Annotated in this window: 62 protein-coding genes and 1 tRNA gene (1 of these 63 cut by a window edge); 22 read left to right on the forward strand and 41 right to left on the reverse strand. The window is 59.1% G+C overall.

The window, feature by feature from the left end; genetic code table 11:
* Positions 1–29: 29 nt before the first annotated feature.
* From DWX58_RS13720 to hprK, 7 genes are all read right to left on the reverse strand, one after another.
* On the reverse strand, positions 30–788 hold the full coding sequence (locus DWX58_RS13720) for a peptidoglycan recognition family protein (protein WP_118644766.1): 759 nt from the start codon (positions 786–788) through the stop codon (positions 30–32).
* 39 nt (positions 789–827) lie between these two features.
* A complete protein-coding gene (locus DWX58_RS13725; protein WP_118644768.1) occupies positions 828–1,091 on the reverse strand; it encodes a phage holin family protein in 264 nt (87 codons plus the stop codon).
* Between the two features lie 5 nt (positions 1,092–1,096).
* Complete coding sequence (locus tag DWX58_RS13730; RefSeq protein ID WP_118644770.1) at positions 1,097–1,321, reverse strand: hypothetical protein; 225 nt, start codon at positions 1,319–1,321, stop codon at positions 1,097–1,099.
* Positions 1,321–1,770 (reverse strand): hypothetical protein, encoded by a 450-nt coding sequence (locus tag DWX58_RS13735; RefSeq protein WP_118644772.1) that lies wholly within the window; start codon positions 1,768–1,770, stop codon positions 1,321–1,323. Before DWX58_RS13735 ends, DWX58_RS13730 begins: the two co-directional genes overlap by 1 nt.
* Positions 1,763–2,203, reverse strand: coding sequence for a hypothetical protein (locus tag DWX58_RS13740; RefSeq protein ID WP_118644774.1), 441 nt, complete (start codon positions 2,201–2,203; stop codon positions 1,763–1,765). The genes DWX58_RS13735 and DWX58_RS13740 overlap by 8 nt, the downstream gene beginning before the upstream one ends.
* Before the next feature lie 213 nt (positions 2,204–2,416).
* Positions 2,417–3,367 (reverse strand): ROK family protein, encoded by a 951-nt coding sequence (locus DWX58_RS13745; protein WP_118644776.1) that lies wholly within the window; start codon positions 3,365–3,367, stop codon positions 2,417–2,419.
* 3 nt (positions 3,368–3,370) lie between these two features.
* Positions 3,371–4,324 (reverse strand): HPr(Ser) kinase/phosphatase, encoded by a 954-nt coding sequence (gene hprK / locus DWX58_RS13750; protein WP_118644778.1) that lies wholly within the window; start codon positions 4,322–4,324, stop codon positions 3,371–3,373.
* A gap of 241 nt (positions 4,325–4,565) precedes the next feature.
* Here hprK and rpmB point away from each other — a divergent pair, with 241 nt between their 5' ends.
* On the forward strand, positions 4,566–4,754 hold the full coding sequence (gene rpmB, locus DWX58_RS13755) for a 50S ribosomal protein L28 (RefSeq protein WP_087288054.1): 189 nt from the start codon (positions 4,566–4,568) through the stop codon (positions 4,752–4,754).
* A 68-nt stretch (positions 4,755–4,822) separates the two neighbouring features.
* Here the strand turns inward: rpmB and DWX58_RS13760 are convergent, their stop codons facing one another.
* From DWX58_RS13760 to DWX58_RS13770, 3 genes are read right to left on the reverse strand one after another with little or no spacing between them, the layout of a single operon-like run.
* A complete protein-coding gene (locus DWX58_RS13760; protein ID WP_118644780.1) occupies positions 4,823–5,260 on the reverse strand; it encodes a hypothetical protein in 438 nt (145 codons plus the stop codon).
* On the reverse strand, positions 5,257–5,904 hold the full coding sequence (locus DWX58_RS13765) for a YigZ family protein (protein ID WP_118644782.1): 648 nt from the start codon (positions 5,902–5,904) through the stop codon (positions 5,257–5,259). The genes DWX58_RS13760 and DWX58_RS13765 overlap by 4 nt, the downstream gene beginning before the upstream one ends.
* On the reverse strand, positions 5,901–6,110 hold the full coding sequence (locus DWX58_RS13770) for a helix-turn-helix transcriptional regulator (RefSeq protein ID WP_118644784.1): 210 nt from the start codon (positions 6,108–6,110) through the stop codon (positions 5,901–5,903). Before DWX58_RS13770 ends, DWX58_RS13765 begins: the two co-directional genes overlap by 4 nt.
* Before the next feature lie 1,044 nt (positions 6,111–7,154).
* On the opposite strand from DWX58_RS13770, the gene DWX58_RS13775 reads away from it, so the two are divergent.
* Entirely contained in the window at positions 7,155–7,373 is a 219-nt protein-coding gene (locus DWX58_RS13775) for a hypothetical protein (RefSeq protein ID WP_118644786.1), read from the forward strand.
* Between the two features lie 45 nt (positions 7,374–7,418).
* On the opposite strand, the gene hflX is transcribed toward DWX58_RS13775, so the two are convergent.
* The 3 genes from hflX to rpmE form a co-directional block, all read right to left on the reverse strand.
* A complete protein-coding gene (gene hflX, locus DWX58_RS13780) occupies positions 7,419–8,705 on the reverse strand; it encodes a GTPase HflX (protein ID WP_118644788.1) in 1,287 nt (428 codons plus the stop codon).
* 43 nt (positions 8,706–8,748) lie between these two features.
* A complete protein-coding gene (locus DWX58_RS13785) occupies positions 8,749–9,252 on the reverse strand; it encodes a flavin reductase family protein (protein ID WP_118644790.1) in 504 nt (167 codons plus the stop codon).
* 112 nt (positions 9,253–9,364) lie between these two features.
* Positions 9,365–9,568: a 50S ribosomal protein L31 gene (rpmE, locus tag DWX58_RS13790; RefSeq protein WP_118644792.1), complete on the reverse strand. Its 204-nt coding sequence runs from the start codon at positions 9,566–9,568 to the stop codon at positions 9,365–9,367.
* 322 nt (positions 9,569–9,890) lie between these two features.
* On the opposite strand from rpmE, the gene rpsB reads away from it, so the two are divergent.
* Entirely contained in the window at positions 9,891–10,619 is a 729-nt protein-coding gene (gene rpsB / locus DWX58_RS13795) for a 30S ribosomal protein S2 (RefSeq protein WP_118644794.1), read from the forward strand.
* Between the two features lie 110 nt (positions 10,620–10,729).
* Positions 10,730–11,650 carry a translation elongation factor Ts gene (tsf, locus tag DWX58_RS13800; RefSeq protein ID WP_118644796.1) on the forward strand — a complete coding sequence of 307 codons (921 nt, stop codon included), beginning with the start codon at positions 10,730–10,732 and terminating at the stop codon, positions 11,648–11,650.
* Positions 11,651–11,946: 296 nt separating this feature from the next.
* Here the strand turns inward: tsf and DWX58_RS13805 are convergent, their stop codons facing one another.
* From DWX58_RS13805 to DWX58_RS13815, 3 genes are all read right to left on the reverse strand, one after another.
* Positions 11,947–13,098 carry an aldo/keto reductase gene (locus DWX58_RS13805; RefSeq protein WP_118644798.1) on the reverse strand — a complete coding sequence of 384 codons (1,152 nt, stop codon included), beginning with the start codon at positions 13,096–13,098 and terminating at the stop codon, positions 11,947–11,949.
* Between the two features lie 80 nt (positions 13,099–13,178).
* The gene (locus DWX58_RS13810; protein WP_243093525.1) at positions 13,179–13,901 is read right to left on the reverse strand and encodes an SDR family oxidoreductase; all 723 of its coding nucleotides are present in this window, start codon (positions 13,899–13,901) and stop codon (positions 13,179–13,181) included.
* An 11-nt stretch (positions 13,902–13,912) separates the two neighbouring features.
* Positions 13,913–14,461, reverse strand: coding sequence for a flavodoxin family protein (locus tag DWX58_RS13815; RefSeq protein WP_118644802.1), 549 nt, complete (start codon positions 14,459–14,461; stop codon positions 13,913–13,915).
* 242 nt (positions 14,462–14,703) lie between these two features.
* Here DWX58_RS13815 and DWX58_RS13820 point away from each other — a divergent pair, with 242 nt between their 5' ends.
* The 3 genes from DWX58_RS13820 to larA all read left to right on the forward strand — a co-directional run bounded on the left by DWX58_RS13820 (position 14,704) and on the right by larA (position 19,001).
* Positions 14,704–15,036, forward strand: a complete 333-nt coding sequence (locus tag DWX58_RS13820; RefSeq protein ID WP_279229872.1) for a helix-turn-helix domain-containing protein — start codon at positions 14,704–14,706, stop codon at positions 15,034–15,036.
* A 22-nt stretch (positions 15,037–15,058) separates the two neighbouring features.
* Positions 15,059–15,517 carry a VOC family protein gene (locus tag DWX58_RS13825; RefSeq protein ID WP_118644806.1) on the forward strand — a complete coding sequence of 153 codons (459 nt, stop codon included), beginning with the start codon at positions 15,059–15,061 and terminating at the stop codon, positions 15,515–15,517.
* 2,203 nt (positions 15,518–17,720) lie between these two features.
* Entirely contained in the window at positions 17,721–19,001 is a 1,281-nt protein-coding gene (gene larA, locus DWX58_RS13830; RefSeq protein ID WP_243093528.1) for a nickel-dependent lactate racemase, read from the forward strand.
* 274 nt (positions 19,002–19,275) lie between these two features.
* On the opposite strand, the gene DWX58_RS13835 is transcribed toward larA, so the two are convergent.
* Positions 19,276–22,389: an AAA family ATPase gene (locus DWX58_RS13835; RefSeq protein ID WP_158579297.1), complete on the reverse strand. Its 3,114-nt coding sequence runs from the start codon at positions 22,387–22,389 to the stop codon at positions 19,276–19,278.
* 361 nt (positions 22,390–22,750) lie between these two features.
* Here DWX58_RS13835 and DWX58_RS13840 point away from each other — a divergent pair, with 361 nt between their 5' ends.
* The 5 genes from DWX58_RS13840 to DWX58_RS15450 all read left to right on the forward strand — a co-directional run bounded on the left by DWX58_RS13840 (position 22,751) and on the right by DWX58_RS15450 (position 28,170).
* Positions 22,751–25,018, forward strand: coding sequence for a molybdopterin cofactor-binding domain-containing protein (locus DWX58_RS13840; RefSeq protein ID WP_158579298.1), 2,268 nt, complete (start codon positions 22,751–22,753; stop codon positions 25,016–25,018).
* Positions 25,015–25,497: a (2Fe-2S)-binding protein gene (locus tag DWX58_RS13845; protein ID WP_118644814.1), complete on the forward strand. Its 483-nt coding sequence runs from the start codon at positions 25,015–25,017 to the stop codon at positions 25,495–25,497. The genes DWX58_RS13840 and DWX58_RS13845 overlap by 4 nt, the downstream gene beginning before the upstream one ends.
* Entirely contained in the window at positions 25,494–26,366 is an 873-nt protein-coding gene (locus DWX58_RS13850) for an FAD binding domain-containing protein (RefSeq protein ID WP_118644816.1), read from the forward strand. The genes DWX58_RS13845 and DWX58_RS13850 overlap by 4 nt, the downstream gene beginning before the upstream one ends.
* Before the next feature lie 110 nt (positions 26,367–26,476).
* Entirely contained in the window at positions 26,477–27,883 is a 1,407-nt protein-coding gene (gene nhaC / locus DWX58_RS13855) for a Na+/H+ antiporter NhaC (protein WP_243093530.1), read from the forward strand.
* Positions 27,884–27,936: 53 nt separating this feature from the next.
* Positions 27,937–28,170 carry a hypothetical protein gene (locus DWX58_RS15450; RefSeq protein WP_199648851.1) on the forward strand — a complete coding sequence of 78 codons (234 nt, stop codon included), beginning with the start codon at positions 27,937–27,939 and terminating at the stop codon, positions 28,168–28,170.
* A gap of 39 nt (positions 28,171–28,209) precedes the next feature.
* Here DWX58_RS15450 and DWX58_RS13860 read toward each other — a convergent pair whose 3' ends face one another.
* From DWX58_RS13860 to spoIIIAA, 9 genes are all read right to left on the reverse strand, one after another.
* A complete protein-coding gene (locus DWX58_RS13860; protein WP_118644820.1) occupies positions 28,210–28,584 on the reverse strand; it encodes an Asp23/Gls24 family envelope stress response protein in 375 nt (124 codons plus the stop codon).
* 178 nt (positions 28,585–28,762) lie between these two features.
* On the reverse strand, positions 28,763–29,398 hold the full coding sequence (locus DWX58_RS13865) for a SpoIIIAH-like family protein (protein ID WP_118644822.1): 636 nt from the start codon (positions 29,396–29,398) through the stop codon (positions 28,763–28,765).
* Between the two features lie 31 nt (positions 29,399–29,429).
* On the reverse strand, positions 29,430–29,936 hold the full coding sequence (locus DWX58_RS13870) for a stage III sporulation protein AG (RefSeq protein WP_118644824.1): 507 nt from the start codon (positions 29,934–29,936) through the stop codon (positions 29,430–29,432).
* Complete coding sequence (locus DWX58_RS13875) at positions 29,933–30,430, reverse strand: stage III sporulation protein AF (RefSeq protein WP_118644826.1); 498 nt, start codon at positions 30,428–30,430, stop codon at positions 29,933–29,935. The genes DWX58_RS13870 and DWX58_RS13875 overlap by 4 nt, the downstream gene beginning before the upstream one ends.
* A complete protein-coding gene (locus DWX58_RS13880) occupies positions 30,427–31,497 on the reverse strand; it encodes a stage III sporulation protein AE (protein ID WP_118644828.1) in 1,071 nt (356 codons plus the stop codon). Before DWX58_RS13880 ends, DWX58_RS13875 begins: the two co-directional genes overlap by 4 nt.
* Positions 31,494–31,883 carry a SpoIIIAC/SpoIIIAD family protein gene (locus tag DWX58_RS13885; protein ID WP_118644830.1) on the reverse strand — a complete coding sequence of 130 codons (390 nt, stop codon included), beginning with the start codon at positions 31,881–31,883 and terminating at the stop codon, positions 31,494–31,496. Before DWX58_RS13885 ends, DWX58_RS13880 begins: the two co-directional genes overlap by 4 nt.
* Positions 31,883–32,077 carry a stage III sporulation protein AC gene (gene spoIIIAC, locus DWX58_RS13890; protein ID WP_118644832.1) on the reverse strand — a complete coding sequence of 65 codons (195 nt, stop codon included), beginning with the start codon at positions 32,075–32,077 and terminating at the stop codon, positions 31,883–31,885. Before spoIIIAC ends, DWX58_RS13885 begins: the two co-directional genes overlap by 1 nt.
* A gap of 33 nt (positions 32,078–32,110) precedes the next feature.
* Positions 32,111–32,620 (reverse strand): stage III sporulation protein AB, encoded by a 510-nt coding sequence (locus DWX58_RS13895; protein ID WP_118644834.1) that lies wholly within the window; start codon positions 32,618–32,620, stop codon positions 32,111–32,113.
* Positions 32,617–33,531, reverse strand: a complete 915-nt coding sequence (spoIIIAA, locus tag DWX58_RS13900; RefSeq protein WP_118644836.1) for a stage III sporulation protein AA — start codon at positions 33,529–33,531, stop codon at positions 32,617–32,619. Before spoIIIAA ends, DWX58_RS13895 begins: the two co-directional genes overlap by 4 nt.
* Positions 33,532–33,696: 165 nt before the next feature.
* Between spoIIIAA and DWX58_RS13905 the strand changes: the two genes are divergently transcribed.
* Both DWX58_RS13905 and DWX58_RS13910 read left to right on the forward strand, forming a co-directional pair.
* Complete coding sequence (locus DWX58_RS13905) at positions 33,697–34,050, forward strand: hypothetical protein (RefSeq protein WP_118644838.1); 354 nt, start codon at positions 33,697–33,699, stop codon at positions 34,048–34,050.
* Positions 34,047–34,244 carry a helix-turn-helix transcriptional regulator gene (locus tag DWX58_RS13910; RefSeq protein WP_118644840.1) on the forward strand — a complete coding sequence of 66 codons (198 nt, stop codon included), beginning with the start codon at positions 34,047–34,049 and terminating at the stop codon, positions 34,242–34,244. The genes DWX58_RS13905 and DWX58_RS13910 overlap by 4 nt, the downstream gene beginning before the upstream one ends.
* A gap of 76 nt (positions 34,245–34,320) precedes the next feature.
* On the opposite strand, the gene DWX58_RS13915 is transcribed toward DWX58_RS13910, so the two are convergent.
* From DWX58_RS13915 to DWX58_RS13930, 4 genes are read right to left on the reverse strand one after another with little or no spacing between them, the layout of a single operon-like run.
* Entirely contained in the window at positions 34,321–35,163 is an 843-nt protein-coding gene (locus DWX58_RS13915; RefSeq protein WP_118644842.1) for a bifunctional 5,10-methylenetetrahydrofolate dehydrogenase/5,10-methenyltetrahydrofolate cyclohydrolase, read from the reverse strand.
* Between the two features lie 3 nt (positions 35,164–35,166).
* On the reverse strand, positions 35,167–36,246 hold the full coding sequence (gene lgt, locus DWX58_RS13920; protein ID WP_118644844.1) for a prolipoprotein diacylglyceryl transferase: 1,080 nt from the start codon (positions 36,244–36,246) through the stop codon (positions 35,167–35,169).
* Complete coding sequence (locus tag DWX58_RS13925) at positions 36,246–37,526, reverse strand: pitrilysin family protein (protein ID WP_118644846.1); 1,281 nt, start codon at positions 37,524–37,526, stop codon at positions 36,246–36,248. The genes lgt and DWX58_RS13925 overlap by 1 nt, the downstream gene beginning before the upstream one ends.
* Before the next feature lie 3 nt (positions 37,527–37,529).
* Entirely contained in the window at positions 37,530–38,813 is a 1,284-nt protein-coding gene (locus DWX58_RS13930) for a pitrilysin family protein (RefSeq protein ID WP_118644848.1), read from the reverse strand.
* Positions 38,814–39,107: 294 nt separating this feature from the next.
* Here DWX58_RS13930 and ylxM point away from each other — a divergent pair, with 294 nt between their 5' ends.
* From ylxM to DWX58_RS13960, 6 genes are all read left to right on the forward strand, one after another.
* Positions 39,108–39,473 (forward strand): YlxM family DNA-binding protein, encoded by a 366-nt coding sequence (gene ylxM, locus DWX58_RS13935; RefSeq protein WP_118644850.1) that lies wholly within the window; start codon positions 39,108–39,110, stop codon positions 39,471–39,473.
* Positions 39,474–39,476: 3 nt separating this feature from the next.
* Positions 39,477–40,862, forward strand: a complete 1,386-nt coding sequence (gene ffh / locus DWX58_RS13940) for a signal recognition particle protein (protein WP_118644852.1) — start codon at positions 39,477–39,479, stop codon at positions 40,860–40,862.
* Positions 40,863–40,940: 78 nt separating this feature from the next.
* Positions 40,941–41,180, forward strand: coding sequence for a 30S ribosomal protein S16 (gene rpsP, locus DWX58_RS13945; protein ID WP_118644854.1), 240 nt, complete (start codon positions 40,941–40,943; stop codon positions 41,178–41,180).
* 21 nt (positions 41,181–41,201) lie between these two features.
* Positions 41,202–41,432 (forward strand): KH domain-containing protein, encoded by a 231-nt coding sequence (locus DWX58_RS13950; RefSeq protein ID WP_199648853.1) that lies wholly within the window; start codon positions 41,202–41,204, stop codon positions 41,430–41,432.
* Positions 41,433–41,512: 80 nt separating this feature from the next.
* Positions 41,513–42,007, forward strand: coding sequence for a ribosome maturation factor RimM (gene rimM, locus DWX58_RS13955; protein WP_118644867.1), 495 nt, complete (start codon positions 41,513–41,515; stop codon positions 42,005–42,007).
* 2 nt (positions 42,008–42,009) lie between these two features.
* On the forward strand, positions 42,010–43,188 hold the full coding sequence (locus DWX58_RS13960) for an AI-2E family transporter (RefSeq protein WP_118645002.1): 1,179 nt from the start codon (positions 42,010–42,012) through the stop codon (positions 43,186–43,188).
* 48 nt (positions 43,189–43,236) lie between these two features.
* Here the strand turns inward: DWX58_RS13960 and DWX58_RS13965 are convergent, their stop codons facing one another.
* From DWX58_RS13965 to DWX58_RS13990, 6 genes are all read right to left on the reverse strand, one after another.
* The gene (locus DWX58_RS13965; RefSeq protein ID WP_199648855.1) at positions 43,237–44,142 is read right to left on the reverse strand and encodes a DMT family transporter; all 906 of its coding nucleotides are present in this window, start codon (positions 44,140–44,142) and stop codon (positions 43,237–43,239) included.
* A 116-nt stretch (positions 44,143–44,258) separates the two neighbouring features.
* Positions 44,259–44,795, reverse strand: a complete 537-nt coding sequence (locus DWX58_RS13970; protein WP_118644869.1) for a CarD family transcriptional regulator — start codon at positions 44,793–44,795, stop codon at positions 44,259–44,261.
* A gap of 178 nt (positions 44,796–44,973) precedes the next feature.
* Positions 44,974–46,281 carry an MATE family efflux transporter gene (locus tag DWX58_RS13975; protein ID WP_118644871.1) on the reverse strand — a complete coding sequence of 436 codons (1,308 nt, stop codon included), beginning with the start codon at positions 46,279–46,281 and terminating at the stop codon, positions 44,974–44,976.
* A 165-nt stretch (positions 46,282–46,446) separates the two neighbouring features.
* Positions 46,447–46,620: a DUF4250 domain-containing protein gene (locus DWX58_RS13980; protein WP_118644873.1), complete on the reverse strand. Its 174-nt coding sequence runs from the start codon at positions 46,618–46,620 to the stop codon at positions 46,447–46,449.
* A 17-nt stretch (positions 46,621–46,637) separates the two neighbouring features.
* Positions 46,638–47,030 carry a DUF5655 domain-containing protein gene (locus tag DWX58_RS13985; RefSeq protein ID WP_118644875.1) on the reverse strand — a complete coding sequence of 131 codons (393 nt, stop codon included), beginning with the start codon at positions 47,028–47,030 and terminating at the stop codon, positions 46,638–46,640.
* A 103-nt stretch (positions 47,031–47,133) separates the two neighbouring features.
* Positions 47,134–47,220 (reverse strand) — tRNA-Leu (locus tag DWX58_RS13990).
* A gap of 332 nt (positions 47,221–47,552) precedes the next feature.
* Here DWX58_RS13990 and DWX58_RS13995 point away from each other — a divergent pair.
* On the forward strand, positions 47,553–48,113 hold the full coding sequence (locus DWX58_RS13995; RefSeq protein ID WP_118644876.1) for a manganese efflux pump MntP family protein: 561 nt from the start codon (positions 47,553–47,555) through the stop codon (positions 48,111–48,113).
* A gap of 84 nt (positions 48,114–48,197) precedes the next feature.
* Positions 48,198–49,418 (forward strand): dicarboxylate/amino acid:cation symporter, encoded by a 1,221-nt coding sequence (locus DWX58_RS14000; protein WP_118644877.1) that lies wholly within the window; start codon positions 48,198–48,200, stop codon positions 49,416–49,418.
* 54 nt (positions 49,419–49,472) lie between these two features.
* On the opposite strand, the gene DWX58_RS14005 is transcribed toward DWX58_RS14000, so the two are convergent.
* From DWX58_RS14005 to DWX58_RS14025, 5 genes are all read right to left on the reverse strand, one after another.
* Positions 49,473–50,393, reverse strand: coding sequence for a LysR family transcriptional regulator (locus tag DWX58_RS14005; RefSeq protein ID WP_118644878.1), 921 nt, complete (start codon positions 50,391–50,393; stop codon positions 49,473–49,475).
* A gap of 491 nt (positions 50,394–50,884) precedes the next feature.
* A complete protein-coding gene (gene rpoN / locus DWX58_RS14010; RefSeq protein ID WP_158579299.1) occupies positions 50,885–52,240 on the reverse strand; it encodes an RNA polymerase factor sigma-54 in 1,356 nt (451 codons plus the stop codon).
* A 425-nt stretch (positions 52,241–52,665) separates the two neighbouring features.
* Positions 52,666–53,004 (reverse strand): histidine triad nucleotide-binding protein, encoded by a 339-nt coding sequence (locus tag DWX58_RS14015; RefSeq protein ID WP_118644881.1) that lies wholly within the window; start codon positions 53,002–53,004, stop codon positions 52,666–52,668.
* A gap of 67 nt (positions 53,005–53,071) precedes the next feature.
* Positions 53,072–54,001: a hypothetical protein gene (locus tag DWX58_RS14020; RefSeq protein ID WP_118644883.1), complete on the reverse strand. Its 930-nt coding sequence runs from the start codon at positions 53,999–54,001 to the stop codon at positions 53,072–53,074.
* Positions 54,002–54,095: 94 nt separating this feature from the next.
* On the reverse strand, positions 54,096–54,401 hold the 3' portion of the coding sequence (locus tag DWX58_RS14025) for an RNA polymerase sigma factor (protein ID WP_243093533.1). Its footprint extends 189 nt past the window's final position; 306 of the gene's 495 nt are visible here — the last part of the coding sequence; its start codon lies off the right edge, out of view — the gene reads right to left on this strand; its stop codon occupies positions 54,096–54,098.

Consider the following 54,401-nt stretch of genomic DNA (forward strand, 5'->3'; position numbering starts at 1 on the left):
CCCCTTTCCTCTGATTTTAGCCTTTTCCTTTATCGCGGCGTCTTTGCTGCCGCCCGAGCCATCACCGCGCACTCCTCCCGGGTCACCAGATCCCTAGGGCGGGTGCCGTCTGTCAGGCCCATGGCCGCCGCATCCGCCACCAACTCCGGCATGGTGGGTTCCTGTCCGGCCAGTTCCCGGCGGTACCGTTCCATATAGGCCTTCCACTCCTCGTAGGTCACCTTTTCCTCTCCCTCCAGCGCCCGGGCCACGTCCGCCCGGAAATCGTCCATGGTTTTTCCATGCATTGGGAACCAGTGCATCACGTCGGCATGGTTGCTGGCCACGCCCCTTTTGTACCCTTCGCTGTGGCAGATCACCACACCGTCCGCCCCGGGGTCCAGGGCATACTCTCTGCACAGGAAAGCGGTCAGCTCCACCGCCTCCCGGTACACCGTCTGGAAATAACCGCTGTCCTCCAGTCCGTCCTCACAAATCTCAAAGCCAATGTGGGTATTGTTGGCCGCTCCCCCGGCGTGCCAGCCCCGCATGGTCCAGGGCAGGGTCTGCACCGTTCCCACGGTTCCGTCGGCCAGCTTACCCACAAAGGCGTGGACACACTTGCTGAACCCGGCCCGGTTCCAGTGGTTCCCTCCGGTGTTATAGCCCAGCGCATCGTTTCCCGGCACATACCGGCACACCCAGGGGTTGTTGGCTCCGGTGGAATGGACCATCACCCCCTTGGGGACAATGGTCCTTCCGGCTTTGTAGCAGTCATTTTCTGTGAGCAGCTGCTTGTACAGATTCACCGCTGTTCCTCCCTTGCCCAGCGTTTTTCCCTGTCTCCGTCATCGGGTGATCTGCCGGACCGCCTGATCCACGCCGGTGGCTGCCAGACCGGATACAATACCCACAGCCACGGCGGTCAGAGGATCCTCCGCCGGAAAGTCGGGCAGTCCCAGATACAGCGCAGCCACCCCCAGCGCGCCCCCCACCAGCCCACAGGCGATGGGGATGTACTTGTCGTTGTTCCAGGGGCTGGCCTTGACCACCAGCCCTACCAGATAGCAGATCACCGTGACCGCAGCCACGGAGGCAATACCAAAGTCCATACTGCTCACCTCCTCTCTGTCTTCATGTCCCGGATATCATGCTGCACCTCCACCATCTGACCCTCCAGCTTGTAGGTGCGCTCCACCAGGCTGTTGTGGGCGGATACCTTCCGCTCCAACTGCTCAATGCGGTAAGTGGTCAGTTTGTTGGACACCAGAATCCCTCCAAACGTCCCCGCCAGGGTTCCCACCAGAGACATCCCGGCCACGGCCAACGTGGTCCAATCCATCAGATTGCCTCCCACCCCTGGGGATAGGCATCGGGGGCCCAGGAATTGGAGTCAATGATGGAACGATACACCTGTCCGCCGTAGCGGCAGCACTCCCCCGTCTGGTACAGGCCCCGGCTCCCCTGGGGCGCCACATATTCCTTGGCCCGGTCGGGGTCCGTGGTGTGGCAGACATCCCAGAGGGAAACCGCCTTGTCGGGAGACCAGTCCCCCGCCTGGCTGGCGTCATGCTGCTGCCACAGCTTATAGACCTGCTCCTGCCACTTGTAGGGGGTACCCACCGGAACCGAGGTGTAGTCTCTCTGTCTCCAGGTGGGGACAGCCTCCTCCTTCTCAATCAGTTCCGTGCCGTCGGCCTCCCCCGACACTGCCCGGGTCGCCAGGGCCGCGGCATCCTCCGCGCCCCGCTTCTTCAGTTCCTCAACCGCCAGCGCTACCACATCAGCCATTGCTCTCCACTCCTTCCTCATAGGCCGCCTCCAGCTCTTCCTTCAGGGCCCGGCTGCCTTCGCTCTCCAGCCGGACGATGGTGTCATCCTTCTGCCGGATCTCCTCCTGCTGGCGGGCTACGGCGCTCTCCAGCTCCGCCACCTGACTCTGATAGCCGGTCACGTCGCCCAGGTACTGCTCGCCCACCTGAAGCACCACCGTGTAGCTCCGGGTGGCGGCGGTGTACCGGATGTCGGACACCACAAACCCGTAGCCCACGGGCAGGATGCTCTCCCCCTCAATGGAGGGCTTCTCCCAGTGGATGGCCTCCACCTGCTCCAGGGTGGCCAGCTCCCGCTCGAACACCACCAGATACTGCCCGTTTCCGCTCCCCCGCATCACCAGGCCGCAGGGAATCCCGTCGATTCGGATGCTGCTTCCATATAAGCTCATCTGCTCCACTCCTCTCGGTATGTTCGGGGACTTCTCCCCACTGTGGAGCGGCAACGGGCAATTGGTGCCCGCCCCCGTGCACCTTACGTTTCCATACCGCGGGGGGAATCGCAAAAGGAAAAAGGACCCGCCGGCAGCTCCAACGGGTCCTTCTTTGTTCTTTATACCTATATGAAAGCCGCCTCCGGCCCAAACCGGAGGCGGCTTTTTCGTTTACAGAGAATTGCACAGCAGAGCGGCACCCACCACGCCTGCGTCGTTGCCCAGAGAGGCCCGTACCAGCCGGGTGGGCATGGTCTTGTCGAAGCTGCCCTTCTTTACCAATTCGGTCAGCGGGGTCAGCAGCAGCTCATCGTCGGCATTGCTCACGCCGCCGCCCATGCAGATGACCTCGGGCTGCAGGACGTTGACGAGGCTGATGAGGCCCAGCGCCAGCTCCTGCCGATAGGCCTCCAGCACCTCCAGCGCCGTCTTGTCCCCCTCCTTGGCAGCCTGGAAGGGAGTGCGGCCCTGGACCTTTTCCAGATCGCCGCCGCACACCTGCCACAGCAGGCTGTCGGGGTTCTGCTCCATAGCCTCCCGGGTCATGCGGATGAGGCCGGTGGCCGAGCCATACTGCTCCCAGCAGCCCTGGTTGCCGCAGCCGCAGGTCAGCCCGCCGGGCCGGGTCACCATGTGGCCCACCTCCATGCCGGAGTTGGCAAAGCCGGTGAACAGCTTGCCGTCCACCACCATGCCGCCGCCGATACCGGTGCCCAGGGTAATCATCACCGTGGGGCTGCATCCCTTGGCCGAACCGGCCCAGTACTCACCCAGGGCAGCGCAGTTGGCGTCGTTGCCCAAATAGACAGGCACGTCCCACTCCCGCTGGAAGAGCTCCCGGAGGGGGGTATTGCGGAAGGGCATGTTGGCGGTCATCACCACCACACCCGTCTTGTTGTCCACCAGGCCGGGGATACCCACGCCTACCGCCTGAATGCCCTCCCGGGACAGGCCTCCGGCCAGACGGGCTTCCTCCGCCAGGGAGGCCAGCTCCCGGCACAGGTCCCGGTCGGACATGCTCTTGTCCACCGGACGGCTGGCCTTCTTCAAAATAGCGCCCTGATCATTTACCAGGCCGGCCACCAGATTGGTGCCGCCCACATCAATTCCAATATATGCCATCGTTTATCCCTCGGCTTCCTTCATCAGCTTTTCAAAGTGTCGATCCATACGCTCCGCCAACTCCTGAGCCGCGTTGTGGCCCATCTTGCGGTGGCGGTTGTTCATGGCAGCCACCTCCACAATGCTGGCCAGATTCCGGCCCGGCTTCACGGGAATGGTGACAGCGGGAATCTTGACTCCCAGGATTTCGGTAAAGGCGCCCTCCAGCCCCAGGCGGTCATACACCGCATTGTCGTCCCAGGGCTCCAGCTTGATGACCAGGTCGATCTGCTGCTTCATCTTAATGGCGCCCATACCGAAGAGGTGGCTGACGTCGATGACGCCGATGCCCCGCAGCTCCATATAGCGGCGGATGAGCTCGGGGGCGGTGGCCTCCAGGGTACCGGAGTTGGTCTCCTTGATCTCCACGGCGTCATCAGCGATAAGGCGGTGGCCGCGCTTGATCAGCTCAATGGCCACCTCGCTCTTGCCTACGCCGGACTCGCCCTGGAAGAGCACGCCCTCGCCGTAGATTTCCATCATAACGCCCGAGCGGGTGATGCAGGGGGCCAGGCGGTTAAAGAGGCTGCCAATGAGGGCGCTCATGAAGGCGGAGGTGTGGGCTTGGGTGCGCAGCACGGTGCGGCCGTACTTCTCCGCCATCTCCAGGCACTCGGGGAAGGCCTCCAGGCCACGGGTGATGATGAGGGCGGGCACCGGATAGGCCAGCAGCCGGTCAAAGCTCTCCCGACGGCGCTCCGGGGTCATGCCCGCCACATAGGTGGTCTCGGTCAGACCGATGAGCAGCAGCCGCTTGGTGTCAAAATGCTCGAAAAAGCCCGCCAGGGGCAGACCGGGACGGTTGACGTCCACGGTATGGAGCGGGACGTCCTCATAATCCGGCCCCTTGCTTAAAATTTCAAGGTCAAACTCCCGAATAATTTCTCCCAGCTTCACGCTGTGCGCACTCTCCGACATAGCGTCCCCTTTCTCCCGGTTGGGTCTCGACCCGTGTCCGCTCCGGGAACGGATTGTTTGTACTACTTAGTATAGACGAAAATCCATTCCTGCGCAAGACCGGGTGAATTTCCGCACAATTTTTTCTTCCCATTTTTCTCCCTGTTTTGCGAAAAAAAGTCTTGCATTTTCCAGGGAACTCTGCTATGATATCAGTCGTAGCTTTTTGGAAAGCGATTCTCATAGCGAGGAGGTAAGCAACATGGCCAAATGCGAATTCTGCGACAAGGGCGTCACCTTCGGCATTCAGGTTTCCCACTCCCATCGTCGTTCCAACCGCACCTGGAAGCCCAACGTGAAGCGCGTGAAGGCGATCGTGAAGGGCACTCCCACTCACGTGTACGTCTGCACCAGATGCCTCCGTTCCGGTAAGGTCACCCGCGCTGTGTAATGGAATATGGCAACTCAAAGGGCCCGCGTCATTGACGCGGGCCCTTTTGTTTTTTGTTTTGTTTCGCTTCAGCGGCCTCTGGCCTGCTTTTCCAGAGCCCGGAACACCTTTTCCTGAACGGGCGTGCGCATGCGGCGGGGATAGCTCCGGTCATAGCTTCTGGCCAGCTGCTCCGCCCGGTCACAAGGCAGCAGCGGCACCAGCGGCAGGGCATGCCCCTGGGCGGCCTCCATCATGGGGGCGGTCAGCCGTTTCCCGAATTTCTCCGCCATGGTCAGCAGAAACTCCACTGCCTCCTCCGCCTGGTCCGCGGGCCACTCTCCTCCGGCCAGACGCCCGGCCAGCTCACCCAGCTCATTATAAAAATCCATATGGTACGGAGAGCGCTTGGGGTCGTTTCCAAAGCCCAGAATCCCGTCCCCGGGACGCAGGTTGGCCGCCAGCCGGTCCATGGAATTCTGATACCGCTCCATACAGGCCTGCATCAGCACAACGCTTTCGTTCATAATTGTTCCTCCTTCTGCGCCCGCCAGGGCACATCCTTCAGCTGTTCTCCTGCCTCCAGCACCTCCACGGTGCCGGCGGTGGCGTCCAGCACATGGGCTGCAAACTCCTCCGCCCGCTCCTCAGGCAGCAGGGCGGAGAGGACCACGTCGGAGCCGTAGTCCACCCCTTCCACCACACCGTCAAAGGCGGACACCTCCCGGCGCATGGCCTCAAACTGGGCATAGGTGCAGGGGACCTCCATGGCCACCCACCGGCGCACCACGGAAATGCCCGCCGCGTCCAGGGCGTCCTTGGCACTCTGGGTATAGGCCCGAACCAGGCCGCCCGCCCCCAGCAGGATGCCGCCAAAGTACCGGGTGACCACACAGCACACGTTGACCACGCCCTCCCGCTGGAAGACGTTGAGCATGGGCTGGCCCGCCGTGCCCTGGGGCTCGCCGTCATCGGAGTAGCGCACCGGGCCGTCCTTTATAATGTAGCACCAGCAGTTGTGGCGGGCGTCGTAGTGCTTTTTCCGGGTCTCCTCAATGCGGGCACGGGCCTCCTCCTCGCTCTCCACCCGCCAGACGTGGCCGATGAAGCGGGAGCGCTTTTCCACAAACTCCGTCTCGCTGGAGGTGGTGGGGATATAATACTCGGTCATTGGCCGCCCTCCTGGTCCTCGTCGGGAAAGAGTTTGATGTCCAGAGCGTCACATATTCGGAAAAAGACTTCCAGAGAAGGGCTTTTTCGTCCACTCTCAATTTCATTCATAAAAGACTGGGTGATCCCCACTACTTTTGCCAGTTTATACTGGCTCCAACCCAGCTTTTCTCTTTTCTGTCTTATTACGACCTTGTAATCTGCCATAGCTATCACCGGATTTATTATAGCTCTGAGCTATGTCTCAGAAAATATATAGCTTTCAGCGATTGACAGTGTCTCCATTTCGTTGTATAATCGCTATTAGCGATATGTGGGATAACAAATCTTCACGTAAAGTAACTGCTATCCACTTCTCTCATCTATCCTAATTTCTCTCCACTCGGTAGGGGCGGATGTCCTCATCCGCCCGCCGTGTCGGGTCAAAAACTGTGTACAGGGAGATTTCGCCTGCGGGCGAGTTCCTTTTGCAGCGGTGCAAAAGGAACCAAAAAACCGCCGGGGGCGGCTCACGGGCATTTAGCAATGCCCTATCCCGCCTCCCCCCGGACCCCCCTATTTTTTTACGAAGGAGCCACCAAGAACGCAGGAAATAACTTACCGGCGCGGGAAAAGTCCAGAATGCGTGTCTAAGCGCCAACCGCTGCCGCTCAGTCCGGGTTGAACAACCTCCTACTCCTACAAGAGACAACGCGCCTAACCTTCTGCCCTCGCGGGAGGGGGCGGACAGACGCCTCCGTCGCCGAGACGTGCGCGAGATTGGCGGAACTGCACCATAAAACGCACCTGCGTTTCGGGGCCACACCCGCCCACAGGTTTCGTCGCTTGCCCCGCCGGTTCCCCGCTGAACCTTCCAGGACACTGCCAGCCCCAGGGGGTACATCCAATAGGGGGGCCGCAGTGGGAACCCAATGGAAGCCCAGCGTAGCGGGTTCCATTGGGAGAGGACGAGCGACGGAATGATTGCGCCTTGCCCTTTAGGGCGAGGCGCAGGATATGAAGTCCGCGAGGACGAGGTTGGTCGTTTCAAGGGGATGGAATTTTAATCAGAGGGAAATCGAAATCCCTCTCCCCTTTGACGGTTCTTTGGTGACTTTCTGTCCGCACAGAAAGTCACTCGCCCGCAGGCGAAACATCCTTTTTATGCTAAGTTCAACAATACAAATCGACGGGCCGATGGGGACATCGGCCCCTACGAAAAAGTGCCTTACACACCTTAGACACAAAACTTGAAAAAAAGAAGGTATGCTTATGAACCCCAACCCGACCTGGCAGGAGGAACTTCTGGAGACCGCCGATGCCCTGGAAGAGGAGGCCTTGCTGCTCACCCTGCTGTGCGGCGCATCCCTCTCCCCTTCTCCCCCAGCCTCTGAAGCCATCCGCGCCCGGTGCTTCAATCGACTTCGTGACTATCTGGAGCAGCACACCTTCGATCTCCGAATCCTGGCCGAATCCGCCGTCCAGGCATGAAAAACGGCGGGGTCTCCCCCGCCGTTTTCTTAATTCCTACCTATTTTACTCTTCCCAGGGCTCCTTGTGGGGCTTCCAGCCCTCCACCAGTGGCCCCAGCTGGCCGATGATCTTGGGCGTACATACTGCCACCACGTCGATGGTCTCGCTGTACTCCACCTGCTCCACCTTAGCCTCCTGGTAAAGCCGCTCCAGAATGCCGCCCTTGTCATAGGGCAGATGGATGGTCACCCGACGGGCGCCGTTGTCCAGCACCCTGTCGATGGCAGCCAGAAGCTCCGGCAGCCCCTCCCCCGTCTTGGCGGAGATGGACACAATGTTCTCCCCGTGGGGCCGGATGTCCCCGGTCCACCGGTCGCACTTATTGAACACCTCAATACGGGGGGTCTGGTCGGCTCCCAGCTCGTGGATCAGCTCGTCCACCACCTCCGCCTGCTCCCTCCACTCCTCGTTGGAGGCGTCAATGACGTGGAGCAGCAGGTCAGCAAAGGACAGCTCCTCCAGGGTGGCCTTGAAGGCCTCCACCAGATGGTGGGGCAGCTTGCGGATAAATCCCACCGTGTCGGAGAGGAGCACCGTGCAGGTATCGGAAATTTCCAGAGTGCGGGTAGTGGTGTCCAACGTGTCAAAAAGCCGGTTATTGGCGGGAATCTCCGCCCCAGTGAGCTTATTTAAAAGGGTGGACTTACCTGCGTTGGTGTAGCCCACAATGGCCACCACCGGCACCTCATTTTTAATCCGCCGCTCCCGCTGAGTGGCCCGGACCCGGCGCACATCCTTCAATTCTCCCTCCAGTTTGGAGATCTTCCGGTGGATGTGCCGCCGGTCGCTCTCCAGCTGGGTCTCACCGGGGCCGCGGGTGCCGATGGCCCCCTCCTGCCGCTCCAGGTGCTTCCACATACCGATGAGCCGGGGCAGCAGGTACTTGTACTGGGCCAGCTCCACCTGGAGACGGCCCTCCCGGGTACGGGCCCGCTGGGCGAAGATGTCCAGAATCAGGGCGGAGCGGTCCAGCACCGACACGCCGATGTCCTCGCTGAGGACTCGCTGCTGGGAGGGAGACAGGGCGTTGTCAAAGATGACCATGTCCGCGTTCATGGCCTCCACCAGCTGCTTCACCTCGGCCACCTTACCCTCGCCGATGAAGGTGCGGGGGTCCGGGCTGTCCTTGGACTGCATCACCATACCCACCGTCTCGCCCCCCGCCGTCTCCAGCAGGTCGGACAGCTCCTCCATGGAAGCCTCAGTGGCATTTTCCTCCCGGGACAGGCTGAAAGCGTCCAGCCCCACCAGCACCGCCCGGTTTCTTGTCTCTTGGATGTGTTGTTCCATAGTTCCTCCCCGCCGCCCCCCAGGGGCCGGCGGCACAATCTTCTCAGGCCTGGCAGTAGGCCTCCACAATTTCGCCGATATACATGGTGTGGTAATCCTGGTCAGGATACCACTTCTCCTTCACGTCCTGAGGGATGCGGTCGGGGTCCATTTCCTGGACAAAGCGCTTGCGGCACACCAGCACCAGGCGGGCCTGCTCAAAGTAGGGGGCTCCGCAGTCGGCAGTGCGCACCGTAAAGCCGCACTCCTTAATTTTGTCCACATCCCGGCCGCTCTTGCTCCCGCACAGGGCGAGAGCCTTGCGGTACTCCTCGCCAAAGAAAGTCAGGGTGAAGTACTCCTCCCGGTCCAGAAACTCCTTGGTATAGCGCTGAGGACGGATATAGCAGGTGGCGGCCGGAGCGCCCCACAGCACGCCCAGTCCGCCCCAGGAGGCGGTCATGGTGTTGCACTTCTCCTCCGTACCGGCAGTCACCAGCATCCACTGGTCTCCGATGAGGGAAAATACGTTGTCCTTAATATTCTTGGGATCGATACGCTGAAACATACTTGCTGCCTCCTGTCTTTTCTTTCAGTCTATGTCCGCTGCCCCGGAAGGATACCCGGCAGAATTGCAAAAAGCCGCACCGAAAACTCGGCGCGGCTTTTGAAGGCGAATCTTACTTGTCGAGGCCAAACTTCTTGTTGAAGCGGCTGACACGGCCGCCAGTGTCCACCATCTTCTGCTTACCAGTGTAGAAGGGGTGACACTTGGAGCACACTTCCACGCGGATGTCCTTCTTGGTGGAGCCGGTCTCAATGACGTTGCCACAGGCGCACCGGATGGTGGTCTGCTCGTAGTTGGGGTGGATGCCTTCCTTCATTATGTTCACCTCTTTCTCCATGGAGGGTCATTTCGTAAACGCATCAGATATAATAGCATAGTTTTCTTGGAAAAGCAACTGTTTTTTTCAAAAAACTTATGCACTCTTTTTCCCTTGGGGCCCATGGAAATTTTCCAAATGTTACAAAGGTATTTTTTCCCGCTGTCTGGAAAAAACTATTGCAATCAGTCTTAAATTGTGATAAAATACCGAAGCATTATGCGTGGGAGTGCGGATTTTTCGCCCGGTGCCCGGGTGTCCGGGTTGGCGGAGAACATGATGCCCCCAGAAGAATCAACTGAAATTTAGGAGGAAAACTAACATGGCAGTCGTATCTATGAAGCAGCTGCTGGAGGCCGGCGTTCACTTCGGCCACCAGACCCGTCGGTGGAACCCCAAGATGGCCACCTACATTTACACCGAGCGCAACGGCATCTATATCATTGACCTGCAGAAGACCGTGAAGAAGCTGGAGGAGGCCTATAACTTCGTCCGCGAGCTGGGCGAGAAGGGCGAGACCATCCTCTTCGTCGGCACCAAGAAGCAGGCTCAGGAGGCCATCAAGGAAGAGGCCGGCCGTGTTGGCATGTACTGGGTGAACGCCCGCTGGCTGGGCGGCATGCTCACCAACTTCAAGACCATGCGTGGCCGCGTGGACCGTCTGAACCAGCTGAAGAAGATGCAGGAGGACGGCACCTTCGACATGCTGCCCAAGAAGGAAGTCATGAAGCACATGGGCGAGATTGCCAAGCTGGAGAAGTACCTGGGTGGCGTGACCGAGATGAAGAAGCTGCCCGGCGCCCTGTTCGTCGTTGACCCCCGCAAGGAGCGCAACGCCATCAACGAGGCCCGCAAGCTGAACATCCCCATCGTGGCTATCGTGGACACCAACTGCGATCCCGACGAGATCGACTACGTCATCCCCGGCAACGACGACGCCATCCGCGCCATCAAGCTCATCTCCTCTGTCATGGCCAACGCCATCCAGGAGGGCAAGCAGGGTCAGGATGAGGCTCCCGCCGCTGAGGCTGAGGCTCCCGCCGCCGAGTAAGCGACCCCATCTTTTCAACAGCGCCCGCCCGCGCGGGCGGGCGCTGTTTTTCTATGCACACAAAGGGCCGGCTTTCGCCGGTCTGAATACAGATATGGAGGAATGTAATTATGGCGATTTCCGCTAAGGACGTACAGAAGCTGCGCGAGATGACCGGCGTTGGCATGATGGACTGCAAGAAGGCTCTGACCGAGGCCAACGGCGATTTCGACAAGGCCATCGAGTGGCTGCGTGAGAAGGGCCTGGCTGCCCAGACCAAGAAGGCCGGCAAGATTGCTGCCGAGGGCGTGTCCTACGCCATCGTGGCCGACAACGGTGTGGGCGTGGTCATCGAGGTCAACTCTCAGACCGACTTCGTGGCCAAGAACGAGGTGTTCCAGCAGTTCGTTAAGGATCTGGCCAACGTGGTTGCCACCGAGAATCCCGCCGACGTGGAGGCTCTGAAGGCCTGCACCTATCCCGGCACCGACCGCACCGTGGCTGACGTCACCGCTGACAAGGTTCTGGCCATCGGCGAGAACATCCAGATCCGCCGCTTCGTCCGCTATGCCGAGGGCGTGAACGTCCCCTATATCCACATGGGCGGCAAGATCGGCGTGCTGGTGAATCTGGCTGTCGAGGGCATCGAGGCTGACAAGGTTGTGGAGCTGGGCAAGGACGTGGCTATGCAGATCGCCGCCATGAACCCCTCCTTCCTGGATAAGTCCGACGTGGATCAGGCCACTCTGGACAAGGAGAAGGAGATCCTGCTGGCTCAGGCCAAGGAGGACCCCAAGAACGCCAACAAGCCCGAGAACATCATCGAGAAGATGGTGATGGGCCGCATCGGCAAGTACTACGAGGAGAACTGCCTGCTGCAGCAGGCCTTCGTGAAGGAGAACAAGGTCTCCGTGGAGAAGCACGTGGCCGAGGTTGCCAAGCAGCTGGGCGGCAAGATCACCGTCAAGGCCTTCACCCGCTTCGCTACCGGTGAGGGCATCGAGAAGAAGGAGGACGACTTCGCCGCTGAGGTCGCTTCCATGATTAAGTAAGCTTCTTGAGGCCATCCCCCCGCATCTTAGCCTCATTGTCCACTCAATAATGACTCAAAAGGAGTCCAAGGTAATCGTAATGATTGCCCTGGGCTCCTTATTTTTTTGGAGACCTAAGGGATCAAGAAAATCCTTTGAGTCTCCCTATATTAAATATAGACATCGGCATGAAAGAAGATAGCCATGCGAAAAGCGATATAGTAGGTTCAGACATCGCGTCAGACTTCCTCTATAAAACAAAGAGCTGGAACGATGATTCCTGCTCTTTCGTTATTTTTCGTGTAATCTATTGTTGATTATTTGCGTCTAAAAATCTCTCGTGCTCTCTTCATGTTTTCCCGAATCTTGACACCGAACGGACAGTTAGGTTCACACCGTCCGCACATCAGGCAATCCTCTGCCGTAGCTGAAAGTGCCCAATAATGCTGCGCTACCGTTTCCGGCACAGTATCCTGCTGGGTTGCCAGATCCAAAAACTTGGTTACAGCTGCAATATCAATATGGGCGGGACAGGGCTGGCAGTGGTTGCAGTACATACAGCGCCCAGTCATGTGAATGGCATTCCCGCTGCTGAAAATATGGGCATAGCTGCGCTCTTCATCGGTCACATCGTAGTATTTTACCGCCTCCAGCACTTCTTCCACGGTGTGGCAGCCGACGATCACCACTTTTACGCCGTTGCGGTCCAGACAATATTGAATACACTGAGGCACCGTCATAGCCACACCAAAGGGAGAACTCTCTGCTTTCAGCAGCGTACCGGCCCCCAAGGGCTTCATAACGGTAATTGCTACGCCCTTGGCCTCACAGGCAGAATATAGCTTCTGACGTGCTTCATCCACAACCAGACCGCTCTTTTCCATACCCTTAAACTCCATCAGGTCGTAAATATCGGTGTCGGCTGCCTCCATATCGTAGGCGGGGTTGATGCTGAACATCAAAGCGTCGATCCAGCCGCTCTCCACGGCTTTCAGGGCAATGTGCGGATTGTGGGAGCTCATACCGATATGCCGGATCACGCCCTTTTCCTTCAGTTCCTTCGCGTATTCCAAGACTGGCCCTTCAAAAACGGTCTGGAAATCCTCTTCACTGTCAATGTAATGGATCATGCCAACGTCGATATAGTCAGTATGCAGACGCTCCAGCAGATCGGCAAAGGAACGCTTTGTCTTTTCGATGTCACGGGTACGAGTGTACTGGCCATCCTCATAGATGGTGCAGAGATGTCCCTGGATGATAAACTGATCCCGACGTCCTTGCAAGGCAATGCCGAGGTTATCACGGGTAGGAGCCTGCGGCATGAAGATGTCAATGTAGTTGATCCCATGCTCCTGTGCCGCATCCACAATTGTCGTGCTTTCTTCGGCGGTCAGGCCGTTGAACCACTCGCCGCCCAACCCAATCTCGCTGACCTTTAATCCGGTTCGTCCCAATGTTCTGTATTTCATAAGACACAAGTTCTCCTTTTTTATTGGTTCAAAAACTGCCGCAGCAGACCCATAAAATCTGCTGCGGCAATCCATCCGCTTTAGTCCTCCTGCTTCGTTTTTGCGATCACGATTTCACGGACGCAGACGTTCTGCGGCATCTGATAAGCAAACCAGGCGCAGTCCGCAATCTGGGAAGGCTCCAGTCCTCCCTCGATGCTCTGCTTCCAGAGATTGTAGTTGTTTTTGATCTCCTGACTGGAGGTATGGGAAAGAAGCGGTGTTTCCACAACGCCGGGAGCAATCACGACCATGCGGACATTGCTGCCGGAAACTTCTTTGCGCATGCTTTCGGTAATGGCATGAACCGCATACTTGGTCCCGCAATAGACAGAGTGGTTGTCGAAAGTCTTTCTTCCGGCAATGGAGCTGATGTTGATAATGGTTCCCTCGTTGCGGGCCATCATGTCAGCCAGCACAGCCTTTGTCCCGGCCAGAACACCCTTGACATTGACGTCGATCATCCGGCTCCATTCCTCAAAGTCCTGCTCCGCCGGATAGCCCAGCAGCATCAGACCGGCACAGTTGATCAGCAGATCCGTCTTTCCGTACAGATCTTCCGCCTCTTGGATCGCGGCCTGCATAGCGGAAAGGTCGGTGACATCCACGCTGCGGCACAGGCAGTTGGGCAGATTCAGCTCTTCCATCACTTCTTTTCTTCTGGCCAGCATCAGAACGGGATGTCCCTCGCTGGAAAATCGCTTGGCAAACTCCATACCAATACCGGAACTGGCTCCGGTAACGACAACTAATTTCTTCATCATAGAATCTCCCTTCAATTCTGGTTTATAATGGCAGCACAGGCCTCTCTCAGCTGATTGAGCACGCCGTCCTGCATCATCAGTTCCCCCGGCTCGTATGCGGAGAAAGACATGGAAAATGCCGGCTCCCAGTGCAGATATTCGGCAATACAGCGGAACTGCTCGTGGATCAGACGGTACTGCGGATTCTCCAGCTCATTGGCGCCGACTACCATAACACCAATTTTTTTGTGCATGGTCTTGAACTGAGAATCCTGGGAATAGAACTTGTCCACAACCATTTTCAGCTGGGCCGACATGCCCCACCAGTAGACCGGCGTGCCGAAAATCACTGCATCTGCCTGTATGATCTTCTGAATCACTGCATCGGATTCGTCAGGACAAACACAATGCCCGCCATTCCTTTTGCAGCTATCGCACGCACAGCAGCCGCTGAGCTTCAGATTGCAGACATCCAGAACTTCAACGATGTTCCCATCCTCCAGAATCCCTTTCATCGTCTGGAGCACAGCATGGGTGTTGCCGTGATGTCTTGGGCTTCCGTTCAGAATTAAAATATTCATTCTTTAGCCTTCCTTTTCCTTCCTATGGATTTGAGTTCCCATGCCATCGCTTTGACCGCTTTTGTCATGGAATCCCTCCCGAACAAGCAAAGTACTATCTTGCATTATCAGAAAAATGCGATATACTCGCATTATATAGTCCTTTATAATCTTCAACAAGTACGCACATTATTTTTATAAAGTGAAGTAATTTTCACTATAAGAGGTGAAGTACAGTGGAAAAAATCATGGTCACTTGCGAGATGGAAGTAACCTTGAAAATGATCGGTGGGAAATGCAAGCCGCTTATTTTAGACAGTCTGATCCGCAACGGTACGCAGCGGTTCAGTGAGTTGATGCGGGAGATCACCCAGGTTTCTCAAAGGACCCTTACAAACCAGCTTCGTGAACTGGAAAGTGACGGTTTGATCACCCGCACGGTATATGCGGAAGTCCCGCCACGGGTAGAATATTCCATCACTTCAAAGGGAAAGTCTCTGGAACACATTTTGGAACTTATGTGTGAGTGGGGCGAGAAGAACATTGACGACCGGTTTGTCATGACAAATCCACAATGTTCCGACTGCGAAGATTGATTGCAAGGAAGGAGATACCGCTATGCTGAACGAGGTCATGCATATTGGAATTACAGTCAGCGACATGGAGCGCTCCATCTCATTTTACCGAGATGTTTTAGGGCTTGACTATCAAGGCGAATTGATGATGGAGGGACCGGAGACCGATGCGTTATTCCATTTGTCCGGCTGCAAAGTACGGGTCGCCTATTTGAATGGAAGTTCGGAGCTCTTTGCCCCGCCGGTAGAATTGATTCAATTTTTGGCACCTGGATTTGAAGTAAGTCACCCTGATCTGCAGAAGACTTCCATTTCTGAACTTTGCTTTCACTGTGAGAACATTGACCAGCTATATCGACATCTGAAGGATCATCAGGTGGAGTGCTTGTCCGAGCCGCAGTCTTTTGATTTCACAAAGTATGGTTTTGGAAAAAGCAGAGCAATATATTTTAAAGATCCGGACGGGATCGTTTTAGAAGCAATTCAAAATATAGACAAATAGGCCTTACAGTTCCCCACAGAGTCCGGAATTATTACTTTAATTGAAGATATATCCGAAGTATCATTACAAAAAATGTGAATTTTGCTTCATCCTCCCCTAAACAAAAGCGTTTGTTTAGGCCTTCAAAGCGACAATACTAAAACTGTACCCAAAGGACTACTATCTTAAATACAAATAGGCTCAACAGTTAAATATTACTTTTCTCCTCTTAACACACAGTATTTCATTTCTTTACCCGATGCAGCAGTATTCGACGGTCTTGTTATTCCAAACAGCAGACTGACTCTTTGCTTCCCTGCATCGAGCCCATGTTATTAAGTTGTTGTCCACAGGTACAACAGACCCACCACGCCAATTTTCTTTGTATATAAGATATTCCCTCTCATTTATCATGAAAAAATGACAACTTATCACGGCTTGAAACAGTCACTTTTAGAAAACCTAAAATATGATTTTCCCATGGCGCATATAATACTTATGACTCTACAAACAAGTTACACTGCATCACAGACTTTACTCTGAGAGCACGTTCCAAATTGTCTGACAGACCGCTTCTCTCTTTGTAAAAACAAAGCGGACATGTGGATACATGGTTTGATGCCGCAAGATCTGTTTGTAGAAGTGGGTCCCAACAAAAGTCTGGTTTTTAATTGTACACTGCCACTGAGCTACATCAGAGATCTGGTCCACACGATCGTCTGGTATCAGTACCAACCACATACACCAGCTGCTTACCTGCGCTCTGTGCAAGGAGCGCGGCATCTTTATAGGAGCCTCTGTTTTGAGAACCTGCAAAATCCTTGTAGAGTTCCAGTATGTTATCTTTGCGGTCTACAATAACATTGCCCCCCAACAAAGTATAATCTCCAGCAGGTAAGTACTTGTGGCAGGATAATAACACTATACTCTGCGCACCAATCGACCATGGGGGATTTGCCTTCCCGGCTATCGGCACTCAGAACTGGTAGCCCGGACAAGTTTGCCAACAGCAATGCGTGCCGCCAGTTAGGGCCTCCTTGCCGCCACCCGCCTTCAGCACTAACACGGATATCTTCTGGCGTGATTCGATAAGCAGATACTGGCAATGATTTTTTAACATCTATATAGTTTGCATCGCTCCGGCGATGGAGCTCCAGACAAATATAATGTCCTGCAGATTCTTCCAATGATTGCATCCTGACGTGGTCGCCGCGATTGAGTGCATCCAGTGCACACCGGATGGCAATGGTCCCCCTATACTTACCCAGTCTCCAGGCCAGAGACCACTTGCCGGTCTGCTGATACATATAGGTAGCCCATCCCACACATGGGCAACCGATATGTCATAGCGGATATAATAGGCCACATCATCCTGCCTAACTGCAAGAATTTTTACTCGATAGATACCATCCATCGGAGTCTTAGGTGGGTACATTGACTCTCCTCCAAAACAATCGATTTGACTTGCTGATTGATTATAGGCAAGACAACTCAAATTTATTGGCAGGAAGTTTCTCCTTGATCCAGTAACACTTATAACTTGCAAGGCAATACAGGAACCGCTATAATTTCTTTAGCAGAAACGAATTCCCCTTAGGTACCTTGTACTTGTCCCCCCGCAAACAAGCTCATTGTCCCTAAATAATGACTCCCATAAGAGCCCGAGGAAATTCGTTTCCCTGGGCTCTTTTTTATTTCTTTTCGTTTCTTCTCCCGGGTTTTAACTAAATTTAGAGTATTTTTGAACTTTTTTGAAAATATTTGGGTGAGCGTCCGGATGTTAAAATGGCTGGACAAACGACCGTTTTGGATGGGAACGATCACACTTCTTGAGGCTTTCCTGTAAAATAACGGTAAGAGGGGCCAGGGAAACGAAGTTTCTCGGACCCTTTTTAATTTCCCTTTTACTCTTTGTCCATTTTTATTTTGATTTGGGTTTTTCGACCGAAATCAAAAGGTATGACAGACCTGTGATCGGACACCAAAAGCAGTCTCCCATCAAAAATCGCCGGATGTGACGATCAACGGATTTTGTGGCACTATCGAGTATGCCTCAAGTCCCACTCAAGAAATATACGGCCCTTCAAATTACTGACACGCAGGAATGTATATTTTTCAACGAAGTTTACATCGACTTTTTTCCACAAGTACGGTATACTTGCATTGAATTATTTGCCGAAGGACGCCTCTTAGAAAGGAATGAATCATCATGATGATTGAGCCCATGAAATGCGGAACGGAGGAATTTGAGGTCCACCTTCCCGCTGAACTGATTGCAGCGGAGTTGGAGCCAAATCGGGTGGAACTGCCCCAACGGACACCGGCAGAGCACATCCGCTGGGCCCTGGATCATCCCATCGATTCGGCACCATTGAAGGAACTGGTGAAAGCAGGAGATAAGGTGTGCATCGTCATCTCCGATGTTACCCGCCGCTGGCAGTCTCCGGAGACCTATATTCCCGTGCTGATTGCAGAGCTGGAATCTGCCGGCGTCCGGGATGAGGACATGCTGATTATCTCCGCCACCGGAACGCACCGCCGTCAAACTCCGGAAGAACACATGGGCCTAGTGACCAAGGAGGTTTATGACCGCATTGACCTGGTGGATCATGTGTGTACCGATGAGGAAAATCTCGCCTATGTGGGTACTACCACCCGTGGAACTCCTGTGTGGCTGGACAAACGAGCCCTGGCTTGCAACAAGATCATCCTCACCGGCGGCGTAGTGTACCACTTCATGGCGGGCTTCGGCGGCGGCCGCAAGAGCATTCTGCCGGGGATTTCCGGCCGGGAGACCATCATGAAAAACCATAACCTTGCCCTGAATCCCGGTCTCGGAAACGGCTCGAATCCCCAGGTTCGCAGTGCCAATATGACGGAAGCCAACCCGGTCCATGCCGACATGATGGAGGCCTGCTCCATGGCCACCCCCACCTTCCTGGTGAATGTTGTGGTCAACGACGACCAGCAGATCATCGCCGCCTTTGCCGGCAATTGGATTACTGCCCACCGGGCCGCTTGTGACCTGGTAGACCAGATGTATGGCGTACCGGCCAAGGAGAAGACTCCGCTGGTGATTGCCAGCGCCGGCGGTTTCCCAAAAGATCTTAATTTTTACCAGACGATCAAGACCCTCTCCAACGCTTTGGAGGTAGTGGCAGACAATGGAACCATTATTCTGGTGACACAGTCCCAGGAGGGCTTTGGCAGCGCCGATACTCAGCGCCAGATTGCCGGCTTTGCCACCATGGTGGAGCGGGAAAAGGATCTGCGGGAGAATTTTTCCATCGGGGCATTCATCGGTTACCTCTTTGCCGAGAGCGCCGAAAAGTACCATATGATCGTGGTCACAGGCATGGAGCAGTCGGACTTCGGCCCCTCTAAGATTCACGCGGTCAAAACGCTTGATCAGGCCCTGGCACTGTCCCGGGAGCTTAATGACGGCAAAGACCTGCGAGCCACCCTGATGCCTCACGGTGCAAATACCCTGCCCAAGTTCTCATAAGGGAAGCCAAAGGATTTTTAAAAATACATGTTCAATGTTAAATAAATAATTTTACATAGAAAAGTCCGTAAGAACTTCCGTTTCAGCAGTTCTTACGGACTTTTTTCGGTTCATTTGTCTGCTCTCCTCGACCGGAGACAAACTGCCCCCAGCGAAGGGAACCGCAATCAGGCACTCTCATGCAGCACAACTTGTTCTGATTTCTGCCCGTACCCCAGCCTTATGCAAAAAGATTTTTTCTGCCGATCGCTTTCAAAAAAGCAAGCCAATCCGTTCAGCCTCTGGTTTGAATCTGTTGCTCCACCTGGTGAAGATACGCCTCATCAACGGGAGAATAAACAGGCGCCAACAGGTCCCGGGCCCGCTCCACATAGGTTTCCGGCGGACAGGTGATATACTGAGAAAAGACTGCCTGCAGTTCGGGATTTTCTTCCATCTCCAGCGCAATCTGGGCAAAAATCCGGTTCAGAACGCCAAGCTCGTAGCGGCTTCCCAGCTGCTCCGAGCATCGCTTTGCGATGATCAGGCTGGTCAGGGCCTCCTGGTAACGCCCCTTCAGCACATGGAGCCTGCCAAAGTAGGAGAAGGCGATTCCCCGTTCCCACAGCAGTTCAATCTTATTGAAGCACTCCACCGCCTTGGAAAGGTATTCCTCCGCTTGATCCAAATCGCCGCTGTCCACAGCCGCCTGCCCCGCGTAGGTGTAGAAGGTGGCGGCACTGCCGCTGAGGCGGTAGTCCTTGCAGTTGGCGATGGCCTCCTCGTAGCAGGAGAGCGCCCCCTCATAGTCGCCCTGCATCCGCTTGGCTTCCCCCAGCCCCGCATAGGAGGCCGCCAGGTTATAGCGGTACTGTTCCTTCTCCATGGAATGCTCAAAGATGTCAATGGCCTGAATAAACTGCTGCTGACTGTCGGCCAGGTCGCCTGTCATGATGTCGCTCATGCCGTGCAGACGGTTCCAGATGGCCATCTCCTCCGGCTTGCTGTGTCCGGTCAGAAGCTGGATGGAGGACTGCACCAGCTCCCGCATGGGCTCCGGCTCATACCGGTTCATGTAGACGCAGATTTTCTGCCGGCTGGCCTTGATCAGGTTCTTGCGGCACTGCTCGGAATCAATGGGCTGGTTGAATTCCACCAGCTTCTGAATGTAGGCAAGCCCCCGGTCATAGTCGGCAACCCGGATGTAGTACCGCCCCATCATGTGGTAATAGTCAGAGAGATAGTCCTGGCGGTCCTGCTGGTCAAAGCTGCCCTCGTTGGCCTTTACCAGCTCCTCAATGCGCTGCAGCAGCCCGGAAATGCCGCTGTTGTCCTCGCTGTCCGGCGACAGACGGCTGGCGGCACCAAGCCACGGTCCCTCGCTGACTACCGGATAATATTCATGGGCCCGGTTGAGCAGGGTATATACGTATTTGATGCAGTATTTCAGATATTTCTTCTGGTTCTTGGCCCGCTCAAAGTGATACATGAGCCTGTGATAGACCGGGAAATCCCGCCCGGTGCCGGTGAGCTTTTGCTCCAGGCAGACGGCCACCCGCTCGTGAAACACCCGCCGCTTGGTCATGGACAGCTCGGAATACACATACTCCAGTATTTTCTGGTGAGTGAACTGGAAACAGACGCCCTCCGGCGTGCTCTTTTCACAAATCAGCTGCTTGTCCATCAGTGTATCCAGAATATCCATCAGTTCATATTCCGGCTTCCGTGACAGCTCCTGAAGCAGTTCAAAGGACGCGCCGTCAAAAAACAGGGAGAGCAAATCCAGAATGGTCCGCTCGTCCGGGGAGAGCAGCATGGTCCGCTGCCGGATGGTGTCGCGCATGTTCTGGGTAATATCCGCCAGGGCGCCGTTATACTTAAAATTGTTCACCGTTTCGATGATAAAAAACGGATTGCCCTCCGTCTCATAATAGAGCTGTTTCCGCAGCTCCGAGGACTCAAACTGGCGGGGAAGCAGCAGGTCGGCCAGGGCCACGGTGTCTTCAAATCCGAACCGCTCCAGGGCAATCTCCCGCAAAAAGCGCGCCAGACGCATATCCTCCAGGAACCGGGCAACATAGGCGGGATGCGTCCCGCGGCAGCCCAGAACAAAGAGAATGTTCCGGTTTTGATTGGCCGTCAGGATATCCTGGATCAGAGACACAGTAACAGGGTCCGCCCACTGGAGGTCGTCCAGACAGAGGACCACCTTCCGGTCCTTTGCAAACCGCAGCACCGTGTGGGTAATGGCCCGCTCACTTCCGTCGTAGGCCTGCACGCTGATGAGGTCCTGATCAATGGGCTCCGCCTGGGCCTCCGCCAGGTGGGGAAAGACCTGGCCGGCCATGAAGCGAAAGTAAGTGTCCCGGCTGTCCATGGGGCGCTTCTTCATCGCGCTGAGGATCGCCTCAAAGATGGTCTGCCAGGGCTTCAGGGCAAAGGATTCCTCCGCGTGGTAACAGGAGGCCCGAAACAAAAATACATTGCCGCCTGTCTGCAGTCCCTTGCACAGGTGGTCCAGCAGGGTGGTTTTTCCAATGCCAGCCTCTCCAATGACTGCCTGGCTGACTGCCACTCCGCCGTTGACAAAATGCAGAACATTTTCCACCAGGGCCTTCTGCTCCGCGCTCCGGCCGAAGATGGGCGTCTTGTCCGGCTCGGCCACCCCCGGGCGCGCCGCAGGCTGGACGGAGACCTGGATGGTCTGCTTCCGTTCCCGCTTCATCTGCTCGGTCAGCCGGGCAATTTTTTCGCCCGGGAACTGAAACAGGTCCTCCGCCAGCAGAGTCCGCAGCCGCTCATAGAGGGACAGGCCCTTGTGGTACTCCCCCCGCATCCGGTAGATCTCCATCAGATAGTAGTAGCCGTCTTCGTCGTATTCGTCCAGGGCCACCAGACGCTTGGCCTGGTCCTCGCACGCCGACCAGTTCTTCTGGCGGAAGCTGCTCTCAACGGCCTGCTTCAGCCGCTCCATATAAATCTGCTTCAGCTCCTGCCGCGTACTCTGGATCCACTCGTTGAAATACTCATTTTCCTTGAGGTAAAACTCCTGGAGAAATTCCCCCGGGTCCGAATCCGGCACACTGTCCCCCGGCGCTTTCAGCTGCTCCACATCCAGGCTGATGGCAATCCTGGGGTTAATCCGGAGGATATTCTTCTGGGGCTCCACCAAAAAGTCCGGGAAGAACGCCCGCCGCAGGACATAAATGGCATTTCTCATGTTGGACTTTGCCTTCCGCTCGTCCAGATGGCTGCCCCAGATGAGGTCGGCCGCCTTGCTGCGGGACACCTCGTGCTCCACCAGCAGATAGTACAGCAGCGCCTCCGCCTGCTTGAACGGAAGGTTGACGACCTCATCGTTAAGCAGAATACGGGGAGGGCCCAGAAGAAGCCCCGTCAGCTTGTCCACATGCATCCGCCTCCCTTGCTGCACGGCAGCAATCTTGGTTTCCCCGACGGTTCGGGAATTCAATAGGTATTTTATTATACCACACCCGCCATTCTCTTGCCAGCCGGAATCCGCCGCCCCCGCCGACCGGCTTTTCAAAACCACTCTATTTCGGAGGAAAAATCCTTTTTTTACAGGGAAACCCAAAGAATAAAAAAGGAAATTAACTTTCGATGTTTTTTTGATGCTTTTATCGACCGCCTTTTGACTTTCTCCTTTTATACTGATAATCAATCAGTTGGAAACACATGCAGACCACACTCCGGGCCACGGTCCTCTGCCGCTTGGCCCACCTGGGATTTACTGCAAAAGGATGGTAGATTTGAAAGACTTTCATGTAATCGGAAAGGAACTGTCGAACGACCAGGCTTACGGCAAGGTGACCGGTCGTCTTCACTATTGCGGAGATATGCAGGCTCCTGGAATGCTGTATATCAAGCTGAAGCATTCCACCATTACCCACGGCATGATTCGCTCCATCGACACCTCCAAGGCGGAGGCGCTGCCCGGTGTCCGGGCTGTGTATACCTGTGAGAACACGCCCGACAAGCGATACGACCGGGGCCGGGTGGGCCCCTGGGAGTCGGTGCCCAACCAGGAGCAGCTCTTCAGCCGCCAGGTGCGGTTTGTGGGAGAGCGGGTGGCCGCCGTGGCGGCGGAGTCGGAGGAAATCGCGGAGGAGGCCTGCCGCCTCATCCAGGTAGAATACGCCCCCCTGCCCTTTGTCATCTCCGTGGACGAGGCGGAGCAGGACAGTGCCCCCCGCATCCACCCCGACGGCAACGTGTACCCCACTGACCCCGTTGACCGGGGCGATTATGCCGCCATACAGGGGGCTCTGTGCCACACCAGCCAGTCCCACATCAGCCGCATGACCCATCTGGCCATGGAAACCCAGTCCTGCCGGGCCGGCTACAACGCCTCGGAGGGCACGCTGACCATCTGGACCGGCTGCCAGTCTGTATTCGGCGTACGGAGCACCGTGGCGGAGTTCCTGGACGTCCCCTACTCCAAGGTGCGGGTCATCAAGGCGCCCATGGGCGGCTCTTTCGGCGTCCGCCAGGAAACCCTGCTGGAGCCGCTGACCGCTTATGTGGCCAAGGATCTCCAGGCCGAGGTGCGTCTGGTCTACACCCGGGAGGAGCAGATCGTCAACACCATGATGAAGCACAGCGTGGACGCCCGGGTGGAGAGCAAGGTGCAGCCCGACGGAACCATCCTGGGGCTGTCCCTCTCCTGCCGTCTGGACGCCGGCGCTTACCTGACTGTGTCCCGGGACTACGCATCCACCATGGGAGAAAAGATCAACAAGGTCTACCGCATCCCCAACCTCCATTTTGACGGCCGGGCCGTGTGCACCAACACCCCCATCAACGGCAGCTTCCGCAGCTGGGGGTCCTGCGAGGTGGCCCTCTGTCTGGAAAATCACTGGAACATGGTGGCCCGGGAGTTGGGCATGGACCCCATCGAGTTCCGCCTAAAAAATGTCCACGAGCCCTTCGAGGACGAGCTGGTTCACCACGTGTCCGTGGGCAACGCCCACTTCCGTGAATGTCTGCTCCGGGGCCGGGAAGCCTTCCGCTGGGAGGAGCGGAAGGCGGAGTGTGCCCGGCAGAACTGCGCTCAGCGCCGCTACCGCTACGGCGTGGGCATGGCTGTGGCCTCCCACACCTCCTCCTTCTACCCCTACCGGGTGGACGTGGCCTCCACCACCGCCAAGCTCCAGGAGGATGGCAGCCTCATCCTCCACGTGTCGGTGCACGACCACGGCTGCGGCACCATTATGGCGCTGAAAAAGATTGCCAGCGAGGTGACCCAGATTCCCCTGGATCAGATTCTCCTCCAGGAGGCCGACACCCGGGACTGTCTCTATGACCACGGCTGCTACGCCAGCCGGACGGTCTATTCCCTGGGCACCTCGGTGAAGACCTGCTGCGAAAAGCTGATGGGCATTCTGAAGAGCCGGGCGGCCGCTGCCCTCTCCTGCACGGAGACCATCCTCCACTACGAGGACGGTATCTTCTTCCAGGAGACGGACAAGTCGGTGCGCATCTCCCTGCCCCAGGTCTATGAGCACTCCATCCGTGTTTTGGGCCAGGACGTCTTCTGCTCCGTGACCACCAACGCCCAGGCCAGCCCCGGCGTGCCCGCGGCTCACTTCACCTACGTCCAGGTGGATACCTACACCGGCTTCACCCGCGTTCTGGACTGCCTGTCCGTCCACGACGTGGGCCGGGCCATCAACCCCGACCTGTGCCGCGGCCAGGTGGGCAGCGGAATCCAGCAAGGCATGGGCATGGCCCTGTGTGAGGAAATCAAAATCAGCCCCAAGACCGGCGAGGCCCTTATCACCAACTTTAAAAATTATGAGGTGGCCAACGCGGTGGATATGCCCGACTACCAGGTCATTTTCCTGGAGGAGGACGAACCCAGCGGTCCCTTCGGCGCAAAGTCCATCGGCGAGGTGGTCCTGGTCCCGGTGGCCCCCGCCATTGTGGCCGCGGTCAACGACGCGCTGGGGACCCAGCTGCACCACCTGCCGCTGACGCCGGCGGTGATTTTGGAGGCATTGGAGGCACAGAACGCATGAAACTGGAATTTACATTAAACGGCCGTCCCCGCACTATGGAGGCCGACGGCAGCAAGCGGCTGCTGGATTTTATTCGGGAGGATCTCCATCTCACCGGCACCAAGGAGGGCTGCGGCGAGGGGGAGTGCGGCGCCTGCACCGTGATGCTCAACGGCGACGCGGTCCATTCCTGTCTCACCATGGTGGGACAGCTGGATGGGGGCGAGCTCTGGACCGTTGAGGGCTTGGAGCAGAACGGCGAGCTGGACGCCATCCAGAAGGCCTTTATCAAAAAAAGCGCCGTGCAGTGCGGCTTCTGCGTCAGCGGCATGGTCATGTCCATCAAGGCGCTGCTGCTGAAAAATCCCAACCCCACCCCCGACGAGGTGAAGATGGCCATTGCCGGCAACATCTGCCGCTGCACCGGCTACCGCGAGGTCAAGGCCGCGGCCCAGGAGGCCGCCCAGGCACAGCACGGCGAGGGAGGTGAGGCCCTGTGAGCGGCACCGCCTACTTGCAGCCCGACACCCTGGAGGAGCTTCAGGCCCTTCTCCCCTCCCTTCCCGAGAAGACCGCCGTCCTGGCGGGAGGGACGGATCTGATGCCTAAGCTCCGGGCCCGTCATCCCGACTACTCCTGCATTTTGAGTCTGTGGAAGATTCCTCAGCTCCGGGCCGTGGAGGAGCAGGAGGGCTGGCTGAAAATCGGCGCCATGGTGACCCATGCCGCAGCCGCCCGGGACCCCCGCATCTGCCGCTGGTTCCGGGGACTCTCCATGGCCTGCAGCCACGTGGGCTCCCAGCAGATCCGGAACAAGGGAACCCTGGGCGGCAGTCTGGTCAACGCCTCCCCCGCCGGCGACATCGCCCCCTGCGTGGTGCTGTATCACGGCGAGGTGGAGCTGCTGGGCGCCGGCGGCACCCGGCGCCTGACCATGGATCAGTTCCTCTCCTCCGACGGCCGCATTGACCTGAAGCCGGGCGAAATTCTCACCGCCATCTGGCTGCCCATTGACGAGGCGCTGGACAGCTGCTTCGTCAAGCTGGGCAGCCGCCGGGAGGTCACCATTGCCCAGATCTCCCTCTGTGCCGCCTGGCACACGGAGGACGGAACGCGGACCCAGATCCGCGCCGTGGCCGGCGCCATTGACCGCCGTCCCTGTCCCTTCCCCAATCCCCAGCTTCTGGCTGACCAGACCCAAGCGGAAGAAGCCGCCCAGGGTCTGGCCCAGAAGATTCAGGAAATTCGCCTCCAGCGTACCCGTCCCCCCAAGCTGAAGCTGACTCCTGCGGAGCAGCTTTACAAGGAGCGGGCTGCCAAGGGCGTGGTCTATGACCTGCTGGACGCCATGGAGGCAGCAAATCACTGAGCACCATCCACTGTGACAAGAGGGGAGGCATCGTCATCCGCATTCTATGAAATTCCTTCAATCAAACAATTGAGATGGGAGAGACAACCATGAGTCAGTCAACATCAAAAGTGGAAAAGAAAGCCCCCGTTGGATTTGGAAAATCCGCTCTCGTATTTGTTCTTACCTTTGTATTCATTCTCAGCGGCATTCTCCTGTTCGGTACATCCGCCCACATGCCCCTGGTGCTGGCGGGCTGTGTGGCCGCCATTGTGGGCGTAGCCTCCGGCTATAAGTGGAACGAGCTGGAGGCCGGCATGAGCGACACCATCAAGGCCTCTGCCCCCGCCATCCTGATTATGCTGATCATCGGCATGGTCATCGGCACCTGGATGCTGGGCGGCATCGTGCCCACCATGATCTACTACGGCCTGACCTGGATTTCCCCCAAGATCTTCCTGGTCACCGCCTGCCTGCTGTGTACCCTGGTCTCCACCTTCACCGGCAGCTCCTGGAGCACCATGGGCACCGTCGGTGTGGCCCTGATGGGCGTAGGCTCCGGCCTGGGTGTCAACCCCGGCATGACCTGCGGTGCCATCATCTCCGGTGCCTACTTCGGCGACAAGATGTCCCCCCTGTCCGACACCACCAACCTGGCCCCCGCCATGGCCGGCACCACCGTGTTCTCCCACATGAAGCACATGGTGTACACCACCACCCCCTCCTACATCATCGCCATCATCATCTATGCGGTCCTCGGCTTCTCCGTTGTGGGTGAAAATGCAGACCTGGGCACCATCGATCTGTATCTGGAGACCCTGAGCTCCAACTTCAACATCAGCCCCGTCATGCTCATTCCCCCCATCTGTGTGCTGCTGATGGTCATCTTTAAGGTTCCCGCCATCCCCGGCCTGCTGGGCGTGGCTGCTCTGGGCGGCATCTTCGCCGTGGTCTTCCAGGGAGCCCACCTGTCCCAGGTGCTGGCCTCCGCCTACACCGGCGTCAGCATGGACACTGGCGTGGAGGCCATCAACAAGCTGGTCAACCGCGGTGGCCTGTCCAGCATGCTGGATACCATCGCTCTCATTCTCATCGCCCTGGCCTTCGCCGGCATTGTGGAGCGTACCGGCATGGTGCACAGCATCGTGGAAAAGATCCTGACCCACGCCAAGAGCGACAAGGCCATGATGACCACCGCCGTGTTCTCCACCCTGTTCACCAACTTCGCCACCGGCGTGCAGTATGTGGCCCTGGTGCTCCCCGGCCGTATGTTCCGGGAGACCTTCCGCGAGCGCAACCTGCACCCCAAGAACCTGTCCCGTATTCTGGAGGACGTGGGCACCCTGTGCGCCCCCTTCTGCCCCTGGAGCACTGACGGTGCTTTCATTCTCGGCACTCTGGGTGTGGCAACTGCCCAGTATGCGCCCTTCATGTTCTTCGCCATGTTTAACCCCATCATGTCCCTCATCTGCATCTGGAGCGGCTGGACCATCCAGTACATGGATCCCGCCCAGAAAAACGAGGACATTATTCCCTGATTCTTCTTCCCTCATATACCAGGCTTGGCTGCAAGCAGCGTCGCCATCTTCCGATGGCGGTGCTGCTTGCGGCCGTTTTTGTTCTTCTTAAGCCGCATCGCAAGGAGCGAAACAGTTGGGCGTCAGGCGGTACCCTCCAGGAAAATATCCCCCGAAACACCTCCCATCCACAGCTTTGGAGCCCAATAAACAGGGAGATGCAATTTTTCTTCTCCCCGCTGAATGCAAAAATGAGTGAGGCACATATGCGCCTCACTCATTTTATTCTGTCTTCTCCGGTGGAATAAAAAAAGAGCCTGCTTTCGCAGGCTCCCACTGTGTCTTACTTACGCCTTGGGGGGGAAGGTAATGCCGCCCACATTCACATTGATGGCGGACACTTCCAGACCGGTCATGGACTCCACGGCGCTCTTGACGTTGTCCTGAATGGCCTTGCCCATCTCCGGGATGGTGTGGCCGTAGGACATGAGGACGGACAGTTCGATCTCCACCTTGTCGTCCTCCATCTTCACGTGGACACCCTTGGCCAGATTCTTCTTGCCCAGCAGCTCGGCAATGTCGCTGCCCAGGTTCGCAGCCAGACCGCTGACGCCCTCAACCTCCAGCGCAGCAGCGGCGGTAATGGCGGCCAGCACTTCCTCCGAAATATGGATATTGCCCAGCTCGTCAGAGCGGGAGACGTACTCTTTGTTCTCACTCATGTTTGCCACGCTCCTCAATCGTTCGCAGATAGATCGCCCCGATGCTCCTCCACCTGGGACAGGAGGCCCGCACCTGGGCCGGCGGCAGCTGCCGCTTTTGTGTATTGTACCACATTTCCCTTTCCTTGACAACTGCGGCGGCCAAACTTCTTCCGTCTCCCCTCTGTTCGCCGGAAGATCATTCCACGGGAATAATCTTGATCTGGTCCGCGGTGAAGCCTGCGGACTGATTGACCACGTCCACAATCTTAGCGGTATCTGCCTCGGTGAGCCCGCCCTCCGGCGCGGCCACCGCCAGGCTGAGGGCATTTTCCCCGATGAAGGCCACACAGTCGGTGTAGCCCTTGGCCACCACCAGATTTTCGATCTGAGCCTCAGTGACGGTATAGTCAGCCATGGTCTGAATGGTGTCGTTGACCTGCTCCTTCACCGTCTCGTCGGCGTCCTCCCGGGCGGCGGCGTCCTGCAGCAGGGAGAGGGCGCTGTCCCGAGCCTGCTGGCGGTTGAGACGGGCAGTGGCAAAATAGTCCCCGCTGGTGGCGGAGGCAGACTGGCCGTCTGTCCCCACATCGCCGGTTTCTACGTCGCCGGTCTGGGCGTCCACATCCTGCTCGGTCCCCGTTCCGCTCACCAGCGGATCTTCTGTCTCACTGCCCACCATGGTGGACTGGCCCAGGGTCTTTCCCGCCTCGGCCTCCTGCTCATAGTTCCAGTTGAGATACACTGCCGCGCACACAAACAGGGCGATGGCTGCTACCACCGCGTTGCGCTTCCACAGCTGGGACCATCCCGTTCCCTTTTTACCCGTTCTCATGGCTCATTCCTCCTGATTTTTTAAACTGATATTATGGATTTCCTGTGCAAATGGAAATTCGGTCGCTGCCCAGACCGGTGACGGCGGACACCGCCTCCACCAGCCGCAGCCGGACCTGTGCCTCTCCACCTCCCGGGCAGATCACCAGCGCGCCCCGGAAATCGGGGGTGAAGGTCTGGAGAGGGACCACCTCCTCCGTACCGCCCCCTCGCCCCACGGTCACGGTGGTGGAGGTCCCGCCTCCCGCTCCGTCGGTATCCCGGTCCTGGGCCAGCACCTGGCGACCGTCGCTCTCCAGGGTGAGCACCACGCTTACCTCCCCCGCCCCCTCAATGTGGGACAGGGCCTTCTCCAGTCTGGCTTCAAACTCCTCCAAATCAAAGTACGTCCCGCTCTCCTGGACGGAAACGGTCTCCGTCTCCCCTCCGCCGGGCCAGAGCAGCAGCAGCGCCCCCACTCCAATCACCAGCAGAACATACCCGTATTTCCCCAGCGCCCCCTTCCACTGCCGGACCAGTGCCGGCCAACCTTCCTTCACGGCAATTCCTCCTCGCTGTAATAGGCCTGCCGCTCCGGCGGGACCAGCAGTTCCTCCTCAATGATCTGGGCAAGGCGACTCTGCTCCTCATCGGAGAAGCGCCCTGTCACCTCCACCCGTTCCGGCACCGTCAGGCCGTCCGCTCCGGTCCGGCAGGTCACCCGGGCCTGACAAGCAATGCCAAGCTCCTTCGCCTTGTCCACAATATATGCGCTGTATGTCTCCTCTATGATACCTTTTGTCCCCGTATCCGCCGCCTCCTTTAAGTCCTGCTTCTGCTGCTCCAACCCGGCAAAATAGCGCTCCAGCCACGCCTGTCCCTCCTCCAGCCGCAGGCCGGGAAGGGGGGACAGCATGGCGCACAGCAGCACCAATCCGCACACCAGCCGCCCCGCCTTCTTTACCGGTCCCTGGGGCATCAGGGCGTCGGCCAGGGCACACAGGAGACAGGCAGCAATGACGCTCAGCAACCAGCTCCGCACACCATCCATCATGAGGGCACCACCGCCGACACGGCAGAGACCAGGCTGACCAGCAGCAGCAGCGCTCCCGCTCCTGTCATGCCCAGCACCAGGCCGAAGGCGCCGCCAATGGCGTCAATGAGCTGGCTGAGCCGGGGCTGGGCCACCGTGGCGCACAGGGCAGCGGTCACCTTGTAGGTAAGGTACTGGAGGGCCAGACGCAGGAATGGGGTCAGGCAGATGGCCAGCACTACCAGAAGCCCGGCTACCCCCACCGTCCCCCGCAGCACCCCCGCGCCGGCCAGCACCGTCTCCGAGGCGTCGGCCAGGATGCTGCCCACCACCGGAATGGCCCGGGAGATAGCCAGCTTGGCCGCCTTGATGGTCGAAGCGTCCACGCTGCCGGCAATGGCCCCGCTGGCGGTGAGGTAGCCCACAAAGGCCAGCAACAGGGCGGTAAGTACAAAAGTAGCCACGCTTTTCAACAGACCGGCCAGCTTCTGAAGGCCCGGGTTACCCACCGCCGCGTAGGCGCAGCTGAGGGCCACATAGCCGTACACCAGAGGGATGAGCAGCCGGTCCATGGCGGTGATCAGCAGCTGGGAGAAGAGGACCGTGGCCCCCTGCCGGGCCACGGCAGCGGTAATGCCCCCCGTGGCGGCGGTGAGCACCGCGATGGCCGGCAGCAGCACCCCGGCAAAGTCGTCCATCTTTCCGATGGTGTCCCGCCCCAGGCCAATCATGGTAGCCATGTCCGTCATGGTGAGGGCGGTAATGGCCAGAGCGCCCCCCATCTCCACCACCGGCAGGCTCTCCCCGCCTCCGCCGCTGTATAGTCCCTGAGCCGCGGCGCACAGCACCACCACCGCCAGCAGCTTCAGCCCGGTGGCCACACTGGCCCGCAGCAATTCTCCTCCCTGATCGAGGGCATCGGAAAAGAGGTTGGACAGCCCCTGGTCCAGCTCCGTGCCCCCCTCTACCCCGTAGCGCTCCGTCTGCTCCCACAGCTCGTCCACCTGAGGGAACTCCAGCTCCGCCGCCAGACATGGGGTGGCACTCAGCAAAAGTACTACAATCATGGTCAGTATCTCTTTTCTCATGTCAGCATCTCCGCCATCAGCACCGCCACCGCCCGCATCAGAGGCAGGGCCACCACCAGGGCGGCCACTGTCCCCCCTACTTCCACAAAGGAGGCCAACCCCGACTCCCCCGCCGAGCGGCAGATCTCCGCCGTCAGCCGGGTGAGGATGGACAGGGCCACCGTCTTGGCCACCGGCTCCAGCAGCTCCTCGGACAGGCCGGACACCCCGGCCAGCTCCTCCATCAGCGCCGCCACCGCCCCCAGCCCATCCAGCGTCAGCGTCAGAATCCACACCCCTGCCGCCACCACCAGCAGCAGCGCCAGCTCCGGGGCGCTCTTTTTCAGCACCGTCCCCAGCACCGCCGCCGTCAGCCCCACGGCGGCAATGCGCACCATGGTCTCCATCACAGCTGAAACAGGGTTTTGACCAGGTCGAACAGGTCGGCAATCTCCTGCACCACCATCATCAAAACTACCACCAGTCCCGCCAGAGTGGTCATCATGGCCTGTTCATCCCGTCCGGCCCGGCTGAGCACCTGGTTCAGCACCGCCACCAGAATTCCAATGGCGGCAATTTTAAAAATCAAATCCACATCCATTGTCTTACCCTCTTTCGCATTCGGCTTGCTGCCTCACAGCAGGAGAATCACCAGAAACGCCCCGCCGGACAGCCCCAGCACCTGATAGACCCGGCCCATCCGAAGCCGCTCCTCCCTGGCCCGCCCGGCCTCCTGCTCCAGGCGCTGGGCCGCGCAGTCCAGGGCCCTCCGCTCCTCCTCCCAGCCGCAGCGCCCCAGCACCTGCCCAAGGGGCAGCAGACAGGCCTGTCCCTCTTTGTTCAGCAGGGGCTCCGACTCCACCAGCCGCTCCCAGGCCCGGGCGAAAGGCTCCTCCTCCAGGTGGTCCAGCGCTGCCTGGCACCCGGCAAACAGCGTGCGGGCCGCCCCACGGCTCCCCGGAATCAGCCGCTCCAGCAGCTGTTCCAGGGGCGGCTGGTCCAGCTCCAGCTCCCGGGCCATGCGGCTCAGCCCCTCCGCCAGCTCCTCCAGGGTCCGGGTCCGTGCCCCCAGCCTCCCCGCCGCGCCAAAGCCCAGCCAGGCGCTGCCTGCCGCAATAAAAAGCGCCCCCATCAGCCGTATCATCGTCCCAACTCCTCCACTTCGTATTGCCGCCCATCCCCCCGCCGGAGGATGCGCACCAGCTTTTGAAACATGCCCTCCCGCAGGAGGGGGCGGTACAATTCCCGCCGCTCCAGGTCCTCCCGGTCCCGCCCGTGGGCGGTGGCCAGCAGGGTAACGCCGCAGCCCACAGCGGTACGCAGAGCGGCCACATCCTCGGGGGCGGTAATCTCGTCCACCGCCAGTACCTGGGGGTTCATAGCCCGCAGCAGCAGCATAAGCCCCTGGGCCTTGGGGCAGCCCTCCATCACGTCGGTGCGGGGGCCCACCTCCAGCTGAGGGACGCCCCGGTACAGAGCCGCCACCTCTCCCCGCTCATCGGCAAGGGCCACCCGCAGAGGGTGACAGCCCTCCCCCTGGGACACCCGGCGGATGAGATCCCGCAGCAGAGTGGTCTTGCCCAGACCGGGCGGGGCCAGGATGAGGGTACTCTCCAGCCGCCCCTCCCGGCACAGCCGTTCCAGCACCCCTTCTCCCGCTCCGGGCAGCTGCCGGGCAATGCGCAGGTCGGCGGAGGAGAGATTCCGCAGCCCCTGCACCTCCCCCTCCCGCAGCACCGCGCTGCCGCACAGGCCAATGCGGTGGCCCCCCGCTACCGTGAGGTAGCCCCGGCGCACCTGGTCGGCCACCGCGTGGAAGGAGGCCCCGCTGGCCAGCTCCACCAGCTGCTCCAGATCCCGTCCGGTTACCGGGTTTCCCTCCAGCCAGCGCTCCCCCCAGGGGAGCACCAGGGAGAGGGGCCGCCCCACTCGCAGCCGGACCTCCTCCGCCCGCTCCTGCTCCTCCTGGGAGACGGATAGCGCCCGCTGCCGCAGGGGTGGAGGCAGAACCCGGAGGGCCTGCCGGTATGCCGTCACTGCTCTGTTTTCTTCCATGCCTGTCCACCCGCCTTTGCCCTATCCTATGTGGGGACAGGCCCGGGTATGACAGAAGGAAATGTGAGATATTTTTCACATCTTCCTTGACAGTCCCCGACATATGTGATATATTTCACACACAAGATGTTAGAAATACCTCACATTTTAGAAAGGAGCTTCCCTATGAAACGAGCCTTCAATCCCATGGGGCTGCTGGCCCTGCCCGCCCTGGCCGCACTTTTGTACCTGCCCACCGGCGACCGGGATTTTCTGGGCTTTTGGGGCTTTCTGGTTTTTCTCCGCTACTTCTGGGTCATCCCGGATGAGCTGTTCCTGTTCACCCTCCGCCGGGCGGCCACCCTCTCCTTTTTGCTGGAGTGTATTCTCATCGGCCCGGCCCTGCTGTTCTTCTACCTCCGGGCTCCCGGCGCAAACCCCATGCCCCAGGCCCTGGGGCTGAGCTTTGCCGCCGCCCTCATCTTCTTTTGCCTCTACCACACCTATCTGGAGTGGCGGGAAATGAGGGGGATGGCATGAGTCTGACCACACGCATCCGGGAGTACCGCATCCGGGACCACATGAGCCAGGAAGAGCTGGCCCAGCGGGTTGGGGTGCGGCGGGAGACCATCGGCAACCTGGAAAACGGCAAGTATAACCCCTCCCTGAAGCTGGCCATGGACATTGCCCAGGTCTTTGGCTGCAAGGTAGAGGACCTGTTTTTCTTCACTTAACGGGAAAGGCACAAAAAATCCCCCTGTTTCAGCGCAATTGCGCTGAAACAGGAGGTTCTTCTTTCATTGGCAGCTTTTATTTTCCATGCCTCCGGGCAGCCAGGAAGGTGTTCTCCATCAGCATGGCCCGGGTGACGGGACCCACGCCGCCGGGAACGGGGGTGATGTAGGAGGCCTTCTCCGCCACCTGGTCGTAGACAGCATCGCCGCACAGCTGGCCATTCTCGTCCCGGTTGACGGCAATATCGATGACCACCGCGCCCTCCTTCACCATGTCTCCGGTGATGAGGCCCCGCTGGCCGGCCGCGGTAATCAGGATGTCCGCCCGGCGGCACTCTCCGGCCAGGTCCACCGTCTTGGTGTGGCACACCGTCACCGTGGCGTCCTCCCACAGCATCATCATGGCCTGGGGCTTACCCACAATGTTGGACCGGCCCACCACCACGCAGTGCTTGCCGGTGGGGTCAATTCCATATTCGGACAGCAGACGCATCACGCCCGATGGGGTGCAGGGGCGCAGGGATTCCTCTCCCAGCACGATGTAACCCATGCTGGCCGGGTGGACACAGTCCACGTCCTTGTCCGGCCGGATCGCCAGCTGCACCACCCGGTTGTCCAGGTGGTCAGGCAGGGGGAACTGGACCAGGATGCCGTCAATGTCCTCCCGCCCGTTGAGCAGGTCGATGAGATCCAGCAGCTCCTCCTGGGAGGTCTCCTGTGGCAGAATGTACTCCTCGCTGTAAATGCCGCACAGGGTGCAGTCCTTCTTCCGTCCCCGCACATAGACCCGGGAGGCGGGGTCCTCCCCCACCAGCACCACGGCCAGGCCGGGCTTCACGGGCATCTGCTCCACCTGCTGCCGAATCTCTTCCTTCAATCGGGCCGCCAGGGCCTTTCCATCCATTGCCACAGCGGCCATGGGTCATTCCTCCTTGTGTGTCTCGTCCTCTGCGTCCCGCTCCGGCACCTCGGGTGCCTTCTCTTTCTCCGCCTGCTTCACATCGTCCCCTTCCGGGGCAGCCTCAGCAGACTCCGACGCAGCCTGGGCCGCCTTCTGAGCGGCCAATTTATTTACATACAGATTTTCCGGGCGGTTATTCTTGCGCAGCAGCATGACCAGCAGCACAATGCCCGCCGCCAGGGCGGACAGGGCCGCCACCAGCTGGGACACCCGGATGGTGCTGCCCACGTAGAGATAGAGGCTGTCGGTGCGCAGCCCCTCAATCCAGGCCCGGCCCAGGCCGTACCAGAAGACATAAAACAAAAAGCACTGTCCGTCAAACTTGCGCTTCTTGCCCATGAAGTAGACCAGGATGAGGCCTACAAAATTCCAGGCAGACTCATAGAAAAAGGTGGGATGTACGCCCAGGGATCCGGACAGGATGGCCTGGTAGCCGGCCTCGTCCACATATCCGTTGCGGAACATGTAATCGGCAATGGTGCTGCCGCACATGCGCCAGGGGGCGGCAGTGGCAGAGCCGAAGGCCTCCACATTCATGAAGTTGCCCCAGCGGCCCACCAGCTGTCCGATGAACAGTCCATGGACCCCCAGGTCAGCAAAGGCCAGGAAGCTGATCTTCCGCACATGACAGAAGATCAGCAGCACGATGGCCGACGAGATAATGGCCCCGTAGATGGCCAGACCTCCGTCACTGTAGTTGAGAACCTTCCCCCAGTTCAGGGAACCGTCCTCGTTCTGAAAGATGCTCAGGTTAAACACCACATAGTAGGCCCGGATGGCCACCAGGGCCGCAGGCACGGCAAAGAGCATCATATCGATGATCTGGTCCCCATTTACGCCGAAGCGGCCGCTCCACCGGGTACACAGCCACACGGCCAGAAAGAGGCCGGAGGCAATGATGATGCCGTACCAGTAGACCGGGCGGCCCAGAATAATGATGGCCACCCGGTTCAAATCAAAGTTCAGGCCCAGGCCCGGGAAGAAGACGTTCTGCACCGTCTCCGGCCCGGGCAGGGCGATGAGGTTCTGCAAAAAGTCCATCAGTCTGCTCCTCCCTTGGGCCGGATAATGGACAGAGCGGTCCGTTCCTCCGTCACCCAGCGGGCGATGAGCTCCTCCGCCTCCTGCTTGGTGAGGGCGCTGAAGAGATCGGCAAAGCGCAGGAAGTCCGTGCCGGCAAAGAAGGCCTGAGCCTGACCCACGCACAGGTTCTCAAAGGAATTGAGAGAACGCACCTTGTTGCCGTAGACGCCCTTCTTCAGGCGCTCCCAGAGCTTTCCGTCGATGCCCTCCCGGCCGATACGGGCACCCTCCTCAGCTACTGCCATGCGCACGGCCTCGGGGTCCTTGGACTCGCCGCCGGCGCACAGGAAAGAGCAGCCGGGGTAGCTGTCATAACCGTAGGAGAAGTTCTGGTTGATGAGGCCCTCCCGGTAGAGCTTGGCGTACAGGGGGCTGGAGTTGCCCAGCAGGGCCTCCAGGGCCAGCTCGGCAACCAAACGCTGGCGCAGCCGCTCCTCGCCGTTTTTGGCCGGGTCACCCTTATAGCCCAGCTGGAAAATGGGGGTGGACACCGCCATCTCCTTCTCCACCTGGCGCTGGAAGACCCGGGGCTTCTCCTCCTCGCCGTAATCCTTCAGGGCGATGGGGCCGGGGGTCTTGGGCAGAATCTCCCGGGCCAACTCACACACCCGCTCCGGCTCCACGTTGCCCGCCACGCACAGCACCATGTTGGCCGGGTCATAGAAGGCCTTGTGGCAGGCGTAGAGGGTGTCGGTGGTGATGTGGGAGATGGACTCCACGCTGCCCGCCACGTTCTCCCGCACGGGGTGGTTCTTGTAGAGAGCCTCCATGAGGTTGATATAGGACTCCCACTCCGGATCGTCCTCGTACATGCGGATCTCCTGGCCGATGATGCCCTGCTCCTTGTCCACGCTCTCGGGGGTAAAGTAGGGAATGGAGACAAAGGAGAGGAGGATTTTCAGGTTGTCCTCAAACTTCTCCGTGGACTCAAAGAAGTAGCCGGTAATGGCATTGCTGGTGAAGGCGTTGGGGGATGCCCCGTTGGCCGCCAGCTCCTGGAGGGCGTTGCCCTCCTTGGTGTCAAACATCTTGTGCTCCAGGAAGTGGGCCACGCCGGCGGGGGTGTCGTGCCACTCCCCGTCCAGGCAGAAGCGCATGTCCATGCCGCCGTAGTTGGTGGCGAAGAAGGCGTACCCCTTCTGATAGTCGGGCTTGGGGAAGACAAACACGTTGAGGCCGTTTTCCAGCTTCTCGTGGTACATCTGCTCCCCTACCCGGGTAAATTCCAGCTTCTCCATGGCTCAGGCCTCCTTTCCCTTCAGGAAGTAGATGGTGTCCAGCTCCAGCTTCTGAGCCACGGCCGCCACCTGCTCCCGGGTGATGGTCTCAAACTGGGCGCACAGCTCCTCAATGGTGGTGTCCAGTCCGGCGGCCGCCTGGCCCAGCCAGAACTCCTCCTGCCGCCCCTGGTCGTCCAGGGTGGACCGGTGGCCCCCGATGAGGGTGCGGCGGGCGCCCTCCAGCTCCCAGTCCTCAATCTCGCCCCGGCGGACGGCCTCCAGCTGAGCCAGAATCTCGTCCCGGGCGGTCTCGTACTTGTCAAACTCGATGCCGGAGGAGACCAGCATGAGGCCCTTCATCTTCTCCAGCATGGAGCTGGCGTAGTAGCAGAGGGACCGTTTCTCCCGCACGTTGAGGAAGAGCTTGGACAGGGTGGTGCCGCCGAAGATGGCGTTGCACATCACCAGAGCGGGGTAGTCCTCTTCCCAGCAGGTCACTCCGCCGGTGCGGAAGCCCAGGGCCAGCTTACCCTGGGTCACGTCCATGGCTTCCTCCTCCACCCGGGGCTGTTCCTCGGCGTGGAGGCGCACCTGGCACTCGGGGGTCAGGCGGTTCTCGCTCACCGGCAGGGACGCCAGGGCAGAACGCAGGGCCGCCTCCACCCGCTCGGGGGCGGCAGAGCCGCAGTAGTAGACCTCAATGGCGGCGGAGGACAGCAGATTCTGATACCGCTGCCACAGGGAGGCGGGGGTAATGGCCTCCACGCTGGCCTCCTCCCCCAGCTTGTCCACGCCGAAGGCCTCCTCCCGGCACATGCGGCGGGTGAGCTGGAGGGTGGCGTAGGTGCGCTTGTCGTTCACCTGGCCCCGGATGCGGTCCAGCAGGTTGGCCTTCTCCCCGGCGGTGTAGTCGGGGCAGAACACTCCGTCCTGGGTGTAGGGGTTCAGCAGCAGCTCCCCCAGCAGGGCGGCGGCGCTCTCCAGAATGGGCTCGCCACCCAGGGTGTAGGCGTCATCCAGAAAGCTGGCCACAAAGCCCACGCACTGGGTCTCCCCCTTCTTGCGCACCACCGGCTCCACCGCGCCGCCGTACAGCTCGTCCAGCGCCGCGGACAGGCGCTCCATGTCCGGGTGGACGGCGGTGCCCCGGCGCAGGACATAGGGAACCAAGGCGTTCTCCGCCGCCGTTGCCCGCTCCAGGGGCGCCATGAGGGTAATGGACAGATAGGCGCTTTTGAATTTTTCCGTGTGGATCGCCCGCAGCCACACGCCAGGGAACAGCTCCCGACGGGTCATCTGAGCCATAATCGAGTTCCTTTCTCCATATCGGCAGGCAGGAAATGAATTCCTTCTTTTACAGTGTGTAATATCATACACGACCCACCGCAAAAAGTAAAGCAGGCGGGGGCGAATTCCCCTTCAAAGCCCCAGGCTTTTCCGCCCCTCGGCATGGAGTGTTCCCCGGCCCTTGGCGCAATATACCAAATCCGGCCTCCGGCGGGGCAAGTAATTTGACTTGACATTTGGAGGCAAATGTGGTATGATTCCGTTTGTAAAGTCGTTTACCTTTACATTTTCCATTGAAGGAGGTCCGCTGGAATGAAAAGTCAGGCCTATCGTATGGCGATGCTCTTCGATTTCTACGGCGACGTACTCACCGATCGCCAGAAGGAGTTCTATGACCTCTATTACAACGAGGACCTCTCTCTGGGCGAGATTGCGGAAAACTACAACATCTCCCGCCAGGGCGTCCGGGACGTCATTGTCCGGGCGGAGGCCACCCTCACCGAGCTGGAGGACAAGACCGGCCTCATCAAGCGCTTTCACACCATGCACCGTCAGCTGGAACAGGTCCAGCAGGACACCCGCAAGGCACTGGAGCTGTCCGCCCGATACGACGACGGGGAGCTGGAAACCCTGCTGCGGCGCGTGGATGACACCGTCGACACCCTGCTGAAGGAGTAACCCATGGCATTTGAAGGACTTTCCGAAAAGCTCTCCGCTGCCTTCAAAAAGCTGCGGGGCAAGGGCCGCCTGTCTGAGGCCGACGTCAAGGAGGCCATGCGGGAAATCCGCCTGGCTCTGCTGGAGGCCGACGTCAGCTACAAGGTGGTCAAACAGTTCATCGCCCAGGTGACGGAGAAGGCGGTGGGTGCCGACGTGCTGGAGGCTCTCTCCCCCGCCCAGATGATCATCAAGATCGTCAATCAGGAGCTCACCGAGCTCATGGGCGGCACCAGCGCCAAGCTGACCATCTCCCCCAAGCCCCCCACCATTGTGATGATGGTAGGCCTTCAGGGCGCCGGTAAGACCACCAATGTGGCCAAGCTGGCGGGCTTCATGAAAAAGCAGAACGGCAAGCGCCCCCTGCTGGTGGCCTGCGACGTGTACCGTCCCGCCGCCATCAAGCAGCTGGAAGTGGTGGGCGAGCAGCTGGACATCCCCGTCTTCCAGATGGGACAGATCAATCCCGTGGACATCGCCAAGGCCTCTGTGGAGCACGCCCTCAAGCACGGCAACGACATTGTTTTCCTGGACACTGCCGGCCGGCTCCACGTGGACGAGGAGCTGATGGATGAGCTGCGGGCCATCAAGGCCGCGGTCAACCCCACAGAAATTCTCCTGGTGGTAGACGCCATGATCGGCCAGGACGCGGTGAACGCCGCCAAGGCCTTTGACGATGCCCTGGACATCAGCGGCGTGGTGCTCACCAAGCTGGACGGCGACGCCCGGGGCGGTGCGGCTCTCTCCATCAAGTCGGTCACCGGCAAGCCCATCAAGTTTGTGGGCATGGGCGAGAAGCTGGACCAGATCGAGGTCTTCCACCCCGACCGCATGGCCAGCCGGATCCTGGGCATGGGTGATATGCTCTCCCTCATTGAGAAGGCGGAGCAGTCCTTCGACCAGAAGAAGGCCCTGGAGCTGCAGGAGAAGCTGCGCAAGAACAAATTTACTCTTACCGATTTCTACGAGCAAATGGCCCAGCTGAAAAACATGGGCTCGCTCAGCGATATTGCCGGGATGATTCCCGGCGTCAAGGCCTCCGACTTGGAGGGGGCCACCATGGACGAGAAGCTCCTCCAGCGCATGGAGGCCATCATCCTGTCCATGACACCCTACGAGCGGGAAAACCCCAGCGTCCTCAACTCCAGCCGGAAAAAGCGCATCGCCGCCGGTTCCGGCACCCAGGTGGTGGACGTCAACCGCCTTCTCAAACAGTTTGAGATGCTCCAGACCATGACGAAGCAGTTCTCCGGCAACAAGCTGCCCCGGAACCTGCGGAAGATGATGGGCAAAAAGGGCGGCAAGGGCATGTTCCCCGGCATGGGCGGCGGAATGGGTCTCCCCTTCTGACGCGCCCCCTTCTTGTTGGCAAGGCGTCGCAGACGCTTTCCATATAACATTAACAAATTCATTTGGAGGTGAACATAAATGGTCAAAATCAGACTGCGCCGCATGGGCGCCAAGAAGGCTCCCTTCTACCGCATCGTGGTGGCCGACTCCCGTTATCCCCGTGACGGCCGTTTCATCGAGGAGATTGGCATCTACAATCCCGTGGTCAGCCCCGCCGAGCTGAAGGTGGACGTGGACCGCGCCCAGGCCTGGATCAAGACCGGCGCTCAGCCCACTGAGACCGTACGTGACCTGCTGAAAAAGGCTGGCGCGCTGTAAAGCTTGGAGGTCTTGCACGCAATGAAAGAGCTTCTGACCTACGTGGCCCAAAATCTGGTGGAGCATCCGGAGCAGGTCTCCGTCACCGAGTCTGAGGGCGACGGCGAGACCATTCTGGAGCTGCGGGTGGCTCCCGAGGACATGGGTAAGGTGATCGGCCGCCAGGGCCGCATCGCCAAGGAAATCCGTGTCCTTATCCGCTCCGTGGCCCAGCGGTCCGGTAAGCGCGTCTCTGTTGAGATTGTCGACTAAAATGACAGCGCAGGAGATTCCTGCGCTGTCGTTTTACCCGGCGCTTTGCGCCCGGAACCCAAAAGGAGGGACATTCCAGAATGGAACAGTATTTGGAAGTCGGAAAAATCACCAACGTCCACGGCATCATGGGGGAGGTCCGGGTTCAGCCCTGGGCCGATTCTCCGGAGTTTCTCTGCCGGTTCAAGACCTTGTATGTGGACAAGACCCACTGGCCCATTGAGGTGGAGCGGGCCCGGGTCCACAAGAACATGGTCATTATGAAGTTTCACGGCGTCACCGACGTGCCCAGCGCCCTGGCCATGCGCAACGCCATTTTGTATATCGACCGCAGGGACGTGCAGCTGCCCGAGGGAGCCTTCTTCCTGGCCGATCTCTACGGCCTGGAGGTGCGGGACGCCCGGGACGGCCGGGTGCTGGGCAAGGTGGCGGACATCCTCACCCTGCCGGCCAACAACGTGTATGTGGTCCGGGGCGGCGAGCGGGAGCTGATGATCCCCGCCGTCCCCCAGTTCGTCGCCGAGACCAATCCGGAGGAGGGCTATCTCCGGGTCAATCTCATTGAGGGCATGTGACCATGAGACATGAATGGAAGGGCTGGCTGCGGCTGGGGGTCACTCTGTTTCTGCTCTACCTGGCCATCCATTATTGGGGGGCCCTCTCCCACCTGACCCTGCTGGTGCTGGGAACCGCCGCCCCTCTGCTGCTGGGCGCCGTAATCGCCTACGCCGTGAACATTCTCATGAGCATCTATGAGCGGGTGTACTGGCCGGGGAGCACCCGGGCCGCTGTTGTCAAAAGCCGGCGCCCCGTCTGTCTGCTGCTGGCCTTTGCCAGCCTGGTGGCCATTGTCATCCTTATCATTCGTATGATTCTGCCTGAGCTGATGCAGAGTGTCACGCTGCTCATCCAGGAGGTGATCCCCCTGCTGGAGCGGCTCGCCCACCTGCTCAATCAGAATATCAACCTGGAGCAGATCCTGGCCTCCTCCGGCGTGGCCTTTGCCGATGGCTCCATCAACTGGCGAGAGATCATCACCCAGGCGGTGAACTGGCTGGTGGCCGGTCTGGGCGGTGTAATGGGTTCTGTGGTGTCTCTGGTATCCGCAACAATCTCCACCGCCTTTACCCTGGTGGTCAGCGTCATCTTCTCCATCTACCTGCTGGTGGGCAAGGAGAAGCTCCAACGGCAGGGTGCTCTGGTTTTGCGCACCTATCTGAAGCCCTCCTGGTACTCCCGGCTGACCTATTTTCTCCAGACCCTGAACACCTGCTTCCACCGGTTCATCGTGGGCCAGTGTACCGAGGCGGTAATTCTGGGCCTTCTGTGCATTGCCGGAATGCTCCTCTTCCGCTTCCCCTACGCCACCATGGTGGGCACTCTGATTGGCTTCACCGCCCTCATCCCGGTGGCCGGAGCCTATATCGGAGCCGGCGTGGGCGCCTTTATGATCTTTACTGTCTCCCCCATCAAGGCCCTGCTCTTCCTGCTGTTCATCTCCGTTTTGCAGCAGCTGGAGGGCAACCTCATCTACCCCAGAGTGGTGGGCTCCTCCATCGGCCTGCCTGGTATCTGGGTTCTGGCGGCCGTCACCATCGGCGGCGGCCTGCTGGGCATCTTCGGCATGCTCCTGGCCGTACCCCTTACCGCCACCCTCTATCAGATCCTCCGGGCGGATGTGAAAAAGCGCAACCCGCCCCCTGTACCGGCGCCCGCCGTTCCCCAGGAGGACGAGCCTCCCCAGGCGCCGCAATAATCCACAGATAAAAAACAGGCTGCAGACCTATGATCTGCAGCCTGTTTTTTATTCCTTTACCGGCTCTTTTCCCCGCAGAGCGTCCCACTGGGAGAGCACCAGTCCGCCCAGGGTCAGGGCCGCTCCGGCCAGAGAGGCAGCGGTCATATGCTCCTTCAGCACCACCGCGGAGCAAACCAGAGTAATCACGGGAGAGAGGTAGATGTACACGCTGGTCTTCACCGCACCCAGGCAGTTTACCGCCACACCCCAGGTCACAAAGCACAGCGCGCAGGCGCCGATTCCCAGATACAGCATGGTCAGGGCGTTGACCGGCTGGGCAAAGCGCTCCAGCCCCCAGTGAAAGTCCATGGTCATGGCCGCCGGAATCATAAACACCAGTCCATAGAGGAAGGTGCGCCGGGTGGTCTGTAAAATGGGGTATCCGAAGGTGGCAATCACCTTTACCAGCCGGGAATAGATTCCCCACACCGCTGCCGCCCCCAGGGCCAGCAGATCGCCGCGCCAATCCAGAGATACGGAGGAGATGCTGGGGAAGCTGATGAGGCAGATGCCCGCCATGGCGGTGACAAATCCCAGGAAGAATTTTCCGTTGGGCTTCCCCTCCCCGCCCCCGGTTTTCCACACAATGAGCGCCGTAAAGAGGGGGGCGGCCGTGACAATCACGCCCACGTTGGCCGCCGTGGTGTAGGTCAGAGCCACATTTTCCATCAGATAATAGAGGCAGGCTCCCGTCAGACCGGCCGCAAGGAAGACCAGCTCCTGCTTTCGGTCCTTCACCCGCAGCAGCCTGGGGCAGGCCACAAACAGGGCCACCACACCCAGCATGAAACGGAACACCAAAATTTCCACCGGCGTAAAGGAACGTAGCAAAACCTTGGTGGCAATAAAGGTGGTACCCCAGTTGACAATGGTGAACAGCGCGGCCAGATGGCCCAGCGTCCGGCGATCCATGGAAATCCCTCCGTCGTTCGGTTGGCTGCCAGCGGCGGCACGATCAGCCGTCGGGCGCAGCAACACTAGTATAACGGACCGCAGAGGGAAAATCCAGCACAATTTTCTCGTTTTCCTCAGGTTTCGGCTTTCATGTCCTCTGTGCCCCTCTGCGCCCGCTCTATGGTCCGGGCGATATAGGCCTCCACCTGGTCCACGGGGATGCCCAGAGCCACCGCCAGCTCCCCGTGGAGCATGTCCATGGCCTGTTTTCGGCTCCGCTCATCCACCTGGCCCAGGCGGCGCCCCTTTCCCTCCGCCTCCCGGCCCTTGGCGTAAACCGTTCGGATCAGTTTCACCAGTTCCACACAGTCGCCGCTCTTCAGACTGAGCTGGTAGTGCTCATGAAGCAGGCGGGGATTGCGGCTCAGCCCGGTCTCCGCCCGAACCTGGGGAATGTGGGCAATGAGTGCCTCGGCCTCCTCCCGGGTCATCCCCGGCCGCATGAGCACCTTGGTATCCACCGGGGTAAAAATGGTGCCCCCGTGATAGAGCGGAGACAGGGTATAGTAGGGCATGTCCTTCTGGGCGTCCTGCATCTCCAGCGGTCCCACGTTCTCTACCCGGCATACACCGTCCGACCCATAAATGACCAGCGAACCTACCTCAAACATAATACAAGTCCTCCCACTGCATCAAGCCGCACCCGCTCTCCTGGCCCAACGTCACAGCTTCGGCCGGAAGAGCGGGTTTTCCTCTATTGTTCCTGTTTTCGTGTGATTATAGAGTTATTATAGCATATTTGGGAAGATTTCGTAAGATTTTGTTTGTTTTCTTTTTTCGTTCTTCCGTTCAGCGCTCCTTTTCCCGGCCTCCGATGAGCCAGGCCAGCAGAGCTGTGCCGCACTCCGCCGCCGGAAAGGCCAGCCACACGCCGGTCATCCCCAGCCTCCAGGCCAGCAGAAAAGCCAGGGGCAGAATCAGCACAAAGCCCCGCAGCACGGAGATGAGAAAGGCGCGGTTGGGCCGGTCCGCCGCACTGTGATAGAGGGCGGAAACCACATTAAACGCCGCGAAGGGCAGCGCCAGAAAGTAAAGCCGCAGCCCCAGGGTGGCAATCTCCTGCAGCTGTGGATTTCCCTCCCCATTAAAGGCCCCGGCAATGGGACCGGCAAACAGGGCGAAGAGGACGTAGGTGAGCAGGGCCACGGCCTCCGCAGCCAGCAGCGCATCCCGATATACTCCCCTGCCCCGCTCCAGCTCTCCCGCGCCGCAGCACCGGCTGACCAGAGGCTGAATTCCCTGCCCCACGCCGGTGAAAATGGCCATCAGCACCAGGGACAGATTGGCCACCACTCCGTAGGCGGCCACGCCCACGCTGCCCTCCAGGTCCAGAATCAGCAGGTTGAATACGATCATCACCACGCCGGAGGACACCTCCGCAATGAGGGAGGACACCCCCAGGGCGGCAATCTCCCCCGCCGCCCGGGGATTCAATCCCGTCCGCTTCAGTCCGAAGGTATTGTGCCGTCCCCAGAACCACCGGGAGAGAATGGCCATGCTGATGACAGGAGCAAAGCCGGTGGCCAGCACAGCCCCGAAGATTCCCATACCGCAGGGGAAGATAAAGACATAGTCCAGCACAATATTGGCCAGACTCCCGCTCACCATGGCCGTCATGGCCAGGCCGGGGCCGCCGTCGTTGCGCACAAAGCACAGCAGCGTGCTGTTCAGGAGGAAGGCGGGGGCAAAGAGCAGGATTACCTTTAAATAAATGGCGGTCATGGGGAATACCGCTCCCTCCGCTCCCAAAAGAGCGGCCAGCTTCTCCACTCCAAAGGCCCCCAGCAGCATATAAACCAGGGCCAGAATACCGGCCAGCAGCACGGACTTGGTAAAGATGCTCTCGGCCTCCTTCTGATTCCCCGCGCCCCGGAGCAGAGTGTATTTCGTGGCGCCTCCCATGCCTACCATCAGACCGGACCCATACATAAAGCTGTACACCGGGATGGCCAGATTCAGCGCGGCCAGTCCGTCCGCTCCCAGCCCTCTGGCCACAAACCAGGTATCCGCCAGAATGTAGCAGGACAGCCCCAGCATTCCCAGCACGTTCATGGATACATAGTGAAAAAATTCCCTTCTCAGTGTCCCACGCTCCATTTTGATCCCTCCAGACACACAAAAAGCGCCCGGAGTTTCATACCTTCTAAGGCCTAACGGTATGAAATCCGAACGCGCAGTCACTTTACCCGGCGGCAAAGCATTGATTTGATTGTGGGGTTACGATACCATCCCCGGAGCAAAAAGTCAAGAAAAATTCTCCGCTCAGCCAAAGCGGCGGTGCTCCGGGTCATAGCAGCAGCCCAGCTGAGCCAGCTTCTGCTCCAGCTTCTCCTGGTCCGCGTCGTGCTCCTGGCAGAACTCCTCCAGGCTGCACCCCTCGTCCCGCATACAGGTGTTCACATAGCTGAGCAAAATAGCGGGGTCCTGCGGCAGCATGTTCCCTCACTCCTTTCTTATTTGTTTCTGGCAAACTGATCGGCTTCTTCCAGCCAGCCCATCAGCTCCTCATCCAGCTCCTCGCCCTGGGAAACCACCACATGGTGGGTCCAGCGGTTGGGATAGGGCTCCACCGCCACCGCAACACGGGAGGACTCCAGGCGGTATCCCAGACCAAAAGTCACCAGCAGGCATTTCTGGGGCCAATCTTTCTTTCGCCGCACCGGCAGAGAGGCCGCGGCAAAAAGGTGCCGGTCATAAAAGCTGATCTGGCTCTTCTGCACCTTTACCTTTGCGTCAGGAAAGCGTCGCTCCATCTGAGCAAAGAGGGCCTCGTAGAGTGCCTGCTCCTCCGGGTGCCCGTCAAAATACATCCAAACATCCGACTGGTAATGTTCCGAACGCTCCACAGCCCTCTCTCCTTTCTGCCGCTACTGTTATACCACAGGGACGGGGCTTTGAAAAGAGGAAAGGGCAACACAAAAGGACATCCTTTCGGATGTCCTTTTGTGTTGGTGCGCGAGGCGGGAGTCGAACCCGCACGCCCTTGCGAGCACTGGCACCTGAAGCCAGCGAGTCTACCAATTCCACCACTCGCGCATCTTATTGACTTGGCGCTTTGCTGTGTCGCTCAGCGCAAGAGATATATTACCATAAGCCTCGAATTGTGTCAACACTTTTTTGGAAAAATTTCATTTTCTTTTTTCGCCTCCGCATGAATGGGGTGGGGGAAAAATAGGTTGACACAGACGGTGGTTTCTGTTAGGCTTATGGGAAAGTAAGGGAGTAGTCGGCGCGCTCCGCGCGGCCCGGTCAACACACTGGAGAAGATGCCTCTCCTGGCCGGACCTGAAATGATGAGACTTACCTGTCCCAGGGACAGGTGGGTCTTTTTCTTTTTGCGCGCACAAGCAAGTGAGGAGGAACACAATATGGGTTTATGGGAGCTTTTTCTGGTGGCGGTGGGTCTTTCCATGGACGCCTTTGCCGTCTCCGTATGCAAGGGGCTGTCTGTCCCCAAGGTACAGGTAAGGCACAGTCTGATCTGCGGCGCCTATTTTGGTCTGTTCCAGGGCTTGATGCCTCTGCTGGGCTGGCTGCTGGGCGTACAGTTCCAGAGCATGATCACCAGCATCGACCACTGGATCGCCTTTGTGCTGCTGTCGATCATCGGCGTTAACATGATTCGGGAGTCCCGCGGACAGGAGGAGGACGTGGACTGCTCTTTCACTCCCCGGGCCATGCTGCCTCTGGCGGTGGCCACCAGCATCGACGCCCTGGCGGTGGGCGTCACCTTCGCCTTTCTTAAGGTACTCATCCTCCCCGCCGTCATTTTTATCGGCGTGACCACTTTTCTCCTCTCCGCCATCGGCGTGCGGGTGGGGGCCGTGTTCGGCGCCCGGTTCCGCTCCGGAGCCGAGCTGGCCGGCGGCGTCATTCTGGTTCTCATGGGCCTGAAAATTCTTCTGGAGCACCTGGGCATTCTGGGCTGACTTTTACTGTGCTTCCCTGTTGCGGCCAGGCGCATATTATGGTACCATAGGGATGCTCCGCAAAACAAGAAAGGTTGTGGTCCTGTGAAAAAAGCTCTGAACAGCCTGCCCGCTCGTCTGATCATCGGCGTGATTATCGGTATCTTCCTGGGCCTGGCGTGCACCAATCTGTTCCTCTTTGGAAAAGACGTGGGCGTCATGATCATGCAGGTGATTCTGACCGTGAAAAACCTGCTGGGTTCGCTGATCTCCTTCTGTGTGCCCCTCATCATCATCGGCTTCATCGCCCCCTCCATCACCCGGCTGAGAAGCAACGCTTCCCGGATGCTGGCGCTGGCGCTGGCGCTGGCCTATACCTCTTCGGTGTGTGCCGCCCTCTTTTCCACTGCGGCCGGCTACACCATCATCCCCGCCCTGTCCATCCAGTCTGCGGTGGACGGCCTTCGGGACACCCCCGAGCTGCTTTTTAACCTGGAGATTGCCCCCATCATGTCGGTGATGTCTGCCCTGGTGTTCTCCGTGCTGGTGGGCCTGGCTGCCACCTGGACCCACGCCCGGGTGGTCACTCAGGTGCTGGAGGAGTTCCAGCAGATCATTCTGGCCGTGGTGACCCGGGTGGTCATCCCCATCCTGCCCTTCTTCATTGCCGGCACCTTCACCGGTCTGGCCTATGAGGGCACCATCACCAAGCAGCTGCCCATCTTCCTCATCGTCATTCTCATCGTTATGGTGGGCCACTATATTTGGCTGGCCCTGCTGTACGGCCTGGCCGGGCTCTACTCCGGCTCCAACCCCTGGGAGGTACTGCGCCACTACGGCCCCGCCTACCTCACCGCCGTGGGCACCATGTCCTCCGCCGCCACCATGGCCGTGGCTCTGAAGGGCGCCAAGAAGTCCTCTGTCCTCCGCCAGGACCTGACCGACTTCGGCATCCCCCTGTTCGCCAACATCCACCTGTGCGGCTCTGTGCTCACTGAGACCTTCTTTGTCATGGTGGTCTCCAAGGTGCTCTACGGCACCCTGCCCTCTCTGGGCTCCATGATCCTCTTCTGCTTCCTGCTGGGCATCTTCGCCGTGGGCGCCCCCGGCGTGCCTGGCGGCACGGTGATGGCGTCCCTGGGGCTCATCATCAGCGTGCTGGGCTTTGACAACGACGGCACTGGCCTGATGATGACCATCTTCGCCCTCCAGGACAGCTTCGGCACCGCCTGCAACGTCACCGGCGACGGCGCGCTGACCCTGATGCTCACCGGCTACGCCAAGAAGCACAACATTCACGAGATGCCCAATCAGACCATTCTCTAAGTCTTTGGATAAAAGCAAACCGGACGCCCTGCGGGGCGTCCGGTTTTTTGTATCTTACAGCAGGGGCCGCTCCTCCAGCGACACCCCCAGCTCTTCCGCCTCCCGGCTCTCCTGCACATAGCGAAGAAACTGGCCCGCCACACCCAGAGGCCGCTGATCTTTGGGCCACACCAGCACATACTCCGCCTGCCGGGGGCTGCCGGTAATGACCTTGGACACCAGCAGGCGGTTTGGCGTGGATGTGGTCTGGGGGAAAATGCTGATGCCCACCCCCTGCTCTGTCAGGGCCACCGCGTCCACATAGTTGGACATCTCACATAAAATGCGGGGTTCGGCGCCGATCTCCTCAAACCAGGCCCGGATGGCCTCCACCCTGGATTTCCGGGAGGGAATGATCAGTTCCTCCCCCGCTAAACGCTCCAGCGGCACGGAATCTCCCTCCATCTGAGCCAGGGGGTGCTGTCGAGGAATCAGCGCCACCCAGGGCTCCCGGCCCACAGGGACGCCGTCCAGATGCTCACTGTCGTAGGGGGCCGCCAGGATGGCCAGGTCAGCCAATCCTTTCTGGAGCCGCTCCAGCACGTCATCGCCGCTTCCGTTCCACAGGCTGTACCGCACCAGAGGATAGTGCTCCCGAAAGCCCGCAATCCACTGGGCGCACAGATAGGGGGCCCGCCCCTCCACCATGGCCAGGCTGACCGTGCCCGAGAGGCCCTCCGCCATGGTCTGCAGCTCCTGCCGGGTTTTATCCGCCAGGTCCAGCATCTGGTCCGCCCGGCGCAGCAGCAGCTCCCCCTCCTGGGTCAGCTGCAGCCGCCGCTTCCCCCGGTAAAACAGGGTGACGCCCAAATCCTCCTCCAGAGCCCGCATCTGATTGCTCAGAGGCGGCTGGCTCATGTGCAGCTTCTCCGCCGCCCGGGTGATGTTCAGCTCCCGGGCCACCACAGTAAAATAGCGCAGGGTACGCAGTTCCATGGTTTCTCACCTCCTGTTTATCATATCAAAAAGATATGATAAACGCAATAATATATGTATTTCCTTTTTAAAGACAACTGTGATAAGGTATAGTTGTCCAAAGGAACTGGCCAGTTCCCAATTGATTTTTCAGAATGAATGGAGGTCCTGACGATGAAACATGGTTCCCTCTTTTCCAACGCCCTGTACACCCACCATCAGCGACGCTCCGCGTGGCAGCTGTAAGGGCCGCGTCCTTCCTGATCTATAATCGATTGGAGCAGGGCCCTGTTCCGGCCCCGCTCTCCATTCCGTCATCTGTCTGAGTGCTGCCTGGTGCAGCAGAATGGAGGAATTATTTATGAAAAAGTTGTCTGCTCTTCTTGAGGCCTATTATCGTACCTTTGCCCGCTGAATTTGCTCTCTTCCCTTTGTGTGATTCCATCCATCACCAAAGAAAAAAATACGCTCCGGATAGCATCCCTCTCCGCTATCCGGGGCGTATTTGTTTTTTAATAGCGCCGGCGGCCGCTGGCCCCCGGAATGTTCATCTCATCCCGATACTTGGCCACAGTCCGCCGGGACAGAGGACAGCCCTCCTGGGCCATGCGCTCACACAGCTTCTGATCGGAGAGGGGCGCGGCTTTGTCCTCCTCCTCGATGAGGCGGCGCAGCAGCATCCTGGCCGCCGTAGCCCCCATGGAAGAGGCCTGCTCCTCCCCCACCGCCCGGCGGGAGAAAAAGTAGTTTAGAGGATATACGCCTCGCTGACACTGGAGGTATTTCTCCCGCACCGCCCGGCTCACGGTGGATTCGTGGATTCCCAGCTCCTGGGCCACGTCCACCAGCCGAAGGGGAACCAGGGCCATGGGCCCCCGGCGGAAAAACTCGTTCTGCCGCTGCACGATCACCTGAGCACAGCGCTGCAAGGTGCTCTCACGCTGGTCCACCGCCCACAGCACGTTCTCCGCCTGGCGAAGCTTGGCGCCCAGGTACTCCCTCACCTCCCGGTCTGAGGACTGCTTCAGCAGCTCCCGGTAGTAGCTGTTGATGTGAAACATGGGGCGCTCCCGCTGGCGGACCTGAATCACGTAGCCCCCATCGGACTCCTCCACAAAGACGTCAGGCTGGATATAGGCCACCTGCTCCGAGCGTTGGAACATCATGCCCGGCCGGGGTTCCAGCTGCTGAATACGCTCCTCGGCCTGCTGGACCTGGGTCATGGTCAGGCCAAGCTTTTCCCCAATGGCACGGTAGCGCCGCTTGGCCAGCAGATCCAGACAGTCCTTTGCCACCGACAGCGCGGGGCCCACCTCCCCCTGACGCTCCAGCTGGAGCACCAGACACTGAGACAGGGTCTCCGCCCCCACTCCAGGCGGGTCCAGAGACTGGAGAATCTCCAGCCCCTGCTCCAGCATGGGAACCGGAATCCGGGTATTTTTCGAAATTTCCTCCAGTCCCACCCGCAAGTAGCCGTCGTCCTCCAAAAAACAGGCCAGACTCTGGACGCACCGGGTCATATCCCGGTCCAGGGGAAGGCGGTCAATCTGCCGCAGGACAAAGCGCTGCAGCGTCTCCTCCAGTCCGCCCTCCGTCCCAATCCGGGCCAGGGGGTCCAGCTCCTCCTCGCTCATGGTCTGGTAGAAGTGGTTCTGCCGGTCGTTGTCCTCCAGCCAGCGCAGGCGGCTGATCAGCTCCTCGCCCCGGTCCAGCTCCGCTGCCGTCCGCTCCTCGGGCTCCACCATAGGGTTTTCCAGGGCCAGCTCCTGAATATAGGCCTCCAGCTCCACCGTGCTCAGCTGCAGCAGCTCCACACTCTGCAGCTGCTGCTGCGTCAGCTTTTGTACCTGCAGCTGCTGAAGCTCCACCACGCGCACCTCCTCTGCCTGAAAAACGGCCTGCGGCCTCCGTCATCCCCCCTGAGCCGGGCCCCGGGGAACCGCCTTAACTTTGGATCTTTTATACTATACCAGAAAACATCCCTTTTGTCACCTGATTCGCCCCGCTTCTACCTCCAAATTCTTGTCCGGGCATAAAAACGCCCCCGACCGCGTGTATGCTCACGGTCGGGGGCGCCGTCCGGGGAGATGCCTGTTCCGCCGGACATTTCTGGTGGTCAGAGTGCGTCACACTAGGTAGGAAGAAAGCAGGGAGGTGTAATGTGAGGAGGGGAGTTCGCTTCCTCTAACCACGTTTAGATTAGCATATGCTAACTCATTTGTCAACCACTTTTTTGGCCTTTCACAAAAAAACTCCGGAGCCCAAAGCTCCGGAGTTTTTCTGTTTTCTTGCATCAGCCGGGAGGCCAGGTCATATCCCGTCCACCGAGGACGTGGAAATGGAGATGAGGCACAGACTGGCCGGCCTGCTCTCCGATGTTGGACACCACCCGGTAGCTCTCCAGGCCCAAGTCCTTGGTCACCTTGGAGATCACGGCAAAGATGTGGGCCACCACGGTGGCATTCTCCGGGTTGATCTCCGCCACGGAGGCGATATGGGCCTTGGGAATCACCAGGAAGTGGGTGGGCGCCTGGGGATCGATGTCGTAGAAGGCATAGACCGTCTCATCCTCGTAGACCTTGTTGGACGGAATCTGCCCGGCGGCAATCTTACAAAACAGGCAATCAGACATGGAAAACCCTCCTTTGTTTGTCAGGTACTTCCATTGTACCCCATTTTGCCGAAATTGCAATGGGCAATCAGCCCTCGGTGAAGGTCAGCCCATCCAGGGAGAAGGTCTGGCCCAGCAGGGTGATGGCGGTCACATCCTCCGGTTCCAGAATCATATCGGTCTGGAAGATGCTGTGTACCGCTCCGGTGGCTTCGTCGGTGGTCTGGGACACCATACGCCGTACGGACACCTCTGTGCCGTCCGCAAGACGGAGACTGGCATCCTCCTCAACGCGGGCCAGGTCCGACTCCTCCCAAGCCCGCTCCTCCATCTCTCCCTGGAGGACGAAGGCCGCGCTGATGGGTGAGAGGTAGAGCTCGCTCAGGGTCATAGTCTCCCCATCCACCTGGATCGGCGCACTCAGGGCGTAGGTTCTGCCGCTGTCCTGCTCCGGCAGGGCCACGGTGCAGCTCTGCTCCTGCTCCTCCCTAGAGAAGTCCACGTTCAATTTTTTGCCTCCGCTCTCCATCAGCCATTTTGGCGTCAGGGTCACGCTCTGGCCCAACAGGTCCTTGGCTCCCAGCTCCCGGGCCCCCTTGGTTTGGAGGAAGGTGAGCCGGTTGTCCCCTGGGTCCTCATCCTCCAGAATCACCGGGCCGTAACCCCAGCCGCTGCTGGCCGGCTGGTTGCGTGCCGAAGGGGGCAGCTCCATGCCCAGTTCCAAGTAGTAGGCCTCTCCGTCCAGCACGGTTCCCTCCGGGGCAACCACCTCGGAGAGGACTGCCATGGAATAGCGGTCCGCCAACACCTGCACGATGTTGACCGTCCAGCCGTTTTCATACTGGAAGCTCTCTTCCACTCCAACGACGCCCCCGGACACCTGCTGGGCGTCCTCCTCCGCGCCTCTGAAATAGGCCACAAATCGCTGGTCCAGACCCGTTATCACCGTAAAGGCGCAGGCCATCAGCAGCAGAGCGGCAGCCACCAGCACCGTCACTGTTTTTTTCACCGGTTTCATTGGGCTTGTCCTCCTTTTCTCGCTTAGGAGGCGCTCCAGCATGGCCTCTTCCTCCTCACTAGACAGCCGGACCTGGTCAAAGATCCGTTCCAATTCACGGTTGTCCATACTCGTTCACCTCCAGGATGTCTTTCAGCCTCCATCTGGCCTGAACCAGCCAGGTGCGGACGGTGGAAGGGTTCTTTCCCAGGATCTCCGCCGTCTCCAGGGTGGAATAGCCCTGGTAATAGTGGAGGTAGAGCACCATGCGGTACTTCTCCGGCAGAGATAGGATGTATTCCCATAGTTCCCCGTCCTCTGGGCGCTCCCAGGTCAGGTGTTCCAGGGCCTCCTCCCCCACCCGTTTGGTCCGCCACCAGTGTTTCAGCTGATTTTTGCATTCGTTTCTTGCGGTGACAAT

Origin of the sequence: Pseudoflavonifractor sp. AF19-9AC, assembly GCF_003478995.1 — a bacterium.
Lineage (GTDB): Bacteria > Bacillota > Clostridia > Oscillospirales > Oscillospiraceae > Lawsonibacter.

Bases quoted from the DNA above. Each gene is read 5' to 3' on its own strand.
- DWX58_RS13725 (WP_118644768.1), bottom strand. From the start codon at position 1,091: ATGGACTTTGGTATTGCCTCCGTGGCTGCGGTCACGGTGATCTGCTAT.
- DWX58_RS13730 (WP_118644770.1), bottom strand. From the start codon at position 1,321: ATGGATTGGACCACGTTGGCCGTGGCCGGGATGTCTCTGGTGGGAACC.
- DWX58_RS13735 (WP_118644772.1), bottom strand. From the start codon at position 1,770: ATGGCTGATGTGGTAGCGCTGGCGGTTGAGGAACTGAAGAAGCGGGGC.
- DWX58_RS13740 (WP_118644774.1), bottom strand. From the start codon at position 2,203: ATGAGCTTATATGGAAGCAGCATCCGAATCGACGGGATTCCCTGCGGC.
- DWX58_RS13745 (WP_118644776.1), bottom strand. From the start codon at position 3,367: ATGGCATATATTGGAATTGATGTGGGCGGCACCAATCTGGTGGCCGGC.
- hprK (WP_118644778.1), bottom strand. From the start codon at position 4,324: ATGTCGGAGAGTGCGCACAGCGTGAAGCTGGGAGAAATTATTCGGGAG.
- rpmB (WP_087288054.1), top strand. From the start codon at position 4,566: ATGGCCAAATGCGAATTCTGCGACAAGGGCGTCACCTTCGGCATTCAG.
- DWX58_RS13760 (WP_118644780.1), bottom strand. From the start codon at position 5,260: ATGAACGAAAGCGTTGTGCTGATGCAGGCCTGTATGGAGCGGTATCAG.
- DWX58_RS13765 (WP_118644782.1), bottom strand. From the start codon at position 5,904: ATGACCGAGTATTATATCCCCACCACCTCCAGCGAGACGGAGTTTGTG.
- DWX58_RS13770 (WP_118644784.1), bottom strand. From the start codon at position 6,110: ATGGCAGATTACAAGGTCGTAATAAGACAGAAAAGAGAAAAGCTGGGT.
- DWX58_RS13775 (WP_118644786.1), top strand. From the start codon at position 7,155: ATGAACCCCAACCCGACCTGGCAGGAGGAACTTCTGGAGACCGCCGAT.
- hflX (WP_118644788.1), bottom strand. From the start codon at position 8,705: ATGGAACAACACATCCAAGAGACAAGAAACCGGGCGGTGCTGGTGGGG.
- DWX58_RS13785 (WP_118644790.1), bottom strand. From the start codon at position 9,252: ATGTTTCAGCGTATCGATCCCAAGAATATTAAGGACAACGTATTTTCC.
- rpmE (WP_118644792.1), bottom strand. From the start codon at position 9,568: ATGAAGGAAGGCATCCACCCCAACTACGAGCAGACCACCATCCGGTGC.
- rpsB (WP_118644794.1), top strand. From the start codon at position 9,891: ATGGCAGTCGTATCTATGAAGCAGCTGCTGGAGGCCGGCGTTCACTTC.
- tsf (WP_118644796.1), top strand. From the start codon at position 10,730: ATGGCGATTTCCGCTAAGGACGTACAGAAGCTGCGCGAGATGACCGGC.
- DWX58_RS13805 (WP_118644798.1), bottom strand. From the start codon at position 13,098: ATGAAATACAGAACATTGGGACGAACCGGATTAAAGGTCAGCGAGATT.
- DWX58_RS13810 (WP_243093525.1), bottom strand. From the start codon at position 13,901: ATGATGAAGAAATTAGTTGTCGTTACCGGAGCCAGTTCCGGTATTGGT.
- DWX58_RS13815 (WP_118644802.1), bottom strand. From the start codon at position 14,461: ATGAATATTTTAATTCTGAACGGAAGCCCAAGACATCACGGCAACACC.
- DWX58_RS13820 (WP_279229872.1), top strand. From the start codon at position 14,704: ATGGAAGTAACCTTGAAAATGATCGGTGGGAAATGCAAGCCGCTTATT.
- DWX58_RS13825 (WP_118644806.1), top strand. From the start codon at position 15,059: ATGCTGAACGAGGTCATGCATATTGGAATTACAGTCAGCGACATGGAG.
- larA (WP_243093528.1), top strand. From the start codon at position 17,721: ATGAAATGCGGAACGGAGGAATTTGAGGTCCACCTTCCCGCTGAACTG.
- DWX58_RS13845 (WP_118644814.1), top strand. From the start codon at position 25,015: ATGAAACTGGAATTTACATTAAACGGCCGTCCCCGCACTATGGAGGCC.
- DWX58_RS15450 (WP_199648851.1), top strand. From the start codon at position 27,937: ATGGCGGTGCTGCTTGCGGCCGTTTTTGTTCTTCTTAAGCCGCATCGC.
- DWX58_RS13860 (WP_118644820.1), bottom strand. From the start codon at position 28,584: ATGAGTGAGAACAAAGAGTACGTCTCCCGCTCTGACGAGCTGGGCAAT.
- DWX58_RS13865 (WP_118644822.1), bottom strand. From the start codon at position 29,398: ATGAGAACGGGTAAAAAGGGAACGGGATGGTCCCAGCTGTGGAAGCGC.
- DWX58_RS13875 (WP_118644826.1), bottom strand. From the start codon at position 30,430: ATGATGGATGGTGTGCGGAGCTGGTTGCTGAGCGTCATTGCTGCCTGT.
- DWX58_RS13880 (WP_118644828.1), bottom strand. From the start codon at position 31,497: ATGAGAAAAGAGATACTGACCATGATTGTAGTACTTTTGCTGAGTGCC.
- DWX58_RS13885 (WP_118644830.1), bottom strand. From the start codon at position 31,883: ATGGAGACCATGGTGCGCATTGCCGCCGTGGGGCTGACGGCGGCGGTG.
- spoIIIAC (WP_118644832.1), bottom strand. From the start codon at position 32,077: ATGGATGTGGATTTGATTTTTAAAATTGCCGCCATTGGAATTCTGGTG.
- DWX58_RS13895 (WP_118644834.1), bottom strand. From the start codon at position 32,620: ATGATACGGCTGATGGGGGCGCTTTTTATTGCGGCAGGCAGCGCCTGG.
- spoIIIAA (WP_118644836.1), bottom strand. From the start codon at position 33,531: ATGGAAGAAAACAGAGCAGTGACGGCATACCGGCAGGCCCTCCGGGTT.
- DWX58_RS13905 (WP_118644838.1), top strand. From the start codon at position 33,697: ATGAAACGAGCCTTCAATCCCATGGGGCTGCTGGCCCTGCCCGCCCTG.
- DWX58_RS13910 (WP_118644840.1), top strand. From the start codon at position 34,047: ATGAGTCTGACCACACGCATCCGGGAGTACCGCATCCGGGACCACATG.
- DWX58_RS13915 (WP_118644842.1), bottom strand. From the start codon at position 35,163: ATGGCCGCTGTGGCAATGGATGGAAAGGCCCTGGCGGCCCGATTGAAG.
- lgt (WP_118644844.1), bottom strand. From the start codon at position 36,246: ATGGACTTTTTGCAGAACCTCATCGCCCTGCCCGGGCCGGAGACGGTG.
- DWX58_RS13925 (WP_118644846.1), bottom strand. From the start codon at position 37,526: ATGGAGAAGCTGGAATTTACCCGGGTAGGGGAGCAGATGTACCACGAG.
- DWX58_RS13930 (WP_118644848.1), bottom strand. From the start codon at position 38,813: ATGGCTCAGATGACCCGTCGGGAGCTGTTCCCTGGCGTGTGGCTGCGG.
- ylxM (WP_118644850.1), top strand. From the start codon at position 39,108: ATGAAAAGTCAGGCCTATCGTATGGCGATGCTCTTCGATTTCTACGGC.
- ffh (WP_118644852.1), top strand. From the start codon at position 39,477: ATGGCATTTGAAGGACTTTCCGAAAAGCTCTCCGCTGCCTTCAAAAAG.
- rpsP (WP_118644854.1), top strand. From the start codon at position 40,941: ATGGTCAAAATCAGACTGCGCCGCATGGGCGCCAAGAAGGCTCCCTTC.
- DWX58_RS13950 (WP_199648853.1), top strand. From the start codon at position 41,202: ATGAAAGAGCTTCTGACCTACGTGGCCCAAAATCTGGTGGAGCATCCG.
- rimM (WP_118644867.1), top strand. From the start codon at position 41,513: ATGGAACAGTATTTGGAAGTCGGAAAAATCACCAACGTCCACGGCATC.
- DWX58_RS13960 (WP_118645002.1), top strand. From the start codon at position 42,010: ATGAGACATGAATGGAAGGGCTGGCTGCGGCTGGGGGTCACTCTGTTT.
- DWX58_RS13965 (WP_199648855.1), bottom strand. From the start codon at position 44,142: ATGGATCGCCGGACGCTGGGCCATCTGGCCGCGCTGTTCACCATTGTC.
- DWX58_RS13970 (WP_118644869.1), bottom strand. From the start codon at position 44,795: ATGTTTGAGGTAGGTTCGCTGGTCATTTATGGGTCGGACGGTGTATGC.
- DWX58_RS13975 (WP_118644871.1), bottom strand. From the start codon at position 46,281: ATGGAGCGTGGGACACTGAGAAGGGAATTTTTTCACTATGTATCCATG.
- DWX58_RS13980 (WP_118644873.1), bottom strand. From the start codon at position 46,620: ATGCTGCCGCAGGACCCCGCTATTTTGCTCAGCTATGTGAACACCTGT.
- DWX58_RS13995 (WP_118644876.1), top strand. From the start codon at position 47,553: ATGGGTTTATGGGAGCTTTTTCTGGTGGCGGTGGGTCTTTCCATGGAC.
- DWX58_RS14005 (WP_118644878.1), bottom strand. From the start codon at position 50,393: ATGGAACTGCGTACCCTGCGCTATTTTACTGTGGTGGCCCGGGAGCTG.
- DWX58_RS14015 (WP_118644881.1), bottom strand. From the start codon at position 53,004: ATGTCTGATTGCCTGTTTTGTAAGATTGCCGCCGGGCAGATTCCGTCC.
- DWX58_RS14020 (WP_118644883.1), bottom strand. From the start codon at position 54,001: ATGAAACCGGTGAAAAAAACAGTGACGGTGCTGGTGGCTGCCGCTCTG.